This window comes from Photobacterium angustum (assembly GCF_002954615.1).
GTDB classification, from domain to species: domain Bacteria; phylum Pseudomonadota; class Gammaproteobacteria; order Enterobacterales; family Vibrionaceae; genus Photobacterium; species Photobacterium angustum_A.
The window spans coordinates 922745-980415 of record NZ_MSCJ01000003.1 but is presented as its reverse complement, the minus strand read 5'-3'; the positions used below and the strand labels follow the sequence as shown (position 1 = coordinate 980415).

At 38.2% G+C, this 57671-nt stretch carries 55 protein-coding genes (2 of these 55 running past the window's edge); 19 read left to right on the top strand and 36 right to left on the bottom strand.

Annotated features, from left to right (window positions below):
• On the top strand, positions 1 to 587 hold the 3' portion of the coding sequence (locus tag BTO08_RS19155) for a choloylglycine hydrolase family protein (RefSeq protein WP_431356678.1). 223 nt of this gene lie to the left of the window's left edge; the window shows 587 of its 810 coding nt (coding positions 224-810); the start codon falls outside the window, past its left edge; it ends in the stop codon at positions 585 to 587.
• A 65-nt stretch (positions 588 to 652) separates the two neighbouring features.
• Here BTO08_RS19155 and yciH read toward each other — a convergent pair whose 3' ends face one another.
• On the bottom strand, positions 653 to 976 hold the full coding sequence (gene yciH, locus BTO08_RS19150; RefSeq protein WP_105062182.1) for a stress response translation initiation inhibitor YciH: 324 nt from the start codon (positions 974 to 976) through the stop codon (positions 653 to 655).
• Between the two features lie 121 nt (positions 977 to 1097).
• Between yciH and BTO08_RS19145 the strand changes: the two genes are divergently transcribed.
• Complete coding sequence (locus BTO08_RS19145; RefSeq protein ID WP_105062181.1) at positions 1098 to 1724, top strand: HAD family hydrolase; 627 nt, start codon at positions 1098 to 1100, stop codon at positions 1722 to 1724.
• An 85-nt stretch (positions 1725 to 1809) separates the two neighbouring features.
• On the top strand, positions 1810 to 2322 hold the full coding sequence (locus BTO08_RS19140) for an ATP-dependent zinc protease family protein (protein ID WP_105062180.1): 513 nt from the start codon (positions 1810 to 1812) through the stop codon (positions 2320 to 2322).
• A gap of 68 nt (positions 2323 to 2390) precedes the next feature.
• Here the strand turns inward: BTO08_RS19140 and BTO08_RS19135 are convergent, their stop codons facing one another.
• Positions 2391 to 2750, bottom strand: coding sequence for a DUF3319 domain-containing protein (locus tag BTO08_RS19135; protein ID WP_105062179.1), 360 nt, complete (start codon positions 2748 to 2750; stop codon positions 2391 to 2393).
• A 213-nt stretch (positions 2751 to 2963) separates the two neighbouring features.
• Here BTO08_RS19135 and BTO08_RS19130 point away from each other — a divergent pair, with 213 nt between their 5' ends.
• Positions 2964 to 3932 (top strand): tyrosine-type recombinase/integrase, encoded by a 969-nt coding sequence (locus BTO08_RS19130; protein WP_105062178.1) that lies wholly within the window; start codon positions 2964 to 2966, stop codon positions 3930 to 3932.
• A gap of 86 nt (positions 3933 to 4018) precedes the next feature.
• Here the strand turns inward: BTO08_RS19130 and BTO08_RS19125 are convergent, their stop codons facing one another.
• From BTO08_RS19125 to BTO08_RS19115, 3 genes are all read right to left on the bottom strand, one after another.
• The gene (locus BTO08_RS19125) at positions 4019 to 5014 is read right to left on the bottom strand and encodes a D-alanine--D-alanine ligase (RefSeq protein WP_105062177.1); all 996 of its coding nucleotides are present in this window, start codon (positions 5012 to 5014) and stop codon (positions 4019 to 4021) included.
• Positions 5015 to 5321: 307 nt separating this feature from the next.
• Positions 5322 to 6227, bottom strand: a complete 906-nt coding sequence (locus tag BTO08_RS19120) for an SPOR domain-containing protein (protein ID WP_105062695.1) — start codon at positions 6225 to 6227, stop codon at positions 5322 to 5324.
• Positions 6228 to 6440: 213 nt separating this feature from the next.
• The gene (locus tag BTO08_RS19115; protein WP_242446305.1) at positions 6441 to 8600 is read right to left on the bottom strand and encodes a TonB-dependent siderophore receptor; all 2160 of its coding nucleotides are present in this window, start codon (positions 8598 to 8600) and stop codon (positions 6441 to 6443) included.
• A gap of 366 nt (positions 8601 to 8966) precedes the next feature.
• Between BTO08_RS19115 and BTO08_RS19110 the strand changes: the two genes are divergently transcribed.
• Positions 8967 to 9476, top strand: coding sequence for a hypothetical protein (locus tag BTO08_RS19110; RefSeq protein WP_105062175.1), 510 nt, complete (start codon positions 8967 to 8969; stop codon positions 9474 to 9476).
• Positions 9477 to 9532: 56 nt separating this feature from the next.
• On the opposite strand, the gene BTO08_RS19105 is transcribed toward BTO08_RS19110, so the two are convergent.
• Entirely contained in the window at positions 9533 to 11221 is a 1689-nt protein-coding gene (locus BTO08_RS19105) for a GGDEF domain-containing protein (RefSeq protein WP_105062174.1), read from the bottom strand.
• 303 nt (positions 11222 to 11524) lie between these two features.
• On the opposite strand from BTO08_RS19105, the gene BTO08_RS19100 reads away from it, so the two are divergent.
• On the top strand, positions 11525 to 14263 hold the full coding sequence (locus BTO08_RS19100) for a bifunctional acetate--CoA ligase family protein/GNAT family N-acetyltransferase (protein ID WP_105062173.1): 2739 nt from the start codon (positions 11525 to 11527) through the stop codon (positions 14261 to 14263).
• Positions 14264 to 14339: 76 nt separating this feature from the next.
• Here BTO08_RS19100 and BTO08_RS19095 read toward each other — a convergent pair whose 3' ends face one another.
• Entirely contained in the window at positions 14340 to 16289 is a 1950-nt protein-coding gene (locus BTO08_RS19095; RefSeq protein WP_105062172.1) for a CHASE3 domain-containing protein, read from the bottom strand.
• 273 nt (positions 16290 to 16562) lie between these two features.
• On the opposite strand from BTO08_RS19095, the gene BTO08_RS19090 reads away from it, so the two are divergent.
• The 5 genes from BTO08_RS19090 to BTO08_RS19070 all read left to right on the top strand — a co-directional run bounded on the left by BTO08_RS19090 (position 16563) and on the right by BTO08_RS19070 (position 23005).
• Positions 16563 to 17420 carry a DUF4344 domain-containing metallopeptidase gene (locus tag BTO08_RS19090; protein ID WP_105062171.1) on the top strand — a complete coding sequence of 286 codons (858 nt, stop codon included), beginning with the start codon at positions 16563 to 16565 and terminating at the stop codon, positions 17418 to 17420.
• Between the two features lie 181 nt (positions 17421 to 17601).
• The gene (locus BTO08_RS19085) at positions 17602 to 21342 is read left to right on the top strand and encodes a YdbH domain-containing protein (protein ID WP_105062170.1); all 3741 of its coding nucleotides are present in this window, start codon (positions 17602 to 17604) and stop codon (positions 21340 to 21342) included.
• Positions 21343 to 21359: 17 nt separating this feature from the next.
• The gene (locus BTO08_RS19080; protein WP_198038508.1) at positions 21360 to 21617 is read left to right on the top strand and encodes a YnbE family lipoprotein; all 258 of its coding nucleotides are present in this window, start codon (positions 21360 to 21362) and stop codon (positions 21615 to 21617) included.
• The gene (locus BTO08_RS19075) at positions 21598 to 21939 is read left to right on the top strand and encodes a YdbL family protein (RefSeq protein ID WP_105062169.1); all 342 of its coding nucleotides are present in this window, start codon (positions 21598 to 21600) and stop codon (positions 21937 to 21939) included. Before BTO08_RS19080 ends, BTO08_RS19075 begins: the two co-directional genes overlap by 20 nt.
• 115 nt (positions 21940 to 22054) lie before the next feature.
• Complete coding sequence (locus BTO08_RS19070) at positions 22055 to 23005, top strand: YeiH family protein (protein WP_105062168.1); 951 nt, start codon at positions 22055 to 22057, stop codon at positions 23003 to 23005.
• An 81-nt stretch (positions 23006 to 23086) separates the two neighbouring features.
• Here BTO08_RS19070 and BTO08_RS19065 read toward each other — a convergent pair whose 3' ends face one another.
• The 6 genes from BTO08_RS19065 to BTO08_RS19040 all read right to left on the bottom strand — a co-directional run bounded on the left by BTO08_RS19065 (position 23087) and on the right by BTO08_RS19040 (position 28545).
• On the bottom strand, positions 23087 to 23692 hold the full coding sequence (locus tag BTO08_RS19065; protein ID WP_105062167.1) for a sugar O-acetyltransferase: 606 nt from the start codon (positions 23690 to 23692) through the stop codon (positions 23087 to 23089).
• A gap of 159 nt (positions 23693 to 23851) precedes the next feature.
• Positions 23852 to 24694, bottom strand: coding sequence for a tetratricopeptide repeat protein (locus tag BTO08_RS19060; RefSeq protein WP_105062166.1), 843 nt, complete (start codon positions 24692 to 24694; stop codon positions 23852 to 23854).
• A 257-nt stretch (positions 24695 to 24951) separates the two neighbouring features.
• Complete coding sequence (locus BTO08_RS19055; RefSeq protein ID WP_105062165.1) at positions 24952 to 25182, bottom strand: hypothetical protein; 231 nt, start codon at positions 25180 to 25182, stop codon at positions 24952 to 24954.
• A 176-nt stretch (positions 25183 to 25358) separates the two neighbouring features.
• Complete coding sequence (locus tag BTO08_RS19050; protein WP_105062164.1) at positions 25359 to 26729, bottom strand: histidine-type phosphatase; 1371 nt, start codon at positions 26727 to 26729, stop codon at positions 25359 to 25361.
• A gap of 111 nt (positions 26730 to 26840) precedes the next feature.
• Positions 26841 to 28151, bottom strand: coding sequence for a Y-family DNA polymerase (locus BTO08_RS19045; RefSeq protein WP_105062163.1), 1311 nt, complete (start codon positions 28149 to 28151; stop codon positions 26841 to 26843).
• 13 nt (positions 28152 to 28164) lie between these two features.
• Positions 28165 to 28545 carry a LexA family protein gene (locus BTO08_RS19040; protein WP_105062162.1) on the bottom strand — a complete coding sequence of 127 codons (381 nt, stop codon included), beginning with the start codon at positions 28543 to 28545 and terminating at the stop codon, positions 28165 to 28167.
• Positions 28546 to 28847: 302 nt separating this feature from the next.
• On the opposite strand from BTO08_RS19040, the gene BTO08_RS19035 reads away from it, so the two are divergent.
• Positions 28848 to 29399: an SPOR domain-containing protein gene (locus BTO08_RS19035; RefSeq protein ID WP_105062161.1), complete on the top strand. Its 552-nt coding sequence runs from the start codon at positions 28848 to 28850 to the stop codon at positions 29397 to 29399.
• 122 nt (positions 29400 to 29521) lie between these two features.
• Here BTO08_RS19035 and BTO08_RS19030 read toward each other — a convergent pair whose 3' ends face one another.
• Positions 29522 to 30862 (bottom strand): DEAD/DEAH box helicase, encoded by a 1341-nt coding sequence (locus tag BTO08_RS19030; protein ID WP_105062160.1) that lies wholly within the window; start codon positions 30860 to 30862, stop codon positions 29522 to 29524.
• Positions 30863 to 31085: 223 nt separating this feature from the next.
• Here BTO08_RS19030 and BTO08_RS19025 point away from each other — a divergent pair, with 223 nt between their 5' ends.
• Positions 31086 to 31685: a DUF2238 domain-containing protein gene (locus tag BTO08_RS19025; RefSeq protein ID WP_105062159.1), complete on the top strand. Its 600-nt coding sequence runs from the start codon at positions 31086 to 31088 to the stop codon at positions 31683 to 31685.
• Between the two features lie 93 nt (positions 31686 to 31778).
• On the opposite strand, the gene galE is transcribed toward BTO08_RS19025, so the two are convergent.
• The gene (gene galE, locus BTO08_RS19020) at positions 31779 to 32798 is read right to left on the bottom strand and encodes a UDP-glucose 4-epimerase GalE (protein ID WP_105062158.1); all 1020 of its coding nucleotides are present in this window, start codon (positions 32796 to 32798) and stop codon (positions 31779 to 31781) included.
• Between the two features lie 271 nt (positions 32799 to 33069).
• Here galE and BTO08_RS19015 point away from each other — a divergent pair, with 271 nt between their 5' ends.
• From BTO08_RS19015 to BTO08_RS19000, 4 genes are all read left to right on the top strand, one after another.
• The gene (locus BTO08_RS19015; RefSeq protein WP_105062157.1) at positions 33070 to 33993 is read left to right on the top strand and encodes an alpha/beta fold hydrolase; all 924 of its coding nucleotides are present in this window, start codon (positions 33070 to 33072) and stop codon (positions 33991 to 33993) included.
• Between the two features lie 235 nt (positions 33994 to 34228).
• Positions 34229 to 35281, top strand: coding sequence for a GGDEF domain-containing protein (locus BTO08_RS19010; protein WP_105062156.1), 1053 nt, complete (start codon positions 34229 to 34231; stop codon positions 35279 to 35281).
• A 12-nt stretch (positions 35282 to 35293) separates the two neighbouring features.
• Entirely contained in the window at positions 35294 to 35809 is a 516-nt protein-coding gene (locus BTO08_RS19005) for an NUDIX hydrolase (RefSeq protein WP_105062155.1), read from the top strand.
• Positions 35810 to 35933: 124 nt separating this feature from the next.
• Complete coding sequence (locus BTO08_RS19000) at positions 35934 to 36488, top strand: manganese efflux pump MntP (protein ID WP_105062154.1); 555 nt, start codon at positions 35934 to 35936, stop codon at positions 36486 to 36488.
• Positions 36489 to 36668: 180 nt separating this feature from the next.
• Here the strand turns inward: BTO08_RS19000 and BTO08_RS18995 are convergent, their stop codons facing one another.
• From BTO08_RS18995 to BTO08_RS18930, 14 genes are all read right to left on the bottom strand, one after another.
• Entirely contained in the window at positions 36669 to 37583 is a 915-nt protein-coding gene (locus BTO08_RS18995; protein ID WP_105062153.1) for a metal ABC transporter solute-binding protein, Zn/Mn family, read from the bottom strand.
• 12 nt (positions 37584 to 37595) lie between these two features.
• Positions 37596 to 38471 carry a metal ABC transporter permease gene (locus BTO08_RS18990; RefSeq protein ID WP_045082039.1) on the bottom strand — a complete coding sequence of 292 codons (876 nt, stop codon included), beginning with the start codon at positions 38469 to 38471 and terminating at the stop codon, positions 37596 to 37598.
• Positions 38471 to 39229 carry a metal ABC transporter ATP-binding protein gene (locus BTO08_RS18985; protein WP_198038507.1) on the bottom strand — a complete coding sequence of 253 codons (759 nt, stop codon included), beginning with the start codon at positions 39227 to 39229 and terminating at the stop codon, positions 38471 to 38473. The genes BTO08_RS18990 and BTO08_RS18985 overlap by 1 nt, the downstream gene beginning before the upstream one ends.
• A complete protein-coding gene (locus tag BTO08_RS18980) occupies positions 39226 to 40134 on the bottom strand; it encodes a metal ABC transporter solute-binding protein, Zn/Mn family (protein WP_105062152.1) in 909 nt (302 codons plus the stop codon). Before BTO08_RS18980 ends, BTO08_RS18985 begins: the two co-directional genes overlap by 4 nt.
• Before the next feature lie 57 nt (positions 40135 to 40191).
• Positions 40192 to 40779: a DUF6162 family protein gene (locus BTO08_RS18975; protein WP_105062151.1), complete on the bottom strand. Its 588-nt coding sequence runs from the start codon at positions 40777 to 40779 to the stop codon at positions 40192 to 40194.
• Positions 40776 to 41099, bottom strand: a complete 324-nt coding sequence (locus tag BTO08_RS18970; RefSeq protein WP_105062692.1) for a hypothetical protein — start codon at positions 41097 to 41099, stop codon at positions 40776 to 40778. Before BTO08_RS18970 ends, BTO08_RS18975 begins: the two co-directional genes overlap by 4 nt.
• Before the next feature lie 84 nt (positions 41100 to 41183).
• The gene (locus BTO08_RS18965) at positions 41184 to 42014 is read right to left on the bottom strand and encodes a DUF4198 domain-containing protein (protein WP_105062150.1); all 831 of its coding nucleotides are present in this window, start codon (positions 42012 to 42014) and stop codon (positions 41184 to 41186) included.
• Between the two features lie 13 nt (positions 42015 to 42027).
• Entirely contained in the window at positions 42028 to 42552 is a 525-nt protein-coding gene (locus BTO08_RS18960; protein WP_005365370.1) for a DUF2271 domain-containing protein, read from the bottom strand.
• A gap of 17 nt (positions 42553 to 42569) precedes the next feature.
• Positions 42570 to 43199: a PepSY-associated TM helix domain-containing protein gene (locus tag BTO08_RS18955; protein ID WP_105062149.1), complete on the bottom strand. Its 630-nt coding sequence runs from the start codon at positions 43197 to 43199 to the stop codon at positions 42570 to 42572.
• A 275-nt stretch (positions 43200 to 43474) separates the two neighbouring features.
• Positions 43475 to 44041, bottom strand: a complete 567-nt coding sequence (locus BTO08_RS18950; protein WP_105062148.1) for an RNA polymerase sigma factor — start codon at positions 44039 to 44041, stop codon at positions 43475 to 43477.
• Positions 44042 to 44186: 145 nt separating this feature from the next.
• Positions 44187 to 45365, bottom strand: a complete 1179-nt coding sequence (locus BTO08_RS18945; RefSeq protein ID WP_105062147.1) for a DUF481 domain-containing protein — start codon at positions 45363 to 45365, stop codon at positions 44187 to 44189.
• A 325-nt stretch (positions 45366 to 45690) separates the two neighbouring features.
• The gene (locus BTO08_RS18940) at positions 45691 to 46482 is read right to left on the bottom strand and encodes a phytanoyl-CoA dioxygenase family protein (RefSeq protein ID WP_105062146.1); all 792 of its coding nucleotides are present in this window, start codon (positions 46480 to 46482) and stop codon (positions 45691 to 45693) included.
• A 220-nt stretch (positions 46483 to 46702) separates the two neighbouring features.
• A complete protein-coding gene (locus BTO08_RS18935) occupies positions 46703 to 47731 on the bottom strand; it encodes a methionine synthase (protein WP_105062145.1) in 1029 nt (342 codons plus the stop codon).
• A gap of 49 nt (positions 47732 to 47780) precedes the next feature.
• Complete coding sequence (locus BTO08_RS18930; RefSeq protein WP_105062144.1) at positions 47781 to 48761, bottom strand: DUF1852 domain-containing protein; 981 nt, start codon at positions 48759 to 48761, stop codon at positions 47781 to 47783.
• A gap of 248 nt (positions 48762 to 49009) precedes the next feature.
• On the opposite strand from BTO08_RS18930, the gene BTO08_RS18925 reads away from it, so the two are divergent.
• Positions 49010 to 49819: a sulfite exporter TauE/SafE family protein gene (locus BTO08_RS18925; RefSeq protein WP_105062143.1), complete on the top strand. Its 810-nt coding sequence runs from the start codon at positions 49010 to 49012 to the stop codon at positions 49817 to 49819.
• A gap of 104 nt (positions 49820 to 49923) precedes the next feature.
• Here BTO08_RS18925 and BTO08_RS18920 read toward each other — a convergent pair whose 3' ends face one another.
• From BTO08_RS18920 to BTO08_RS18890, 7 genes are all read right to left on the bottom strand, one after another.
• The gene (locus BTO08_RS18920; protein ID WP_105062691.1) at positions 49924 to 51108 is read right to left on the bottom strand and encodes a CDC27 family protein; all 1185 of its coding nucleotides are present in this window, start codon (positions 51106 to 51108) and stop codon (positions 49924 to 49926) included.
• Positions 51108 to 51764, bottom strand: coding sequence for an energy transducer TonB (locus BTO08_RS18915; protein ID WP_105062142.1), 657 nt, complete (start codon positions 51762 to 51764; stop codon positions 51108 to 51110). Before BTO08_RS18915 ends, BTO08_RS18920 begins: the two co-directional genes overlap by 1 nt.
• Positions 51764 to 52168, bottom strand: coding sequence for an ExbD/TolR family protein (locus tag BTO08_RS18910; RefSeq protein ID WP_005365390.1), 405 nt, complete (start codon positions 52166 to 52168; stop codon positions 51764 to 51766). The genes BTO08_RS18915 and BTO08_RS18910 overlap by 1 nt, the downstream gene beginning before the upstream one ends.
• The gene (locus tag BTO08_RS18905) at positions 52165 to 52698 is read right to left on the bottom strand and encodes a MotA/TolQ/ExbB proton channel family protein (protein ID WP_105062141.1); all 534 of its coding nucleotides are present in this window, start codon (positions 52696 to 52698) and stop codon (positions 52165 to 52167) included. The genes BTO08_RS18910 and BTO08_RS18905 overlap by 4 nt, the downstream gene beginning before the upstream one ends.
• Positions 52698 to 54065: a MotA/TolQ/ExbB proton channel family protein gene (locus BTO08_RS18900; protein ID WP_105062140.1), complete on the bottom strand. Its 1368-nt coding sequence runs from the start codon at positions 54063 to 54065 to the stop codon at positions 52698 to 52700. The genes BTO08_RS18905 and BTO08_RS18900 overlap by 1 nt, the downstream gene beginning before the upstream one ends.
• Positions 54065 to 54838 (bottom strand): DUF3450 domain-containing protein, encoded by a 774-nt coding sequence (locus BTO08_RS18895; RefSeq protein ID WP_105062690.1) that lies wholly within the window; start codon positions 54836 to 54838, stop codon positions 54065 to 54067. Before BTO08_RS18895 ends, BTO08_RS18900 begins: the two co-directional genes overlap by 1 nt.
• A gap of 154 nt (positions 54839 to 54992) precedes the next feature.
• A complete protein-coding gene (locus BTO08_RS18890) occupies positions 54993 to 57056 on the bottom strand; it encodes a TonB-dependent siderophore receptor (RefSeq protein ID WP_105062139.1) in 2064 nt (687 codons plus the stop codon).
• 394 nt (positions 57057 to 57450) lie between these two features.
• Here BTO08_RS18890 and BTO08_RS18885 point away from each other — a divergent pair, with 394 nt between their 5' ends.
• Positions 57451 to 57671: the 5' portion of a hypothetical protein gene (locus tag BTO08_RS18885; RefSeq protein ID WP_105062138.1), read on the top strand. The gene runs 211 nt beyond the window's last position; only the first 221 of its 432 coding nucleotides appear in the window; its start codon is at positions 57451 to 57453; its stop codon lies off the right edge, out of view.

Genomic DNA, 57671 nt, shown 5'->3' with positions numbered 1-57671 from the left:
ATGCGATTACTGATGCTAACGGACAGTCTGCGGTAATAGAATATTCTAAGTCTGGATTGAAAATTTTTGATAACAAACTAGGTGTTGTCACTAATCCGCCAGCATACGATTGGCATGAAACACATGTCCGAAACTTTATTGGACTATCACCTGAAAATACCAAACCGATTGATATTAATGGCGAAAAGCTATCTGCAATCAGTCAAGGTACCGGCATGGTTGGTCTTCCGGGTGATTACACCTCACCAAGCCGTTTCGTACGTGCGGTAACTTTTGTAAATTCATCAATACCATCAAAAAATGCTGATGAAGCGGTTTTCCGCGCTTTCCACCTTCTTAACGCATTTGATATTCCAAAAGGCTTAATTGTTGATACTGCCGATAACGGTAACTTTTACGATTACACAGTTTGGACATCTGTAGCTGATACAAAGAATAAAGACTACTACTTTAAAACATATCTGACACCTGAGCATATGAAGGTGAATATTGTTGATGCATTAAAAGGTCTTAAAGCACCTAAAGTGATAGATATGGAATTAACACACACTTACAAAGATCTAACCGGAAAATTTTCGCAGAATTAATAGATTGAAATCCGATTAGTGTCTAATAAAAGAGGCCAACCGATGGCCTCTTTCTAGATATTGAATTAACCACCGGCTAATTTTACTGTGTGACCTTTCTTCTCAAGATGCGTCTTTATAATATCGCGCTTATCACCTTGAATTTCGATATTGCCATCTTTAACAGAACCGCCACAGCCACAAACTTTCTTTAATTCAGCAGCAATCAGTTTTAATTGGGTATCTTCAACATCTAAGCCCGTTACAATAGAAACACCCTTGCCTTTACGACCTTTAGTTTCACGCTGAATACGGACAATACCATCACCTTTAGGGCGAACGGGTGCTGCTGCTTCTTCTTTAATTCGACCGGTTTCGGTTGAGAAAACTAAACGACTGTTATCATTCATTATGCAATTAGTCTCATTGTTTGCGTGGTTATTGTGAATAAGCTTTCAAGTTCTTACATGAACCTTGCTAATTCGCTTTCAGCTAATATTATCAAGAAAAGAACACTAAACGGAACAGCTTATGATTCGGAACGTTATATTTGATTTTGGTGCAGTGTTATTTCAGTGGAATCCGCAGAAAATAGTAGAAACTTTTACTCAATCTATAGATGAGCAAAATATCCTAATGGAACAAGTGCTCGCCCATCCTGATTGGTTAGCACTCGATCGTGGGACCATGCTATTAGCCGAGGAGATTCCTAAATTCGCAGCGCGGACGGGTATTTCATGCCAACGCATGGAAGATTTTATTAACCATATACAATTAAGTTTGGAAAAAATGCCTGAAACTGAGGCATTATTTTTTAGAATAATAGATAAAAACTACCCCACCTACTATCTAACTAATATGTGTAGTGCTTTTTTTGAAACCTTATACGAAAAGCATCATTTTATTTCATTTTTTGACGGCGGTGTTGTTTCAGGAAAAGAGCTAACTATGAAGCCAGAACCTGAAATCTTTGATCTTTTGTGCCAACGCTATCATCTTAATCCCCATGAATGTCTCTTTATTGATGATCATTATCCTAATATCGAAACAGCTAAATCACTCGGGTTTAATACGGTGCATTTTACACCAACGCAAGACTGTATAAGAGAAATAGAAGAAGTACTTGCAATGTTTAGCCCTAAAATCCAAGCTTTTTAATGAATTTTAACAATCACTTGAACCAATAAGGATGTATCCAGTCTATTATCAATAAATAGATATATTATTCGTTTCAGGAGTATGTGTGAAAAACATTCTTATATCTGCGGTGCTTTTGCTTGCCTCAGGAACAACTTTTGCAGCCCCACAATGTGATGGTAAGTCCATTGTTGGTCCCGTTGAAACTATCAAGGTAAACGATCTTGGTATTAATTATAAAGCCCGTATAGATACAGGTGCTAACACAACATCTATCAATGCTTACAATATCAAAATCGACGGAAAAACTGAGAACGATGACAGTAAGCAAGGTATGCATGATAATTTAGGACACAAGATTACTTTCACAACAGAGAATGAACTTGGTCAGGAAGTTACGCATACCGCTAAAATTATTAAAGTAAGTAAAATTCGTAATGCGCAAGGTGTCGAGCGTCGTTATGCCGTTGTGATGGATCTGATTTGGAACGGTCAGAGCAAAGCAATTCCTGTTAACTTACGTGATCGTAGTAAATTAGAATACAAACTCTTAATTGGACGTAACTGGCTTGAAGGTGATTACCTTGTTGATGTTACAAAAGAAGATGCGGACGATTAATTAATAAGCCGAAACAATTAAGACATAACGATTAAAACAAAGCCTGCTGAATTAGCAGGCTTTGTCGTTTATTGCGCGTTAGATTGTTTCTCAATGACTTTATCAAGGTATTGCTTAATGGATGTCGCATTACCCTTTAATAACTGCCCTCTTAAAAGCAAATACCATTCGTTAGGCTTACCAGTATCATTACGTATGATAAAACCACGATAGTTCTCAGATGAACCATTGGATACTGGTTTTGAAGATTGAGATGAGAACTTCTGAGGATGAATGAATGTACTCATGTCCAACCACCAATCAACACTTTTCTTTATTTCAGTCAGTGTACCGCTGATAGGGTTACCTTTAATTGCTGATTTCCATTCGTTGGTAACACCCGTTGTATTTTCAATAGTATATCCACGGTGAAAAATCCGTTTTTTCATACTGTTGATCCTTGTTTACTTTAAGTCCAACATCATGATAACAAGGTTACCATTTGTTAATAAATGCAGGCTAATTTAAGCATGATGTTTTATTAATGACTAGTATTTTAATGCTATTAAAGCGGGTTATGTTTAAAGTTTGCATACTTTGTTCAATATATAGTGTTATAATTTCTCTTAGATATAAAGTTATAGTGCATTAGGTATTAAGTTATGGCAAAAAAGATTCCAATTATTGACTGTGATGAAAAGCGTGCCAAAAGTATTACTCAATTCAAACAAGTGGCAGATAACATTGCTATTTGGCAATCACTTACCCATCATAGTTACGCTGAAAACACCTTGGTGGCGTTTAAAAATGATTGGAACCACTTTTTAATATTCTGTGAAAGGAATAAGGTATCAGCATTACCTGCAACAGCCGAAACGGTGCATCGCTTTATCGAAAAAATGGCAGAGTCACGTAAATTAGCCAGCCTAAAACGTTACATTGTCACTATAGGCCTAATTCACAAATGTCATGCCCTATCTAATCCATGTCAAAGCCAAGAAATCAAGCTCGCAATGCATAAGCAGCGATTAGACAAACATGATGATTACACCCATGCACAAGGCTTTAGAGATAATCATTTACAGGCACTACTTGATATCTTTGCTCTATCAATAAAACCCAAAGATGTCCGTGATATGGCCATTTGGGCTATTACCTTTGAGGCAATGTTAAAACGCTCAGAAGTTGCAGCACTCACAATAAATCACATTGAAATAGAAGATTCTGGCTTAATCAACATCACTGTGAATGATCGTATTATTGCCCTTAGTGATTTAGCCTCTAAAGCTGTTCAACGCTGGCTAACACTCGGCATGATTATGGACAGCTTTATATTTAGGCGTATTGATCGGCACAGTAATATTGGCGATAAGCCACTGGATCACTCATCAATTTACCGTGTGTTCCGTCGTGCAAGCCAAGAATTGGATTTACCTGCTGATGTCATTTTCTCAGGACAATCACCCCGTGTTGGTGCAAGCCAAGATTTAGCCGATTCAGGTCTATCTATTAGTCAAATTCAACATCAAGGACGTTGGCGAAGCCCAGCTATGCCCGCGCAATATATTGGACAGCGCGGTAAGCGTGATAATGAATTAAAGAAATTTGCGAAAAAGAATATAAATAAATAATCGTCCACCAGCAAAAAAGCCCGTAAACCACCTGCTCTAAAGCATATGGTCTACGAGCTTTTCGTATTCACAGTGAGGTGAATGCGTTACTCAACTGCGTTTTTAATCGCTTGTTCAATAAAATCAGCAAATTTATGACCGTGATGCTCTAGCATTTTCGGGAACATAGAAATTGGCGTCATACCTGGGAAAGTATTGATTTCGTTAAGTAGGATTTCGTTATCTTCACTTAGGAAAAAATCAATACGAGAAAGATCTTTCAGCTTCATTTGCACAAACGCTTTACGAGCGTAAGCGCGGATAGATTCAATTTGGTCTTCCGTTAAGTTCTCAGCTTCAACCATGGTGGTTGATACACTATCAGCGCTGTATTTTTCTTCGTAGCTGTAGAATTTATCAGTAGGACAAGATACTTCACCCGGCTTGGTGATCACTAGTTCGTCACCGTATTGGTAAGCAGCAATTTCAAGTTCTCGTGGACGAATCGCTTTTTCAATAAGCACTTGATCAGAGTAACCAAAAGCATTGTTAACAGCATCAGTTAGTTCTTGCTCTGTCGTTACACAGTAACAACCAACTGATGACCCCTGACAAGCTGCTTTAACAAAGACCTTGCCCCACTTTATAAATGCTTCAAGTGCTTCTTGATGCGCTTCTTGGCTATTTTCACTTAGGAAAACATAAGGTGTGTTAGGAATATTTAGCGCATCAAACCACAGTTTGGTTGTGATCTTATTAAAGCAATTTGTGCTTGCTTCTGCACCACAACCTAAGAAAGGTAGGCCTGCGATTGTCAGTAAAGATTGCAGGTCGCCCGTTTCACCTGGGAACCCATGAACACAAGGAATGACATAATCGATCACAACTTCTTGATCGCCAACAATCAATGTTTTATCTAAATTTAGCTCGCAAGAACGATTTTCAGCGTCTAACCAGCCGTCATTTTTAGTCATCTCTACACGAGTATATGTAACACCGTTGATCGTTTTTAGCTGCTCTTCAATAAAGTTTGCTGATACGAGAGAAACTTCATGCTCAGCGCTACCGCCACCGCATAATAATAAAACATGGATAGAGCTCATCATCATCCCTTGTAAACGCCGTTAGCTTTCGATGTAACTAACGTGAAATAATTAATAACTTTGATACAAATAGAACCAATGCAAAATCGTCAAAGTCTGTGTGAATAACATAGTAATCAAAAAAAACGATACTGTGCACCCTCTGCTATCGCGAATCGTGATTTATTTTAAATTTGGCTAGTTACTTGCTTAGTAAATCAACGCTTCTAACACCGTGCTTACATGTATCTGCTGAACGTTCGGCAATAAAAAAGTCATTTACCGTAATAAATGACTTTTAACCAATATAATCTGTTATATGAAATGCTTAACGAATACGTTGCAATGTTGGATATTGTGTTGCTTCAATATCTGCGAGATTACGAACAAATGCGCCAGATTGAACCACCTTTTGAGGCATAGCTGCCAGTGCTGCTTTTGCGGTTTCATAATCACTGTAATGGCCATATAGCAAGGTATAGACACTACTACCATTGATCATCTTATCATTTAGCCATGCAGGTTGATCTGCTGGTAACTGACTTAAATAAGGTTTGAACTCATTTGTTTCACGCATAGCTAAGAGTTGAATGCTGAATCCTTTAACTGCTGTGGTTTTCTCTCCTACTGCAGTTTCTTCTGTCGTCGTCTCTTTATCAACCGCGTTTTGTGTTTCATCAATAGGCTGCGTATTTGGCGTGGTTTCTGTCGCTTGTTCATTCACAGCTTCAGGCTGTGGCATACTTTCAACTGTCTTTTCTGCCGCTTGATCAGTTGTTGCTGCCGTCGCAACTGACGCTGTAGTTTCTGTTGCCGCCTCAACTACATTTTTGTCCTGAGTATTTTCAGCAACACGTTGTGGTGAGACTTGATGATCTTCACCCACGATATCTACCATATCATTAGGTGTTTGAACCTTAGCATTATCAGCTTGTGCTATATTTTGCTCAGGTTCTATCGCTGTTGTCTGTGTATTTGGGGTTTCAGTCACGGAAGGTTCAGCAGAAGGTGTCGTTTCTGTTGGTAGTTGTTTTTCACTAATGGCAACAGAGTCACTGGATAAATATAAAGGTTCAGACACAACACTTGGATCGACTTCCGCCACGGTATCGATAGGTTTTATTGTTTGTTCTGCATTAGATTGATTAATTGTTTCAATCGGGGCTTGAGTGTGCGGTGTCGACATACAGCCAGTAAGTGCAGCTAGCATACTGATAGTAAATATTTTTTTCATGATTGGATTCAGACCTAACGAAAGTGTAGCAACAACATTAATGATATTCTGCCGTGCCTTCATTCACCAATCAACAGTAACCTTATATTAATACACTCTTTATTAAGTAATTGTTTTAAAAGTCACGCTAAAAAGGAAAAAAAGAGCCCTGCATAATACAGGGCTAAATGTTACGGATAAAAAGAGTTAATAAGAATAAGTAAATTCGTTAGATTAAAATGTTGCATTGACGCCTAATGTGAACTCTCGGCCATCAGCTACAGTTGTACTTGTTTTACCACCACCACCAAAGTATTCGGTATCGAATAGGTTCTTAACATTTAAGCGCAATTCAACATCTGTTTCAGCAACACTCATGCCGTAAGAGACACCTGAGTCAAAACGAATATATCCATCTTTCGACACTGTGTTTTGGTTATCAGCAAAACGTTTACCTTCATAAACTGCACCAAGGTTTAATGCTAGTTGGTCATTAACTTCATAACGACTCCACACATTTGCAGACCACTCAGGCGTATCAGCAGGTCGTTTACCATTTAGGCTATCACCTGCAGGTCGTTCATATTTAGCATCTAAATACATCATAGAGCCGGTTAAGAACAGTTGGTCCGTAACTTGTCCTTGTGCTCCAAGTTCAAAACCACGGTGTTTTTGCTTGCCTGCTTGAGTTGTGATTTGATCAAAGTTAGGGTCATCAACGATTTCTTCCGTCACTTTAATATTTGAAACTTCAATATCAAAGATAGCACCTGTTAATAATAAGCTTTCATCAAACAATGCCCACTTTGCACCTAACTCATACTGCTCACCGTATTGCGGTTTTAAGTTAAGGCCGTCATTAACATCACTTTTGTTATTAACAGAGCCTTGTGGCATGAAACTTTTCGAATAATTCACATAGATACTGCTATCTATTGTAGGATTAAAGACTAGGCCAGCTTTAGGAGAAACAGCATAGCTGTTATTACCATAGCCTTCTTTATGCTGCTCGTCGTAACGAACACCTGCTAAGACTTTCCAGTAATCATTGATAGTCATTAAATCTTGTACATAAAAACCAAAGTGTTTGTATGAGCTATCACTTGTTGAACGTGTACTATTGTTATAGAAGTCTGGTTTTTCAACGACATCGCCAGGTTTTACTTCAATGAAGTTATTACCATTTGCGTCTTTGTACGTATAGCGTGTTTGTGAGTAATCATAATCAAGAATATTGGCACCTAAAAGTAACTGGTGTTCTAATCCAAAAGTCTCGATACGCCCCGTTAAGTCAACATAACCTGTTTGGAAATTCCAATCGTCATAGCGATCAAACGGTTTAATGAAATAACCATCTGCCATATCGTCATAGCAATTCTTTTTATTACATTGGTTTGGCTGTGAAGCTACATAGTTTCGATCATATTGCTGCTCGTTATAACCAAGTTTAACTTTCCAGTCAGTATTAATTTGGTATGTTAAATCAGCACCAATATTGGTCACTTCTTTATCTGTTTGCGCCCACGGCATATCCCAGATAGTTTCTCGACTACCGATAAGATTGCCTTCATCATCCAGACGTCCACCGTCAATACCTGATTTATCATTGGTTTTACTGTAAGCAAGTGACAATAATAGATCGTCCGTTACATCAAACTCTAAGTTCAAGTAACCAACACTTTTATCACCCTTATTGCGCTCACCATTCTGTTTGTATTTTCGCGCAGAAACACTATCTTGTTTTGAAAGTACAGTACGGTAACGAATCGTCTCAGCATCGTTTAAACTACCGCCTGCATCTAAGCTATAGCGAGTAGAACCATTACTATTAACATCAAAACCCACTTTAGCCATATTTTCATAGGTAGGTTTCTTAGTAACCATGTTAATCAAACCACCTGGACCTGATTGACCATAAAGCATACTTGATGGGCCTTTAAGCACCTCTACTTGCTCTAAAATCTCTGTAGGTTGCAGATAATATGAAAAATGTTGATGGCCATTTACAAGATAGCCAGAGCTTGAACTTAAATCGAAACCGCGAATTTTAAAATATTGAAACCCCCACTTTTGACCACCAGCAGTAACGCTCGAGTCATTTTCAAGAATGTCACCTAAATTATTCGCCAATTGTTCATCAGTAATAAAGCTTGGGATAACAGCAACTGACTGTGGTGTATCAATTAAATTGATATCACTTCGCATTGCACCAAATGCTTCATCAGCTTTGTAATGGTTAAACTGATTACCGAATACAACAACACGTTCAACGTCGTTATTTTCAGATAGATCATTTGATGGCTTATTTTCCTCTGCAATAGCCGGCATAGAAATTAGAGTACAAATAGCCAATGGAAGTGGCGACAACTTAAAAAGTGGTGATGGAATTTTCACAACAACCTCGAGTAATAAAACACGTCTAAAACTTATGGCTGCCAAATATAAATGTGATGAATTATCATTTTTATTTAATTTACACTGTTTACATTTCTTAACTTAAATATACAAAAAATGATAAATTAAAGCACAATTGTCACGTAACAATACCCATAAGATATACAAGGGTTACTATTTGCCAGAAAATGTCTGATATCTAAGGTTTCATCACTTTACAATTCATCGTCGATATTTTTAAGTGAATAGTGTTTTTTTAAAGTAGGTCAATGAAAAGCTATATTGACTAAATAGTTATTTAAGTCGGCATCTTCATTCAGTAAACTGATCCCATTATTTTGTATTGCGTTTTATTTTGGAGTAAATATGGCTGATCCCCATATTAAATGTGAACTTGATTTATTAGATAAGCTCACTGTTGTGCTTTATCGTTCTGCATTAACGATTGCCGCACTTATCATGGCTATTATTGGCTACGAAACGATACAGGCAACGCCATTCTTAATTATTGTTGCTTTATTAGCTTCAACAACCGTGCATATTTATGACAAACGCTTCCGCTGGTTAATTCAAGGGGCTGGCTTATTTGCTGCTATTTGGCTAATTGCTGGATTGTGGCAACCATTAGCATTAGGTGCTGCTTTATTTGTGTTTAGCGCACTTTCCGTCAAAGAATACTTTTGTTTTCAAATTAAAGCATTGCTACTTACCCCAATTGTATTAGCTGGCTTTTGGTTCTGTTTTATCTTTAATGTTCCCGCTGGCGTTATTGCGTGTGCAATGCTTGGTGCAATCTTGTTAGGCATTGCAGCGTTTAGTAAGTGGCGCATGCCATTACATTTCGATATTGGTGATAAAACCCGTTATCAAGTTTAAGCAATTACGCTTTATTGAGTATAAAAAAAGAGATCATAATGATCTCTTTTTTTATACTAGCACCTTGCTAATTTACGACTCTTTTTCTGCCTATACATATTCTTATCTGCAATCTCGAGTGCCAATTTAACACCTCCATCTAATATGCCAATGCCATATGAAAAACTCAAATACAACTTTTGAGATGAAAAATGCGCTTCAATACTATGACGTATTTTTTCCATTCTTTTATCTATAACATCAATATGTTGGCTATCAAAAAGCACAATGAACTCATCTCCACCAAAACGAATCATTATATCGCTCTCGCGTAGCATGGTTTTCATGGTATAAGCGAAATCACGTAGCACTTGATCACCTTTACTATGCCCATGGGAGTCATTAATTAATTTAAACCCATCAAGATCGATAAAAACTAATCGTTGATGATCTTTAACATAACTTGACTCTAGGTAGTGCTTTTGAAAGCAACCCGTCAAATTATCAATAGAGATTTTTCCGTTATCTTCATAGACACTACAAATAACAAAATCTTTACCAAAGTGAGTTAACTTTTGGCGGTAGGTATGAAAAGACTGGTTACCACTTTCTGTTTCTACCGTTTCATTCGATGTAATGAAACAACTATCACCATTAAGTAATTCTTGATCTAGCGCTAAACAAGTACGGTAATCAGGAAAGATTCGACACACTTCATCAACAGGTACGTTAACTAAATCCATATTGAGATAATCGATATGTTTTTGATTGTTATAAATCGTATTTCCCTGATGATCACGAATAATAACAAAGGCATCACAGGTACTAATCAATGATGACATCAGTAAAGAAGGTGCACTGTTACAGTTTTCTAGGATCTCTTTATAGTTCTCATTGATCCTGTGCTGCTCTGCATAAACATCAAAACTATTTGGGCTTACACCAATAATATTGTAGTGATCAATTTTCGTTAGATTTTCTATTGCTAATTTTACTTCGATTGGGCTTTTAGAACGATTAAGATCATAAATCGCCCGATCGAGCGCTAAACATAAAGACTGCTGCCCTTTTGCAATAACTGGCAAGGACTTTGTAGGTTGCAATTTATCTACATGTAACGGTTTTGAAAAATAGAAACCTTGATATTCCATCTCTCCAAACTGCTTAAGCAAATTCAATTGTTCAAAGGTTTCTATTCCCTCAACAATCACCCTTTTGCCTAGAACTTTAGCTATTTTTTCATAAGTTGTTCGAACTAATGAATAAGCAACATAGCTTTGATCTATATTCTCAATTAGTTTTCGGTCTAATTTAATGTAATCAACATCAAGATGGATAAACATCTCACTATTGATATACCCTTTACCATAATCATCCAGCGCAAAACTCACATCGACCGACTTTAACTCTGCAATAGCTGCTTGAATTTGACTAAAATCATGACTCCTATCATGACTAGTTAGCTCTAAGATGATATTTTTCTCAACGGCGAAAATTTCTTTACACTGCTTAATAAACTCATGGTTAATCAAACTGTTAATTGAAACATTAATCGCAATTCTTATCTTTGACGCACAATGATTAACTGCACGTTGCTCAAGCACCTGACGAATAACCATAAGATCAAAACTCACGGTATCTTCTACAGAGTCAATATAGTTTTGAATATTAATTGATTCTTCAGCCGCACATAGTAGCGCTTCATAAGATGAGACTTCACCGTTGATATATCTGGGCTGATAGTGAAATGAAAGGTTAGATAGCATTTTATTATTATTCTTTGTTACTTTATGAGACTGTAGAATAATTCAACAACTTAAAATACTCCAAAAGAAACTGTAACAAAATTTAAATAAAAACAATTAGATAGCTTATTAGCATAAATAATCACAAAATGAACGAATTGTATAACTTTCTGGTCATATATCGATATTCAATATTCTTCTTTTCTTTATTTTATTATTAATTTATTACGTTCAGATCACAGCTCTTTCGCTAGGTTTTCCATCTTATCTGATTCAGGTTTATTCTATAACTAGCTTACCTATTAACTTTAAAGGATATCGATCATGGATGGGATGAGACGCTTACTCAAACCAAAATCAATTACCGTTATTGGCGCATCAGATAATCCTTCGCGAGCCGGTAATGTGGTTATTCGTAATCTCTTATCCGATCAATTCCGTGGTCCTATCATGCCTGTTACGCCAAAATATGATGCGGTAGCAGGCATTCTTGCTTATCCTGATATTGCTAGCCTACCGCGTATCCCTGATTTAGCCATTGTTTGTACTCGGGCTGAGTTAAATATTGATATCGTTGAACAACTGGGTAAGAAAGGTGTTAAAGCTGCAATTATTCTTGCGGCAGGAATGAATAATCCACAGTTAAATCCATCCCCTTTTACGCCAAACCACAAGCCAAGCCTTGAAGATCAAATGTTGGCGAAAGCCAAAGAATATGGAATGCGATTAATCGGCCCTAATAGTATGGGATTGATTTTACCGTGGCTAAACTTGAACGCATCGTTTTCTCCCATTAGTGCTAATAAAGGTAATATTGCCTTCATCTCTCAATCGGCAGCTGTTTGTACCACTATTTTAGATTGGGCAAAAAATAAAAGTATTGGATTCTCTACCTTTTTGTCACTCGGTGATGCTTGCGATATTAACTTTGCCGAGTTATTAGATACCTTATGCCAAGATTCTAAAACAGAAGCGATTTTGCTTTACATTGATTCGGTAAAAGATGCACGGCGCTTTATGTCTGCCGCTAGGGCCGCAGCTCGTAACCGCCGAATACTGGTGTTAAAAAGTGGCCGAACACAAGCGGGTAGCTCTGCTGCACATATCCATACCGGTGGTGATATAGGCTTAGATGCGGTTTATGACGCTGCGATTAGGCGATCTGGTATGTTACGCGTAAACAATACTCATGAACTGTTTGCTGCGGTTGAAACACTTGCCCACTCTGTGCCCTTACGAGGTGAGCGCTTAGCGATTTTAACCAATGGCGGTGGGCCAGCCATTATGGCTGTTGATGCGCTTTCAGATCGCGGTGGTAAGCTAGCCCAGCTCAGCGCTGAAACCATTAATCGGCTTTCAGCTGTTTTACCTTCATGTTGGTCTCACTCTAACCCCATTGATATTATTGGTGATGCTGATATAACGCGGTACCAACAGACGGTTAAGATCTTATTAGACAGTGATGATTTTGATGCCTTATTGATCATGCACAGTCCATCTGCTATTGCGCCCGATACAGCAACTGCAGATGCACTCGTTGACACTCTCCACCAGCACCCTCGAACTAAACGTTTTAATATTTTGACTAATTGGGCGGGTGAAAATGAAGCTGCTACAGCACGAAGAACCTTTACAGAAGCGGGTTTTCCTGCCTATCGCACACCTGAAAGCGCAGTCTCTGCTTTCATGCATTTAGTCGAATACCGACGTAACCAAAAGCAACTTATGGAGACGCCAGCTTCAGTTGGCTACGACAATCATAATTCACATCAAGTCCATGAATTAGTGAATATGATGCTGACAAATAATATTCATCATTTGGAAACGCATGAAGCTCGCCCGATTTTAGAATGTTATGGCTTTAATACTCTACCAACATGGATTGCACTTGATGCTGTTGAGGCCGTTCATATTGCTGAGCAAATAGGCTATCCCGTCGCGGTTAAGTTACGTTCTCCAGATATACGACATAAATCAGAAATACATGGTGTTGTGCTTCATTTACGTACCGCAGCAGAAGTTGAAACCGCAGCGCAAGCTATCTTTGATAGGGCAGCTATGCTTTACCCCACTGCGCGTATTGATGGATTGTTAGTACAGCGTATGGCAGATCGTTCTGGCGCACAGGAGTTGCGGATCGATGTTCACAATGATCCGATCTTTGGCCCAGTGATCTTAATGGGAGAAGATAATGCACATTGGGATATCCACCGTGATGCTGCAGTAGGTATACCACCATTAAATATGGCGCTGGCTCGTTATATGGTGATCGATGCTCTAAAAACAGGAAAAATCAAACAGCGCAGTGCGTTAGAGAAAATAGATATACCTGCTTTATGTAATCTATTGGTTAAGATCTCGCAATTGATCATCGATTGCCCTGAGATCAAAGCTCTTAATATTCATCCATTATTAATCAGCGGTAGTGATCTCACTGTATTAGATGCTTCAATGGATATTCAATCTTTCAGTGGTGATAAACAAAAACGCCTTGCGATACGTCCTTACCCTAAAGAGTACGAAGAAAGTTGTGTGCTCAAAGATGGTCAAACCTTACTATTACGCCCTATTTTGCCGGAAGATGAACCGTTACATAAAACCTTTATGTCTAAGGTTTCGGTTGAAGATCTTTATAAGCGCTTTTTCTCTGATGTCGGCGAGCTAAACCATGAAGCACTCGCTAAGTTTACGCAAATAGACTACGACCGTGAGATGGCTTTTGTTGCAGTGGCCCAAAATGCCAATATCAACCCAGATACGAATGAGAAAGAAGATGTTGTTTTAGGTGTTGCTCGGGCATTATCCGACCCTAAAAATCATGATGCCGAGTTTGCGATTTTAGTACGCTCTGATATGAAAGGATTAGGACTTGGCAGTATCTTAATGGACAAGTTAGTGAGATACAGTAAGCAACGTGGATTGCAATATTTATCGGGAATGACGATGCCATCTAATCGTGGGATGATCCATCTTGCAGAGAAAGTCGGTTTTAGTATTGATGTACAACTAGAAGATGGCATTGTGGAAATGCTACTTCCACTTACAGATAAAAAAGATAGCTAATCTCCGAGGCAGCAATTCGATGGATTCATCAAATTGCTGCCTTTTTGATTTTATTACTTATACTAAAAATCTACCGTTAAACTTTAAATTGACGAATTATATAATGCATCTGAGATGATAAATCAGATAATTCTTGTGTTGATTTCACGGTTTCATTAACACTTTGAGCACTTTGCTGAGAAATCATATTCACCGTTTCCATGTTTCTATTTATTTCTTCAGTCGTTGTACTTTGCTCTTCTGAAGCATTAGCACTTTGTGTATTCATATCGTTGATCTTGGCAATAGATTCGCTGATCACCCCAAACGCATCTCGGGATTTCGTCGCATTCACAACACTTTCTTTCACAAAGTTATTACTCTTATCCATGCTGACAACTAGTTCGTTAGTGCCTAGCTGTACTTTTTCAATTAATACTTGGATTTCTGTGGTTGAATCTTGCGTGCGTTTTGCTAACTCTCTGACTTCATCAGCCACAACCGCAAAACCTCGCCCTTGATCGCCAGCTCGTGCCGCTTCAATTGCAGCATTTAAAGCCAGCAAATTCGTTTGATCTGCGATGCCGCGAATAACATCTAAAATTCCACCTATATTTTCAGTCTCTTGCACCAATTGATTTAACCGTACTGAGGTGAGGTTTATTTCTTCATCAAGTTGATGGATACCTTCTATTGTATCTTTAACAATGATAATCCCTGATTGCGCTTCCCTGTTTGCTTCATTAGCGAATTGAGCGGCTGAAAAGGCATTCTGTGCAACTTCTTGAACTGACATAGACATTTGATTCATCGCCACTGCCACTTCATCTGTCATATGTTGTTGTTCTTTCACACCTTGGCTTGATTGCGTCGTTATCGTGGTTAAATTATCTGATGCATTTCCAAGTTGATCACTCGCATTACTCATTTTTAAAATGATTTGTTTTAAACTATCTGCTGTTGTTTGTAATGCCGTGAGTAATACACCTACTTCATTATTACCATTTGGCTTGATTTGAATCGTTAAATTACCGTTAGCGAGCTCTTTTGCGGCAACAACCGCTCGTCCTATTGGTCCAGTGATGGTTTTCGAAATAATAATGCCAATAATCAAGGCAAGAATCGCTGTAATGATTCCCCCCCAAGTAATCACTTTGGTTGCTAAATCCGCAGCATTTTCTGCCGATATTTTACGTTGCTGCATTAAGTCTTTTTCAACTACGATGATATCATTTACTTTAGTACGCAGTTCGTCCATGTAGATCTTGCCTTGCTTCGTTGAAAGCTCTTGGTATAAATCTTCCATCACTTTGTAATCAAGCCCATTTTTTATCAGCTTAATTGCAACCTCAGCATAATTATTAATCCAAGCATTGACGTTTTTATCTTCAAACTTGTTGAATTTAAATATATTTTCTAACTCTTTCTTACCGATGTAATACGGCTCAAGGTAAGCTTCATCTTTATTAATGATATAACCACGTAATCCTGTTTCCATATTAATTAACGCTTGGAGTACATCAGTGCTTTTATAGCCAAACTTCCTATCTTTTACTTCAACTCGAATCTGATCCATAAGCTTCTTCCCCATTCCAGAAGCTAATAGTTCATCGATTTCAATGGCTGCATTTTCACCACTTTTAATATCTTTTCGAAGCTTAATGATCTTTTCTGCATACTTTTGCCAGTTCATCGCATCACTCTCGACTTTATCAAACCGTCGTTGTTGTGTTGGATTATCACTGGTCAATTGTTTAACAATATTAAGATCTTTTTTGAACCTATCTTTACCACTCACATAAGGTTCTAAATATTCAGTTTGTCCACCAATAGCAAAACCGCGCAGTCCTGTTTCCTGATCAATCATCGCACTAACAAGCCCATTCGCATGATCGATTACTTTATATGTGTGTTCTACTTTTTTGGATGTTTGCTCCATTGTATTAATTGCATTCCATACAATGGTAAATAAAACGCCAAGTAAAAAAATAACGAAGCCATTACTTATTAGTAGCTTATTTCTTATTGAAATATTGGAGATATTCATAATGTATTAGCCTTTTATTATTGAGTAATAACGGCAGATATGACGGCGATCACTTCAGTGAACCCAAAATGTCCATAGCTTATAGCCTTATATAGGATAAGCAATTAATTGCATTTAAATTTATAAACTACAGTAATTTGTTTTAAAACTGAGAATATCAAACGTATTGATAAAATTATCTTTAAAGCCGTAGCATATTTAGCTTACAAAAATGCCTTATACACTATAATTTTCACTTTAAAGACAGTTATCCGAATTATGTGAGGTGTTACTGTGTATAACTATCTAAGCACTGAGGGATATAAAACACGTCATTATTTATATTTACTCACCACTATCATGAGTTTTTTGTTTCTATCGCATTTTACTTACGCAGGAACGACCAAAAATATTGGTACCAACATTCCTGTCGACGACCATTACGGATTAGCGCTTGAACCTGCTCCAACTATCACTTATCGCTTTTTGCCACCAGCGGTTGGACAGCAACAGATTGAACAATTTATTGAACAATCTCCTGTACTCGAAACGATCAAACAACTTAGCCAACGTCGTTTTATTTTCTCACCCAGTTTACAGATTGTGTTCGGTTCGGAAGATGGTCCACTGTTTGATCCTGTGACAAATTCGATCCACATTCCTTATCAATTTGTCATTGAAGCACGTAAGCGTTTTAAAAATAAAGGGGGGATTAACAATCAACGAGAATTAAACCAAGCAACAGAAGATACATTATTACATACCCTACTACATGAAATTGGTCATGCTTATATTCTCGATAGAGCAATTCCTATTTTGGGCAAAGAAGAGGATTCCGTTGATAACTTTGCTACCATTCTATTACTTAACGATATCGCAAGAGGAGATGAAATAGCGATGAACTCCGCCGACTTATTTGCGTTAGAAGATCTGGATATCGACAGTTTTGATGATGCGGATTTTGTCAGCGAGCACAGTTTAGATTTGCAGCGTTACTATAATATTTTATGTTTAGTGTATGGCAGTAACCCTAGTCGTTATCAACGTATTTTTGATGAGTTACCCGTTTCTGAACGCCAACAGCAAAAAGAGCGTTGTCCTGAGTATTTTGCAGTCATTAATCAAGGCTGGTTGCATTATCTTGCCGAATAACGATGAGTAAGCTGATATGAAATGATATATTCATTGTCGATCTCTATTTAAAGCTATAAATAACCCAAATATGACAAAGCAAAAAACAATCACTTTACTATAGGGCTATAATCTTTAATATCAATAACATGATAACGGTTTTCATTGTGTTGTTACACTTTTACGGATGAGTTTGTATTCTATGTCGAATGACAGTCAAAAAGATAATAAAGCAGAAACAAACTCAGATGTAGCACAGAATGATCATACTAATGCGGTTTCGCGCCCTAAGCGATTCCGCCGCTTTCTATTTTGGACAATTTTACTTTTTACCACACTTCCGCCTGTCGTACTTTCTGTATGGCTGAACAGCAAAGGAATTCACCTCAACACCGTTTCAGGCTTGCACTTCAAACATGGGCTTTCCGCCAAGAAAATCGCTGTCAGTATTAATGATACTCAGCTGGAGTTTAATAATTTATCTCTTCAACGGCGTCGTGATAAAACCAGTGGAGATGTGTCATATCATATAGTGGCAACAAAAACGAAACTGATACTTCCTCCTGCGGCAAAATCAATGCTGAAAGAGAACAATGTACAACTTAACTACATTCACTTTTACGACGCAGATTTTAAATTTACTCATTTTAAGACACCTTTTCGTTTTTCTGCCCATGCGCGAAAAGTAACAGCATCTGCGCTGCACACTAACAGTGTAAGCGGGTGGCCTAATGCTATCCAGATACTAGAAGATGTTAACGTAAATTTTAATAGTGATCCTGATATTGCATTATCTGGCACAGTAAAGCACGGTGTGATAACCCTGTTTTTCCCTGACTATAACCCTTCTCCTCATTATCGTTTACCTTTTGACGATGGTGATTTTTCTATTGCTTGGAAGAAGGATTCAACCCCACTCAAAATTAATATCGGCTCTTTGGTTCCAGAGTGGGAAACCTTATATTCAATTTTAGAAAAGCAAATCATTACGAAAATGGCTTTCGCGATTGATTTCCATGACCCAATAGATTCAATGGTGTTAACCACTGATAAATTCCATATTGAAGAACCTAAATATTTACCTCAATTTGTTGAGCGCGCCGATATTAATAATAAGGGCTACCACTTAGGGCAAACCATTGCCAACTTAGCGCAATTACCGATGCACAAATTTAAAGTGAAATCTTTTACTTACGGTGATTTAATTTTAGATGCAAAGGTGGTGTTAGAAACACCACTCACAAATACAGATGGTAAGACGGAACAAAAAAAGCATAAAAAGAAAACAGCTAAAAAACTGGCGACTCAAAAACAAATTGATAGAAAAAAGGCAATAGATCAAGCTAAACAACAAGCAAAAGATCTCAACATCACAGAAGAAGCACGAACAAAAGCGAAATTTATTGTTCGTGGTAAAGCCCTTGCGCCTAACCCCTACGATCTCGATGTAACGGTTCGTCACTTAACTAAAATTGATGCATGGGTTAATACCCACCTAACACGCAGTGACGGTAACAACCTTTACTGTGAGTCTAAAATCCTCTTTAAACAGCCATTACCTACCTACTTCAATTGTAATGCTAACTTCAAAGACACCAAAGAATTTACAGATCGTCTCGGCTTAACTGAATTACCTAACGCAAAGATCAATGGTCCACTGCGTTTTTGGGCTAAACAAACATCAGCTCCTATTGATGCGCCTAAAAATAAAAGCATGCTGCTTAACAACAAACTTGCTACTGCTTATTATGATGTAGGATTTGAATTACCTGAATCTTTTGAGATCGCCTTAAACAAGTATGCTCTCCCTGCTGGCTTATTCAAAAAATTTAGTGGTGAACACGCAGATCAACGCAAAAACAAACAACTTGCTGATGTAAAAATGATCAGTGATGGCAAAATCGAATTCAATGTTAACTTCTATGACAAGTTGTTACGTGTCAATTTAAAAGATGACAGTAAGAAAATTAGTTTTGTTAATAAAAAAACGCAATCGGCTATTAATCTAAATTTTAAGGATCTCAGCTGTCTTTACCCTAATTTGCAATGTCATATTAATGCAGAGATTGAAGCTAAAGCCGATAAGATTTATCCCATGCCTAATAGTTTGATAAAAAACTTCAATTTTCGCACCAACATGGTTGCAACATGGGCTAACAACCTCTTAGTCGCCAAAATGGCGAAGAATAATATTTCAATGGATAATGTTGATGTTCAAAGTATTCCTGGCTTTCAAAAGAGTCAAAGTAAGAACGTTAACTTCCAATTAGATTCATTAGTCGGACTCTATACACAAAATAAACAAGGCACAGTTGGTACATTTACCATTTATCAACCTGCAGAAACAAAGGCATCACTGAATTCTGAATTTATAGTAAACCGCCAAGAAGAAGCATATTCAGGTAAAAAAAAGCATCAATCGTTAAGTCGTTATCGAGCAGATCTAGGGATCAAAGTTAATAATTTTTACCTTAGCCAAGATCTGAAATTAGACGATGACGCTTTATTAGAAGACGTGAAGCCTAACGCTGATAGTGCTAATAAAGAGCCGTCATCAAAAGTGTGTAACCCTGCTATAGTAAGCCTTTATACCCCACCGTATAAACGTACTCGCTCATACCGTGTTGAAACACTAATTAAAAATAACGTTTACTCAGTAACGGCTCTACCACAATCGAATGTTTGTAAGGGAATGTCACATTTCACTGCGCCATTACGTGACGGAATTGATAATCCAGACGCTTTTTTGACCAAGTCTGTCACCGATACATCAGGTAATATAAAGAACAATACAGATAGTGACGTCACGCTTAAACCACTGAACATTAGGTCTGATTACGGTATTGTTTTTAATGTTCAACGTAATCAATTAAAGCTGGGTAAAATTTATAGTGATGGCCATGTACAACTATTAGGTAATGAATTAACCCTCAACAACCAATTTAAAAACAGCAGAAAGGCTTTATTTGCAGATATTGATTTACACTCTAATTTTGACAGTGGTAATTCCCACATAAAGTTACAGCGTCACACATTTAACTTTACACCAGAGCAAGATCTAAAAAGCTATTACATTCCAGTATTGCCGATTGATTTAAATATTACCCATGGTCAATTAACCACAAGTGCCGATATTCATATAAATAAAGACGCACAAATTACAGGCTCTATTGGACTATCAAGCAAAGGCATTACTGGGGCGTATGAAGGTTATCGCTTCGGTAACGTTTATAGCAATGTACAATTAGAACTCATGGCTTCTAATTTGAAAACACAAGCACCGCTGGAAATCTCTGCCGATTATCTTGATGTGGGTATTCCGATGTCAAACCCTCGTTTTGTTGCTGATTTTGATACCGCAAAACATTATTACCATATTGCACACGGTTCAACTGAGATTTATGGCGGTAATGTCACCATTACACCACTTACTATAACTAGCCTTAGTAATATTAAAGAAGTGCCCTTAAAAGTAACGGGGATTGACTTAAAACGTGTCATGGCGATTGCGGATCAAGACAATATAGAGCTAACAGGAAAAGTAGATGGCGTTATTCCTATTGCGCTTGATAATGGCAGTATTGTAATACGTAACGCTTCGCTCGATACCCGTAAACCCGGCGGCGTACTACGCTACATTGAAGGCTCGAGCATTGATAAGAAAATTAAAGAGGCGGATGCGTCAAGTCCGCTCAATATTGCAAAGGTTTTAGAAAATTACCATTATAATAGTATTACTCTTGCCTTTGATTACGCTAAAAATGGTGATCTTTCATTAAAAACAAAAATAAAAGGTCAAAATCCAGACTTCCAGAACGGACGTAAAATCCACTTAAACGTTAATTTAAATGACAATATCCCTAAATTATTGCGCTCAAAAGATATGATTTATTCATCAAATTTAGTCGCTCAGATCAAACAACAACTTGGCATTCAAGAATAAGAAGACAAATACCACATATGACTATCTATAAAAAACATTGCCAAAATCACGATAATAAGAACCACTCTTATGGTCATTTTTCAGCAATAAAAGCCGCTTTTCTGCTATTAGGTCTTTCGAGTAGTATTGTAATCAGTGGCTGTACACCAAAGGTTGAGGTTGCACTTTCAGAAAAGCCGATCGTTATTAACCTTAACATCAATATAAAACATGAAATCAATGTGAAAGCCGATCGTGAAATTAATGAGTTATTCAATGACAAAGATATATTTTAAATTCGCTCTAAGTGTGCTGACTGGGCTAATGCTATTGTCGTCAGTAGCTCATGCATTAACGTTACAACAAGCTAAACAACAAGGACTGATTGGTGAGGCTAATAATGGGTATGTTGCAAGTGTACAACCTACGCCTTCCCCCTCTTTACGAGCGTTAATTGACTCAGTGAATAACAAACGTCAACAAGGCTACTTGCAAATCAGCAAAAAGAATAATCTATCATTAGATGAAGTGAGTAATATGGCACAAGAAAAAGCGGTTAAGAAAACCTTACCGGGGCAGTATTTTCAAACTAAAACGGGGGATTGGGTGAAAAAATAAACCCTTACTTATGTTAAGTTTTTCTTAACCCCACGCTCAGCCTATTTAAATCTTAACTGTTCAGTATTCAGCGTATAATTCCCTTAATTATAATTATATTTTTATCGCTATTACTATGCCCATCATTGATAACTTCAAACGTCTACGACCAATGGACGCGATTTTTATTTGTACTGCATTATTATGTTTACTACCTATTATCAGTTCGCCAATCGCTTTAATCCTTGGTTTTCTACTTGCCAGTTTTGGTTTAGTCCCTTCACAATTTAATATTGCCGCCCTAACAAAAAAACTTTTATCTTATTCCATTATAGGCTTGGGCTTTGGTATTCATTTAAATGAAGCAATCGAAGCCAGTAAAGCTGGATTAGGTTTAATCATTTGTTCTATTTTCTTTACGCTTATTCTAGGTTGGATTGCTACTCACTTTTTATCACTAGATAAGAAAACCGGTCATTTGATTGCCTCTGGTACTGCAATTTGTGGTGGCAGCGCTATTGCGGCTGTTTCTCCTGCTATTAATGCAAAAGATGAGCAAACATCACTTGCCTTAGCAACGGTATTTGTCTTAAACGCTGTCGCACTATTTGTATTTCCTGCTATTGGTCATTTACTGGATATGAGCCAACACGCTTTCGGGACATGGGCTGCGATTGCCATTCACGATACCTCATCTGTTGTCGGTGCTGCTGGTTCTTATGGTGATGAAGCGTTAAAAACAGCAACAACGTTAAAGTTAGCGCGAGCATTATGGATCATCCCCGTCGCTTTTATCAGTGCTTTAATTTTTAAAGGGAACAGCAAGAAAATCGCGGTACCTTACTTTATCGTTTTATATTGTGTTGCTATCTTAATTGCGCACTTTTTACCGCAGTTTCAATCTGTTTACGATATGATTTTTGTAGCTTCTAAGCGTTTGCTGGTGGTGTGTTTATTCTTAATCGGCTCTGGGATCACTGTTAATAAGCTAAGAAATGCGGGTCCTAAACCGATGTTATTAGGTGTACTACTCTGGCTTGCTATTGGTATATCCTCATTAATCTATATTGAAATGTTTATCCCTTAATTTTTCGCTATTGTCTAAACAAAGAGCCAGACTATATGTCTGGCTCTTTGTTTTTATACGCTGGTTGGCAGCCCTTGAGTATTACATTTCCATAATTGGACGCCACATTTCTTCAAGCTCTTGCTCTGATGGCATTTTACCGTGCTCTATTTTTTTGATTACCCTGCATGGATTACCTGCCGCAACACAGTCGGCAGGAATATCTTTCGTTACAATACTTCCCGCTCCAATAACACTTCGATCACCAATCGTGACACCGTCTAATATTATGGCTCCCGCTCCTATCCATACACTATCGCCAATAGTAATAGGGTTAGCGACAGCAATAGGTAAGACTCTTTCAGCAATATCTAATGGATGACCAGCAGTACTAATAACCACATTTGGTCCAATTTGAACGAACTCTCCAAGCATCACTGGAGCAATATCTAAAATTTTAACGCCTGCATTAAGAAAACCACCACGTTTGAAATGTATATTCTTCCCCATATCACAATAAAATGGCGGAAGAATAGTAACGCCATTTACCGAGCCCAATAGCTCAGACAGAATACGATGATATTTTTCTTCTTCTGATGGTCGAGCATGGTTAAAGTCATACAGTTTTTCTTTAACACTTTGCTGAAATTGGACAAGTTCTGGGTTAATGGGTAAATGTACGGAGAAATCTGATAGTTTGCTGCTCATCCTTGCCTCTAATACCAATATACATTTCAATATAGGAAATAAAGTATCTGATAGCGCAGAGATTTTATATAACAAGAAACACGGATAAATAAAAAAGCGGCAATCATTTTGCCGCTTCGTGATAGAGATCTTAATTAAAAAGAGTGAATATAACTTTGTTTATTCAGGTGAATGTAATAACAAGTCAAAACGGCTGTTACCATGAAGAATATCGAGATCAGGCTCATCCGCAATTAAATCACGAATAGATGGGCTGGCAATAATCGCACGCTCTAGATCTTCAATCGCTTGTTCTTCAATCCCTAATCGAGAATATGCACAAGCACGCTGATAAAGTGCAGGACCATTGGTGTCATCGACCTCCAACACTCGATTACATAAACTCAGTGCCCAATGGTATTCCTTAATTTCCATTGCCGCATCTGCTTTATAGGTTAACGCTTCAAGATCACCGGGACGAATAAGTAAAATTTCGTCATACACGCCAATACGCTGTTCTGGGGTTTGAGAACTTTGAGCACGTAACCAAAGGTTATGAATTTCGTTAATTTTTTCAATTTCTTTATTATTTTCACTAATGATGCGTGTTTTACGTTTTAAATCACGCTCAAGCGCTAAAAACTTCTTTTCATATTCTTGAGCTATTTTCTCTAATCGTTTATCTGCCATTTCAGTAGTATTACTTTTAAACTCACGAAGTGACTGCCAGCCAACAAAAGCAATAAGAGATGCGACACCAGCGATAATGTAGAAAAAATAAGTGACGGTCACATTCGCATAATTTAATGATTTATCAGCAACCGTTAATTCACGGTCGGTTATTTCTATTACCATTCGGCGTTCAAGATCTTGTTGTGATTCTCTTAAACTTTTCAATTCATCAAGAATGTAACGTTCCATGAACGGTTTTTCTAACATGTCCGTTTCTGAATATTTTTTTTCACTTGCCTGTACGGAAAAACAGAGAAGTAGAGAAGCTAATAGCCCTATAAGCAAGCGCATAAGTATTCCTTTAACATAGGTAAACAATACAACTTCTGAAACCATAGCAAATGGAGGGACTAAATAGCAAAAAGAGAGGATAAATTGCTGAAAAATGGATATATAAGCAGGTTAATAGAAATATATCGAATAATTAATCATCACTTTCTAGTTTTGTAATGATTGAAATAAGACCATTTACTCTTTTAAAATGTCTAGCCCCCTATTAAAAAACTAAATAGAGGTTATCAATAAATTAACATTACGCACTCACAGTATTATGGTTCGATTTTAACCCTATCGGATCTAGATACAGTTTGAATTGCGTGATGTTTACTCTCATCAACTTTAAGCCATACCACTGTAATAAGAATAACAAAGGCGATTAAATCGCAAATTGCACTGATTAATCCTGATGTCATTAGCGAAGCAACTATTAGCCCAATCGCAATCAATGCGGCTGTAATTCTTAGCTTTTTATCATTATTTTTATCTAACCATTTTTTCATACTTCACTCCTATCTGCTGATTAATAGTAATAGAGTGATGAAGGTTGAAAAATATCGATTGAGTATTTGATAGAGTAAAATAGTCTATCAAATACTCGTTATTAAATGTGAGTATTAAAAAGCGAACATACTATTTGGATCTTACGATACAGATAGACTATCAACTCGGTTAGCGATTATTGCTTATAGCAACGCTTTAATTCACTAAAGCGATAGAAATAGCTCCCAGCCTCAATAGGGTGACATGATGATTTAAAGCCAATTTCTTTTTCGTTATAAAGCATTTTCACAAGCAAATCATCAGCTTCACCACGATACACATCCCACTGAATATTACTGCTATAAGGTGCTACCCATTTACCGTGCCAATCATTGTTGTCGTAACTAAAGGTCGTTTGAGGATCAACACCCTCTTCACTACCTTTCAATTGCATATTGGCAGCAAAAGGCATAATAGTTTCAGCATGGGCAAAACGTACTTTTAGTGCCGCCTGCTCATTACCTTGTTTAATTTTTTCGATTTCATTGAAAAAGTCATCAACCAATACCGATGCCATCTTGTAAGTAATATCAGTACTGTTAAAGCTTGGGCCTTTTTCATAAAAATCTTCACCATCTAATACATAGCTTAACCATTGAGTTTCTTCTGGAGTAAAGAATTGCTCAAAGTGCCAAGGTTCTTCACCTGCTTCTTGTGCCATACCTGATGCAATTAAGTAGAGGTTAAACAAATGTATTACTGCATCGACTTCATTTTCTGCCAATAACTCATCAGGCTCTTCTGTTGAATAAAACTTCAGTTCACCATTTACTAATTGTTGTACAAACTCAGGACTATAGATACTTTCTAATACTTCTTGTGCTACTTGATGAGATTTCTCGCTATCGAATAAACGATCAATAGCCGCTCTTAATGCAGCGTCGTGATCAACATAGTCATTGTATTCTTTGTTTTCTTTATGGAAATACAACTGCGCTTTGTTAACTTTTGGTTCTAACAGTAAATCGGCGAGATCTTGGTTATTTTCTGTAAAACCTTCAGTAAAAGCATTGGCACTTGCCAGTGCGCGATCTTTACCTGAATATTCCACCACAATATGACGTTGATTTTCTATTGCTTGATCAACCAAAGAATGATTGCGCTGTGCTGCACGCTTACCAATCGCCAACAATTCATCATGACCTAAACCGGATAAATTACCGTAACCTAACGCTTCGTTAGCTGCAGTCATACGTTCGATTTCAGCACCTAGCTTTTCACCTAATGGAGTAAGCGCACCTTGCTTTTGTGCCTCACGCCAAACTTGCATTGAAATATCGTCATATTTAAAACTGGAAAGTGCACGGGAGCCATGACGAGAGACCAACTCAGAATAAACTAACTCATAACCTTGCGGTGCTTGTTGGTAACTACTGAGTTTCTGCTGTGGCGCATAAGTTGTTTTTGTACCAAATTGATACTCAGTAACGGGATCGGGTTTATCATCTGAATGACAAGCTGTGATCCCGATAACGCCCAGAGCACAACACAAAGCAAGATAACGCATATAAAACCTTAATGTTCGTGTAAAAACTCGAGATTAAGCGAGTTATGTGACAACTTATCTTTATTTAGGTCAGGCTTTTGTCAACTTAAAACTATTCGCCGCGACAGAGGTTTAACATTTCGCAATCGGTAATTCATCAAGTCGTGTAGTCCAACGGTTAGAACGATGTGCTTGCTTCATATGCCAGTTAGAGGTGGCGATAACAGATGCGGGTTTAATTCCATTCTTAAACTTCGCATTCATCATATCTGTGATTGCCATTAACTCTCGACGTTTAGATTCATCATAAGCACTGGTATCAAACATATCTAATTGAAAACTATTATTTTCAGCTGGCGTCAGTTCATCTAATATCACACCAACTTTTTGATACTCATAGCCTTCTTTATAGAGCTGTTTAAGCTGCTGTAATGCTGATTCAATAAACTTATAGTTATCTTGGCTTGGACACATAAGTGCTACTGCACTACTACGGTTTCGCTGTGGTAATTGCTTATAGCTATTAGTACGTAAGAACACACCAACAATATTGGCTTGGCTTCCTTGTTTTCGCAGTTTTTCTCCCGCTCGTTGGCAATGAAAAGCCAAAGCAGATTTTAACTCTTCAAACTCGGTAATGCCTTGTCCAAAACTTCGACTCGATAAAATTTGTTTTCGGGTTTCATCAATATCCCCAGGCGCAATACACGCAACGCCTTGCAATTCCATTATTGTTCGTGCAAGAACGACATTCCATACTCGACGCATTTCTGGTGCACTCTTTTGGGATAGTTGTAATGCATTATCAATACCTAATGTACGTAACTTCGTTGCCGTTTTTGCCCCTATTCCCCAAATATTTTGAATATCTGTACGAGCTAATAACCATTCCCTTTTATAATCACTGTCGATTTGAATGACACCATTTACCTGTCGCTCATACACCTTAGCTGCATGATTGGCTAATTTTGCCAAGGTTGGTGTAGCACCAATCCCTACGCGAACAGGCAATCCAATATTTTTATAAATAGTGTCTTTAATTTCGCGACCATAATCTTGCAATTGTTCTAACTTAAAACCATCTAAACGAACAAAGGCTTCATCTATTGAATATTGTTCAACACACGGAGAAAATTTAGAGAGTTCTTCAATAAAGCGACGACTCATATCGGCATATAAGTTGTAATTTGAACTACGTACCTGAACACCTTTCATACGAGCTTCTCGTTCAACTTTAAACCATGGCGCACCACGTTGAATGCCGAGTGCTTTTGCTTGATCAGAAAGAGCAACACAACAACCATCATTATTAGAAAGTACAACTAAGGGCTTATTCACTAAGCTTGGATCAAACAACTGTTCACAAGAACAATAGAAACTCTTAGCGTCCACTAATGCCCACACTTGTGCGTGTTTACCTGTAATAACTTCAGACATTGTCATTTCAAATACAGCATTAAAGTAAATTGTGAATGTTACGGGTCACGACACCAAAAATTTCAGCATCTTGAGGTAGAGGAAATGATTTCATGGCTGAATTTTCTGCTTTTAACCACCAAGCATCATTTATACGAACTAAACGTTTACAGGTAAACTCATCATATATACGTGCAATAACAATTCGCCCAGGAATCACTGTTTCAGCTCGATCAACCACCAGCAAATCACCATCAAAAATTCCAGCACCAATCATAGACTCACCAGATGCCCGTAAAAAGAAAGTAGCATTCGGGTGACGAATCAAATACTCATCAAGATCTAAACTCTCTTGATGCCCATCAGCAGGAGATGGAAAACCACACGCCACTGATTCAATAAAATACGGATATGCTGTCATTAAACAGGCCAAAAAATAACTGTACATTTATACAGTTTAATACGAATAATACTATAAGGTCACTTTTTTATTGCTTTTCTCTCACTGCAAAAATCTATTGTTAATGAAACATATTAAAAACTAATAAATCAGTATTTTAATCGAATGAAAAATCATCAAACAGCGTTTTTTATACTATTTTAATGCGGAGAATATGCTTTTATTAGATACAATGAATAAACAAAATTTGATACTGAATATTGAAACCTACTCCTAGGCTTTCCTCGATATAGTATCTACTCTCAAAGATTATGGAGACACGTATGACGTTGCTGACTCGTAAGGCAGTTACTCTTTTAGGCCTATTAGCTCTATCTGGTTGTGCATCTTCTGATAGCCCATGCGATTCAGGTTACCTTATGCCATCAAAAATTGATGGTGCTAATTTTCAGTGTGAAAAGCCAGCTGATACTGTCGTTCCTGAAACAACAGTTACGCCACCGCCAGTGATTGATAGCGATTATATCGACAACAATAATGCGCATCTTGAAGATGAAACATCAATGACTAATGACCAAGCATTTGGTGATATTTCCCCTTCTCGTTACACAGTACAAATATTAGCACTAAGTGAAGAGCGCAATTTACGTGGTTACCTACAACCAATTACAGGTAATGAGCCTATCTGGGTTAACTGGAAACGTGTAGATGGTCGTAACTGGTATGCTGTCATTTATGGTAACTTTGCAACTAAAGATGAAGCTCGCCAAGCTATACAAACTCTACCTGCATCTGTTCAAGCACAAGGACCATTTCCATTAAGCTTTGCTACGGTTAAAGCTGACAAAGAAGGTCAGGTATACCAACTTCGTTAATCAACCTTTGATTACGCAATAAAAAACCAGCCTTAGTGCTGGTTTTTTATCGTCTATCTTTTTTAACAGACAAAAAAACCAGAGTCATACTCTGGCTTTTTTGCAGTGATTAAATAGAGAGCTTATTCGCCATCTTTACTCACGTCTGTATTGCGCTTTTTCTTCGGCATAAATACGTCATTACCCACCGCTTGGTTTTCGTAAAAACGTTTATCCACTTTCTTCTTAGCACGAGGAGCTTGCTGCTTCTGAGCAACCACTTTATCGCCTGTTGGTTTCTTCTTAATAAACTTCTTCTTAGGCGCAGGTTTCAACCCTTTAAACTTACCTTCTAACCCTTCGATAGTAGTAAATTCAATCTTCTGTTTTAAGAATGCTTCAACGTTTTTAAAGCTCTTCCAGTCTTTAGGGCCGACTAGTGATACAGCATCACCTTTGTTACCCGCACGACCAGTACGACCTACACGGTGTACATATTCTTCCGCATGTTTAGGCATATCGAAGTTAATAACCAGTGATACGTTATCAATATCTAAACCACGAGAAGCAATATCCGTTGTAACAAGGATCTTATGACATGTGCGCTCAAATTGGCTCATGATGCTATTACGTTGGTTCTGGTTTAAGCTGCCACTTAATGCAACGGCTTTTAGCTTGCGCTCGTTTAGTTCAGCGGTTAAACGATCAGTATCAGCACGGGTTGCAGTAAAGATGATAACTTGTTTGTAATCTTGGGTTTCTAAGATTTTATCCAGTAACGCTTGTTTATGATCTAAATGGTCACAAAGAATAAAACGTTGAGTAATATCTTTATGCTCTTCCGCTGAGTGACCAATCGAAATACGCTTAGGGTTATCAAGCATTTCGGATGCAATTTCAACTACATCTGAATGGTCTAGCGTTGCAGAGAACATTAACGTTTGACGACGACGGTGATTAGCCGCTTCGTTAATACGACGAAGTTGTGCTTCAAAACCTAAATCAAGCATACGGTCTGCTTCATCAAGGATTAGCATTTCTAAACCGTCAAGGTGCGTACTACGGTGCTCTAGGTGATCAGCTAAACGACCCGGTGTTGCGACAACAAACATAGGGTCATTACGAAGTGCTTTAACTTGATCATTAAAGTTTTCACCACCAACAATCAAGGTGCCGTCATAAGGTGTACCTGCATTTAACGTGCGTAATTGAGCAAAAACTTGTTTAGCCAATTCACGCGTTGGTGTCAGGATCAGTACTCGAGGATCACGACGTGTAAATGGCTTACTACGATACATACGCTGCATTGCAGGAAGCAAAAACGCCAATGTTTTACCGGAACCCGTTTTCGATGAGGCTAAGATATCTTTGCCTGCGATAGCAACAGGAATTGCTGTTTGCTGAATTTCGGTTGCTCGATCAAACGCCAAGTGATTGATTTTTTTCAGTAGGCGTGGGTCTAATCCAAGATCTTTAAAATGCAAAATGACGCTCCGGTAAAAACAACTCTTTGGATAGAGTTTACAGTTAACTATGATGAATATCACAATAACGTGAAAAACATTAGCCGTGGATTATAACACAAGTTCTGATTAAGAAAGCATATTTACCTTTTTCATTTTCTCATAAAGCGGTAGATAAAAGCGAATTGGAAAGAAATGAGCATTTAGTCTAATCTAGCGAAGATTTATTCAATAAGGATGTATGATGTCAGAAAATAAATTCCCATTATGGTTAGCCGTTTCCTATACCCTCTTTTTCATCATTTTAGGAATTAACCCTGTTTTTAGAGAAGTATGGATAGCAGAAGCCATTCCGCTGATCATTATTTTTGGATTACTCATTTTCACTTTCCCTTACTATCGTTTTAGTAACCTTGCTTACGCTTTAATGGCTGTATGGTTAGTACTACACAATATCGGCGCTCACTATACCTTTGCGAATGTCCCATTTGATTGGTTCAACGATTTAATTGGTTCCCAACGTAATAACTTTGATCGCCTTGCCCACTTTTCGATTGGCTTTTATGCTTTCCCTATTGCTGAATATTTAGTGAGAAAAGACCATTGTAAGCCGCTTATTGCCGGTTTATTTGGTTTATTTGCTGTCATGGCGGTAGCTGCTGGCTATGAGATCATTGAATGGTGGTATGCTGCAAGTGCTGGTGGTGAAAGAGGGATTGAGTTCTTAGGCTCTCAAGGAGATATTTGGGACGCTCAGAAAGATATGTTAGCTGACACCTTAGGTGCCTTGTTCAGTTTAATCTTATTCTTTATTTTCAAAACCTATAAGCAAACCGAAGATTAAAATATCTGCGGTTAAATGCTCATATCCAAAAGGCGCTCACTTCAGTATAAAGTGAGCGCCTTTTGATTATTTGTAATTCACTCTTAACGCTAATTATTCCGCGTCTGGATAACCATTTGGGTTAGTCGACTGCCAGCGCCAAGTATCTTGCGTCATATCATCTAAGGTTAATTTCGCTTCCCAATGCAACTCTGCTTTTGCTTTTGCAGGATCTGCCCAGCATTCAGCAATATCACCTGGACGACGCGGTGCAATGCGGTACGCTACTTCAACACCTGATGCTTTTGAGAATGCATCAACCATTTGCAGTACGCTGTTACCATTACCTGTCCCTAGGTTATAGATATGTAACCCAGCTTCAGAGCCTTTATGGTTCAGTGCTGCTAAATGACCATCGGCAAGATCAACAACGTGAATATAATCTCGAACGCCAGTTCCATCAATAGTTGGGTAATCATTACCAAACACAGATAGGAATTCACGGCGACCAACTGCAACTTGAGAAATAAATGGCATCAAGTTATTCGGAATACCTTGTGGATCTTCACCCATGGAACCTGATTTGTGCGAACCAACAGGATTAAAATAACGCAATAACGTAATACTCATTTCTGGATGAGCGTGTTGAATATCGGCTAAACATTCTTCAACCATTAGCTTACTACGACCATAAGGGTTGGTCGCACTGGTTGGAAAGTCTTCTGTAATTGGTACAGAAGCAGGATCGCCATAAACCGTTGCTGATGAACTGAAGATTAATGCATTAACACCAGCCGCACGCATCGCTTCAACAAGCACTAATGTACCGTGTACATTATTATCATAGTATTCAAGAGGCTTTTCTACTGACTCACCCACAGCTTTTAAACCCGCAAAGTGAATAACGGCATCAATTTCATTTTCAGCGAAAACACTATCTAAAAAAGCACGATCGCGAATATCACCGTGATAAAAAGCAGGTTTAATGCCTGTTAGGTTTTCAATGCGACCTAAGACTGTTTCTTTACTGTTATACAAATTATCGACAATAATCGGTGTCATACCAGCTTCAATCATTTGTACACAAGTATGGCTGCCGATATAGCCCATGCCACCAGTAACTAAAACACGCATAGTGTCTCCTAATCCTTAAAATAGAGGCTATCGCATTAATACAAAGGAATATTAAGCCGTTATATTAAATGGATAATCAATCAGTTGACGATGATTATCGTGATTCATCGCCATAGTTTCAAGTCAGTTCTTCTTAATATTACCATCGAACGCATTTAATCGTTATTATCTATGTTTACAATTACAAACAATAACTTCGCTTTTAATGACTTGCCCCCTCATTATAAAACACTGTATTATTATTCGGTGCTTTTTTAACTATCGAGTCACTATGAAACGTTTATTACCTATAACTATGATGGTATGCAGCTTGCTTCCTCTTCTCAATGGCTGTGAAGTGGTTCAATGGAAAACCGAACATGATCAAACCGTGCTGCATGATGATGGTTTTACTAAACATTCCCTTGCATTAAAAGAAGGCGGAACGCTGACTTACTGGGAAGGTGGACAAGGTGAACCTTTATTATTATTACACGGTTTTGGCGGTACAGCAGCGGCAACATGGAAAGCTGAAATGCTTGAATTAAGCAAACATTACCATGTTATCGCGCCTGATTTACTGTGGTTTGGTGAATCACAAAGTAAAGCAGAAGCACGTTTAGCGACTCAAACCCAAGCAATATGGCAACTTGTTGATCACTTAAAACTACAAAAAATCAATGTTGCTGGTATCTCATACGGTGGTTTTGTTACTTACGATATGATGACGACACCAGAGCGGATTAATAAAGCCATTATCATTGCTAGTCCAGGCCCGCTTTTTAGCGACAACGATTTAGCTGATTTGGTTAAACGTGCCAATGTGAATACACCAGAAGCGTTATTTGTGCCAAGCGACTCTAACGGTATTCGCCGTTTATACGACAATGTTTTCGTGAAGAAAAAGCCAATGCCGGATTTTGTTGCAGAGCAAATCTATCAAGGTTATTTTTCACAATGGAAGCCAGAACGCACAAGTTTGATCCAGACGCTACCATTAGATCGTGATCGTATTCAGCAATTCGATCCTACTCATTTGCCGAAACTCATGCTCATTTGGGGTGAAAAAGATAAGATATTTCCATTATCTAATGGCATCAAACTCAGCAAATATACTCAAGCACCCATCGTGGTTATCCCAAATACCGCACATGGTGTGACTAATGAGCAACCAGAACTCACCACAGAACTGATTAGTAACTTTTTACAACAATAATCAGTAAGTAGTCATAAATAAGAGGGAGGAAACATTCTTCCCTCGATATCACTGGATAGTAACGTTACTAACAAGTTAGACAAAATACATCCTTGTTATCCATCCTTATTGGTTATTGATAAAACTCGTTACATTAATTTTCAAAAAAAATTAGACATCGAGTGAAACACTGCTATTCTCGCTCAGTGCACAACATGCTGTATTCTTTAATTCTGTGCGAAGGCGTTTCCGACTTATGACGACATTAATCAAAAGCAATCAGCTTCATCCCACCAATTTTGCTTATATCGAACTTAGCGAAAAAACACTTAAAAAGCAGCTCGCATTACTTTTCCCCTTTTCTGGCGCTATTTGTGCTGTCATTGCATTTACTTATTTCGTTTCTGATGCTGAGTTTTATTTCACACTTGTCGGTCTCGTTGGCATGTTCCTTTGTTATAGCCTTGCTATCCTTAATCGCTCTATTTTTTCAGCTAAAACCTTATTCTGGATATTCCTGATTGCGACAACTTTAGTCTGTACTAGTGGGTTTTATTTTGAAGGCGCACGCCACATCAGTAACACAATTGGATTAACCATCCCTCTGTTGTGTTTTTTCGCTTTAAGAATCAAAACAGCAGCATGGTATAGCACTCTATTTGGTTTTATCTATATCGTTCTAAGTATTTCTGAAATTGCCAATAAGCACCTACAAATATCATCTGCATTACAAAACATCAGTGCTTATTCAATTATTTTTGTGATGGCATTTTTGCTTTCTCGCCATCGCTATGATGCCATTATGCAAGTTAAACGTACCACAACGCATGACTACTTAACTGGACTTCTAAGTCGTGAAGGCTTCATCCCTCTCTATCTTAATGAGTCATCTCGTTGCAAACGCTATCGTCGTGATATATCGATGCTACTGATTGATATCGATAACCTTCGCGAAATTAACGACCGATACGGACTCGATGTGGGTGATAAAGCAATTATGATGCTGGCAAAATGTATGAAAGAGACCTGCGATGCCGATGTTCAAATTGCACGCTTAAGTTGCCAAGAATTTTGTATTCTTATACCTAATGCAGATCTCCAAAAAGCGGAATTTATAGCCATTGCATTACGTAATGAAGTCGCTAAATGGACTTTGGAGCTAGAATCTGGTCATAAAATAAATATGACGATCAGTGTCGGTATAACCACCGTTGAATATCAAGATTTTAGATACGACTACATTAAAGCTGAGAGTGCATTGATGCGCGCGAAACGTTGGGGATATAATCAAATAGCAACCAATGAATAAAGGTGCTAAAGCATGTCTTCAAAAATACTTTGCCAATGGAAATGTTTTTCAGTTGAAGAACAAGAGCACGTACTGCCGAATAATAAACAAGTAACATTTACTTCAATTAAACATCCAGGGGCTGTGGTCATTATTCCTATTAATAACCAAGGGCATCTTGTTTTAGTGAACCAATATCGTCCTGCAATTAAACAATGGATTTTAGAATTTCCAGCCGGAACAATAGAGCCAAATGAAGATATTTTTCTTTGTGCGAAAAGAGAGCTCGCTGAAGAAACCAATTTAAAAGCAGAAAGCTGGCAGTCATTAGGCGAATTACTACCAGTACCTAGCTTTTGCGATGAGATCCAACACCTTTTCATTGCAACGGATCTTGCCCCAACAATTGGCCAGCTTGATGATGATGAGATTATCGAAGTTGTTACCCTTTCGGTAACTGAACTCGAGCATAAAATTGTAAAAAATGAAGTTAAAGATAACAAAACTCTGTCTGCATTTCTTAAAGCACGTTTAGCTGGACTCCTATAAATTTTTGCGCTGGAAGAATATTTCAGCGTACAAAAAACCATATCTGGAAAATAACTACCCATACATACTGATCGTAGTTCTCACAGTAAAAGATTATAAAGAATACTTTATGGAATGATAGTTGATGTCTATCCTACTCGCATTATTATTTACCCTATCCTCTAACCTCGATAATTTTGTTATGGGTTTAACATACGGAGTTAAAAGTGTAGATATTCCTCTTTCATCGAATATCATCATTTCATTTATTACCACCTTCATTACCTACTTATCCATGCTGTTTGGTCAACTGATCACTCACCTTGTTCCTCACAAATTCTCGAATGAATTAGGTTCAATCATTTTTATTCTAATGGGGGCTTGGTTTATTGGTTCAGATTTAGTTAAAAAACAACAGATAGCACAGGAGAAACCCCGTGACCTAAGCATCAAAGGCGCGGTTATATTAGGCTTTGTACTTTCAATTAATAATATTGGAGTGGGTATTCTTGGTAGTATTACTCACCTAAGTATCATGTTGGTTGTAACATTAACCTTTATTACTGGTGTTGGACTAACCTATGCCGGTAATAATTTAGGCAATTACGTGATTGGTAAAGTAATTGGTAAATATAACAACATCATTTCTGGCGCATTACTCATTGGGTTAGGTGTACTGTCTTTGATTTTCACATTCTAGCCAATGAAAAAAGCCCAGCACTAAGCTGGGCAAAGCAGTGCTACTTAAACTCTCGTATAAAACAGAATAAATAAGTAGCTACTACGTCATAAGCAGTGGACGCTTAGACTATTTAAGTATTGCAATTAATCGCTACACTTTATTTACAAATAAATGAATACACAGCAAAAATATCCTAGTTTAAAGTTTTACTTCCCAGCGTTTTAATGGCTGTTTGGTATCAATACCACCACGTCCCCAACGATCAAGGCTATCAATCACAATAACTTTAGTATCGGCAGAAACGAATGGTTTCATATTTTGACTTAACGTCTTAGTTGTCAGAATAGTTAATGAAGGATCTTCTTTTAACAATCGGCTTAATTGCGCTTTATCGGCATCTGTCCATTCCAATTCAGGCTTCGTCATACGCTCAACAACAAATAGCTGATTACCTGATGCAAAATCTTCTAGCTCTGCAGAAAGTAATACAACAGCATTAACATCCGCTTGTATAAGAGTGTCTTGTTGACGATTAATCAGCTTACGAACATCTATCATTAAAGCTTGTTGATTCTTTTCAATTTGCAGGGCTTTTTCAGGCCATAAACGCTGGAGATCATCGCTTACAATTGCTGCCATGCGCGTTAAGTTGGTCGGATTTAACCATGCATATAACGACGTATTACCATCGGATAAACGTAGTGCAGCTACACCTTGTGCGCGTGGCGAAATTGCTTGAGATGCGTCAATTTCAACAATGTTTATATTGCCCTCACGAGCATGAACAAAGAGCGGATCATTCGGCCAAATTGCTCCTAACGTAATCGCTGCTTTTGCTGTTTTACTAGCATTTGAAGCAACATCAGCCCCTTTGGTTGAAAACCAGTTAGGTAAACGCGTTACACCGTAGCGTTTAGGAGGCAAATACTCTGTCGTGATCCCTGTCTCTTTGGTCAACTCTGTCGCTAACATATAAGTCACAGGCGTTGCTGTTAAAATATCTTTGGCGTAAGCAACACTTGTTGGCATTAAAACGGCAGCACTTAAACAGGCACCGAAAAAAACAGTTTGCGTTTTGCGCATGGAGGTAGAAAATTTATTCAACAAAAACATGTGGTTTCCTGATTAACTTTTACGAATAATGCGGTACATCGTTGCTGACATGAAAAAGATAGCAGAAACAATAATAATCGCAGCGCCTGATGGGACTGGAAGTTTTAATTCCATCGGCAATACCGTACCAATAACACAACTTATTGTGGCTAGTAGAGCCGACAATAAAACAAAACTGCCCATATTCTTGGTTAATAACCGCGCCGTTGCGCCAGGGATCAATAGCAACGCACCAACCAACACTGCCCCAACAATTTTCACAGATGCTATAGTGACCAGCGTTATCATCATCACAAATAGGTAATCGTAAAAATTGGTTTTGTAGCCACGAACTCGGGCAATATCAGGACTAATACAGGTTAATAAAATCCGATTAAACGTCGGTATTAAGAGCAATACAATTAAGGCACAACTGATCGCAAGAACAATCAAATCTTGATCTGTTACCGTTAGGATTGAACCAAACAAGACGTTTTCTAACATGTGAATATTGATCTTACGTGCTACATACATCAACAATGCAGCACCAACCGCTAATGCTAACGCGAGGAAAACACCGACTAATGTGTCGTAAGGAACATTAGTTCGATTTCGCACGAAATGCAGCAATAAAGCAAAAATCATGCAGAAGCTAAATAAACCAATGAATGGATTTTCTGGTGGCTCGCCTAACAATACACCTAAGGCAATACCCGTTAGAGCGGCGTGGCCGACTGCTTCAGAAAAGAAAGCTAAACGTTTAGCAATCACTAAAGTACCTAAGCCACCTAAAAGAGGCCCAAGCAACAGTGCCGCTACGATTGCATTAACCATAAAGGCATAAGAGAAACTGTCACTTAACCAACCAGCATCAACACCGAGTTGTGCCCAATGTCTTAATAGTTCCATTACGCCACCTCTGATTGATTAGACGCAGAGACTGCTGGCTGAGAATAATGATTAAACAAACGTTCAATCTTCTCTGGTACCAATACTTGACTATAATCACCGCTATCAACTAACACGCGATTGACCACATGAACTTGCGCTTCTAAACGTCGAACCGCTGTCACATCATGATGAACCGCTAATACAGTTTTACCTTGGTTAACAAATTCATGGATAAGCGATTCTAAATAACGCACCCCCTGCTCATCCATACCCGTCGTTGGTTCATCAAGTACCAGTAAATCAGGATTATCTAATAGTGCTTGAGCAAACAATACACGCTGCTGTTCACCGCCAGATAATTGCCCCATACGGCGATCTGCACGGTTCGCCATACCGACACGATCAAGTTGTGTTAATGCGATTTGTTTATCTTTCTGACGTTGACGCCAAAACAAAGGTGAACGAGTTTGATTTAATAAAATAAAATCCATCACTGTTAACGGTAAACTTTGTTCGAACATTGCTTTTTGTGGCACATAACCAATCGTACCGGCTTTTCCGTTATTAACTGATTCATCCCATAAAATATCAATTTGCCCACGAAACGGCGTTAAGCCTAAAATAGAACGTAGCAGTGATGTTTTACCGCCACCATTAGGTCCCATGACCACATGGCATTGTCCACCGTTAAATTGATGAGTGATTTCAGATAAAATCTGATTAGGACCGTATTGAAGGTTAACGTTAGTTAACTGAATGCTAGGACCGATGATCATGCTTGATCCTTATTTGCAGCAAACTTTATTGCTTCAACTAATGTCGCAAGGTTTTCTTTCATCTCAAGTTTAACTTTCTTACCGTCATACTCTCCATGTGTCATGTGAGAAAAACGGTATAACTGAACACCTGTTGCTTTTTCAATGGTATCGACATAACGATTAGGCATGTTCAATTCATAAAACAAAACGTCAATGCCTGATTGTTTAATTTTCTCAATTGTTTCTTGTAGTTGGCTTGCACTTGGTTCTACACCATGAGCAGGTTCAATCACCGCAGCAACATCAACACCAAACTCTTGTAATAAGTAGCCATACGCATTGTGCGTAGTCGCAACTTTCATTCCCGCTGTATCTAAATCCCCCAGCGTAAGCATTGCATCACGCTTCATTAAACGAAATTGTTTGGCATAATCGCGGGCATTTTTTCGATATTCAGCGGCATTGTCAGGATCAATTTTCGCCAACTCATTAGCAATGGTATAAACCTTCTGAATCGTGGTAGATAATCCAACAAACGTATGAGGATTCACAGCGCCATTACCAACCGACTGCCCCATAGCAGGCAACAGTGGCACATCATTATTAGCTTCAATTACAATCAAATCATCACGATCTGCTGCTTGGATAACTTTCAACGCAAAATCATCGTGACCGATACCATTAACCACAATGATATCCATCTCTTTTAGACGTTTAAGATCATTAGGTTGAGGTAAATAATTATGGGGATTAAAACCTGCATCAACCAATGGCAAAATTTCTGCTTTATCACCAACAACCGCTTTTACATAACTGTAATAAGGCTGCAAAGTAATACCAATGGTCTTTTTATCAGCAGCAAAGCTATTCATACTCACAAGCAATGCTATAGCAGTAAGGCTAGATTTAATTAATTTATTCATTGTTATCTAAATCTCGGTACAGTAAAGATTAACGGCAATAAAACCAAAGCGCCGTTATTAGTGATTATGTGATTCGTTATTATTAGGAGAATCGTTAAACACAATTTGTGTCCAACCATTATCGATTAAATGTTTTCCATCAAAATCGCGTAATGCATTGGCATCAAGTAAGCTCACATTATCGTCCATCGCGAGCCAAATATCGGGAGACGCTGAATGACTATTAAGCACTACCGACATCGAACCTTTATCATCTGCTCTCACACCTTGATAGACAGCATCAGTGATCAATGCCCACTGATGACGACCTTTTCGTTCCCAGCTTTTATCTGTCACAAAAGGAGCAATCCAAAACTCTTGAAGCTCAGATATTTGTGGCCATTGACCAACAGCAGCACCTAACTGGCTATCTTGATATAAGTTACGGATTTCTTCATGAGCAAGCCGTAATTCCGCAATCATAGCGATCTCTTCAGCGGCTAAATCAGTAATTGAAACTTGATGCGAAAGCAGTGCCGATTTTGGTTGCTTAGTTTGGTGATAAGGAAGTAAAACAAAAGACACCAACAAGATTAATCCAATACATAAGGCGACCCACTTACCTTCTCGATCTCCATTATCAGAGCGAACAGTTTGACGGATCATTTTTCTTTTATCTCAACAACATCGACTTCAACAGGATTCTCATGTCCAGCATCAAAAACCAAATAAAAGTCAGTATCAGGCTTGGTGAACTCAGCGATCGAGCGTTTATCTGTCATGCCTTTCGCGATTAAGTTATCGTCGTAATCAAACATATCAACGTTGTATTCCACCGCGGTACTGCCATCACTATAACCAGCTTCACACAACACTTTATCGGCTTCAAACCAACAACTCATTAGCGGAAAATGAGCAAGTGCTGGCGTTGAAAAAGTCCCTAAACAAAGTAAAGATGCCGCAATAATGGATGATTTAATTGTCATAAAAACCTCAAACAAGCCCAAAGACAGGCTTAAAGAATGCATAGATCAAGGCGTGATGAAGTCACGCCTTAACCAGAAGTAGTATTACTGAAGTAAGGTTTCAAAAGTTAAGTGAACATTGACGTTTGCACGGTCGTACATAGGATCGTTTTCAACCATACCTTTATAATTCGACTTCATTAGGTAACGCCCCGCCACTTCTGGAGTGAAGGTGATCTTGCCGTCTTTATCACTTACCACATCAATTTGTTCTTGGTGATTACGGTACAGTGTTCCTTCACGTGTAATGTCCGCCGTTACTCCTGCTTGCGGCTTACCATTAAAGAAAAATTGGAAGGTTACTGGCTCGCCTTCAACAATGTCAGACGGGTGTGTAACAGGTACCATTTCAAGATATTTATCTGTCAGTTCCATCGCTTTTGTTGATGGTTTCCCAACAGTCACATAACTTTCTGCACGGGTATAACTCACCTGAGTGACAACGTCACGTGATTTTTCAGGCAGTATTGTCATACGATCAGCTTTATTCGCTTCCATACGTTTTTCAGTATCACGACGTCCAGCTTTGTAGAAAGTGTAATATCTAGGTGTCTGATTAATTTGTACTTTATGAGTACCTTCTTCTTCAAAGAAGAAATCAAAAATCGCACGACGTTTACCACGAATGGTGAAATTAGGGTAAGCAATACTACCATCAGGCATAACAACTTGTGTGGTTTCAATGCTTGCTGGCTTATCAAAAACAAATGTTCCGTGTGACGCTGTCACATCAAATGACAGCCAATCCCCACCCTCTTTGGAAACAGTGAAATGTGAAGGTAATACCCAACGAGGGTGTGCTTGAGCGACAGATGCCACACCTAAACCCGCTGTCACTAGGCATGCTAAAGATAGTGCTTTTAATTTATTATTCATGATGACAATTCACTTAGAGTTTGTAGTTAATCTTGATAGTGCCAGTTTCTTGTGTTGGTGCTAAAACATGGCTAACAGCACTTTCACCTAGCGTTAATTTCTGGCGTAAATAGTTACGTCCGCCATGTTCACGTACCACTTCAACGTAAAAGGTATAATCCCCTTGCTCTACACGGTTGCCTTTATCATCTAAGCCATCCCATGAAAAACGGTATTCACCCACGGGACGTGTGGCAGATGTAACAGCATCAACAAGTTCTCGGTCATAACGACCCACTTTGCGCCACCAGCTACGTAAATCTTTCAGCCATTCGTCTTTACCGACCCAAAGTTGCATCGTCCTTACGGGTTTACGTTCACTGTTTTCAATCCATACCGCGACATAAGGACGGGCGTACATCGAGGTTTCAATTTTAGGTAAACTTAGTTCAACATCTAACTGAGCGGTTTCTGGCAAAGGTGCCGCCCATGCCGTTGATAAAGGTGCCAGCAGTAACGTTGCCAGTACGGTCTTTTTTAATTTATTTTTAATGGTCATCGTTAACCTGCTAAATATTAAGGAACAAATACAATGTAGATAATGGCCGTAACAACTGAGCCGAAACTCATCCACTTCATTGATGTATTAAGTGTTTTCTTTTTCGGTAGTAGCAAACACACACCCGTTAACACAAAACAGATCATCAAAGCCGCAGTAATATCAATAAACCACTTCCAAACCTCGCCACTATTACGACCTTTATGAAGATCGTTAAGTAGCGCAATAACACCATAATTGGTGATTTCGATATTCGCTTGTGCGGTTGTCATATCAATAAAGACCACAGCGTTATAACCAGGGCCTTTGTAATCTAATGAGATCTCGCCTTCGACTAATTCGTCACCCTCTAGATCGGTAAAGATCTCGATACCAGAAGCCGTACCACGCACATCGGTATGTTTAGAGAGATAGCTGATCAAAGCCAATTTGTTAGGTACAAACGGACCTTGTTCAGACGAAAGCAATGAAGTAGGTATGGTGATTTTTTGCTCTGTCACACTGGGTGTATCAGATACAAACAACTCAGGGCGGTTTAAAGTAATGCCAGTAATGGCAAAAAATAAAACAATCAATAACAACGCCATTGAAATGTAAATATGAAGACGACGTGCCCACAATTGGACATTTTTTTGCTTTAACACCATAGTCAAAAAAACTAGCTACCTACTTAGAATGGCAGTAATTTAATTGATAATCGTTCTTATTGGCATTCAATTTACATTGTTTACGTTAGTAAATAGAGATGATTATAAAGGGAGTAATAAAACGCCAACCAAAAGACATAACCACTTGAATAAAAACAAAAAAGCCAATCAAACAAACGTTCAACTGGCTTTTACTACAAAGTCTTTACAGTTTACAAACTCAACATCTTAATGCTGCTGAATCCATCAGGCGTTTTTATAAAACTAAATAGATCTTATTCTGGCATTTTTTTTCTAAACAGAATTTCATGAAGCAACTTTAGCGCACGATATAAACGCATTTTACACGCACTAATTGTGATGCATAAAATATCACTAATTTCTAATAATGTTAGATCTTGATAAAATCGTAAATCAATAATTTCTTGTTCACTGTAAGATAATTCATCGAGTAATATATCCATATCAATTTTATCATCTATATTGACTTGATTATAACTACTCACAGGCTCAATATTATTTATAGAAATATTTTTTTTATTATATTTCATATTTTTGGCTAAGTATGAATAAGAAACATTATCTGCAATTTTATAAATCCATGTCCTAAAGACGCCTTGATGACAGTATTTTGGTAGTGCTTGATAAATCCTTAATAAAACATCCTGAACAACATCATCGATACTGCCATTATCATTTATTCTATATCTACATCTTGAATATAAAGAGGACCAATAAGGTTTCATTAACAATGAAAATACTTCATTCCTTTTTAATCTATTATTTTGAAAAACATAGAGCAAATCACTTTCATTTAACAAACCATTATTTAATATATTCATTATCATATCCGTATAGTAATTTTATATTATTTCAATGACAAAAAAATCATGTTAATCGCAATACATATTTACTATATGCAAAAAAAAACACAGACTTGTCTTATAAAAAAGAAAGTCTGTGCTTTAGCGTTTAGAAATTAATTTATTACTTCAGACGGTACGTTAAGCCAAAGTGGAACGTTGTATCGATATCATCATTTCGATTAGTGTTACTTGTTCCATCATAGTCAATATTATCTTCAGTTTTAGACAAGCCGCCAGTAACGGATAAGCTAATAGAATTAGACACATAGTAACGGAATGTTGAACGTAAACTATTGGTCATCAAATCTTCAGATTTATCGCTTGCAGCATAAGTGAGTAACCATGCGTTTTCCCAATCAATATTGTCACGCAGCTCATAAGTTAAAGACATAGTATTGCTTGCGTTAAAGCCATTATCACCATCATCAAGAATTGCGGTTAAAATCGCTTCATTCGAAAATTGGGTTTGGTTATTGATTGGGTAATGGTATTCCGCCCCAACTTCAAGCGCTGGTTTGCTATCTGAACCATCATAGTTAGTCAGTACCGCACCAACACCCGCTCTGACTAGCCAGCCGTATTTACGAGTTGAAATTCGTTCATTGATCAGTACATCGTAAGATTTAATTGCACCTCGCGCGCTGAGTTGATCGCCTAATGCTTTACCAATATCTTCTACCCAATATTCTGCATAATCTGCAGAGCCATAACGACTGCGATAAGCTGGCTCTTTTGCAATGACTTGGGCAACATTTTGATAAGTTTCTCGGCTAATATTGCCTCTTAATAACCCCCGCTCTTGAAGTGATTGAACCACACGGATCGCTTTTGCCATTGGGGTTGCATTTACCACTCGCCCATAACCTAAACCAACCGTTAGCTTGGTAAAGGGATCTTCCATATCAGTCTGCGCGCCGACTTCTGCTTTACCATACCAAAAGAAATCATTTACCTTAGGGCTAAAGTACATATCATTGGTTAACGAGGCTAAAGCTTGGTAATTTTCTTTACGTTCATCATTCTTATTCGGACCTTGACTTATGTTTGTATCACCGACAAAGTCAATTCGCGTATTTCGATCTGCCGATGAAAATACACGATCATAATTTGCACTTACAACAGCGTTATAACTGGCTTGGTCTTGATTACCATCTCGTAAATCAAATTGCGCATCTAAATATGCATCCTCATACGCTGATGTCGCTTCATCATAATCAAACATGCTAATTTGTTCAGCAAAAGTGACTGAAGATAACAGCATACCAACCGCAGCAGACACCGCAGTGATTGTTGATTTCATTATACTACTCCTTTAATTGTTGCTTTGTTTTTATTTATATTCAGTCCATGGCAATGCCCGGCTGTATTTACACAAACTCAGCAACAACTAAAAAAGTCACAACAAAATTTAGTACTTTTTTATTTTCTCAAATATAAGAAATTCTTGTTAGGATAAATAAGATAAATTAACTTTAATCATGAGAGTAATTTATAGCATTAAAGATTAGTCAAAAATGATAATTATTAGCTATACGGCTAGAATTATTACTATGGATAATAGAAATTTATTAGGCTTAATATAAAGTTAATGTTGAACTCCCTTTCAAACATCACTTTTTATATTTTTATGAAGCACACGCCATTGATTTAAGATGTAGAGTATTGATAAACAATCGTGGATCGGCAATATTTTTCAGTATGATTTGAGTCGGTAGGCAATCATCATCAACGTAATCAACATAATCAGATGCCGAATCAAAAATTAAAATATCCAATGCTAAGCGATCTAATCCGTATAAACCACGATGTATCATATCTGCTGAAAATACCAATAAATCACCTGCAGATAATGCAATCTTCTTCCCACCAGAAAGGCTATCATGGCTGACTTTACCATTCACTTCTTGGCGAACATTGTATTCTTCTTCATTATCCCATCTCTTGTGAGTGCCAGGTATTATTTCCATACCGGGTTCATCAAATAAAGGGACACGAAGATGCAACACTTGCGTTTCTAATATGACTTTCATTTGGTCTTCAATATCATAATCGTATTGACAATCTCGGTGCCAAAAGTCTTTTTGTTGCGGGTTCACCGGATTAAAGAACAGTTGAGTATTCATGAAAGCAGGATTTTTAGGTATTACGGCATCAACCACATCCATGATCTTTTTTGAACTAATGAAATCAAAAAGTTCCGTTCTCTCAGCGATAGATAAATACTGGCTTCCAGTAATCAAAGATGAGTTAAATGCTTCTTCTTGATAGAATTTTTTGTTATCAGCTTTCCATAATTCATGAAAAGTTAAAACGACTTTTCTAAGTGAAGCTATCTGATCTTCACTGAAATAATTGCGAATAACAAAGTAACCTAATTCTTCGTATTGCTGAGTTAATTGTTGGCTATTGACTACCACTAACGACCTTCACATTCTCTATACCGTTGACTGATTACGGTATTCTTTGGCGAATAATGCCAGACGATAATAGATATAAGCAAGTAGGTCAGAGTATTCTAAACGCGTGTTATTTATTTAAAGAATTTAGAGCGACTAAAAGAGAGGTAATTTGAATATGTAAATGCACTATATCACTCTAACAATAAAGTACATTTACACACGGTGACACACAAAGCTTCTAAGCTGAAAGCTCTTTTCGAATGATTTCAGCCCCTGCATTTAAGGCTTCAAGTTTACCTTGTGCGATATGCTGCGCTAACGGTGCCATACCGCAATTGGTGCATGGGTAAAGTTTATCAGCATCAACAAATTTAAGTGCTTTACGCAATGTATCCGCGACTTCTTCAGCAGTTTCAATTTTGTCACTCGCAACATCAATCGCCCCCACCATCACTTTTTTCCCACGAATAAGCTCTAGCAGATCCATCGGTACATGAGAGTTGTGGCATTCTAACGAGATAATATCGATATTAGATTGCTGCAGCTTAGGAAACGCCTCTTCGTATTGACGCCACTCTGAACCGAGTGTTTTCTTCCAATCAGTATTAGCTTGAATACCATAGCCATAACAAATGTGAACAGCGGTTTCACATTTCAGTCCCTCAATGGCTCTTTCTAAACAGGCAATTCCCCATTCATTAACCTCATCAAAGAACACATTAAATGCAGGCTCATCAAATTGGATAATATCAACACCTGCCGCTTCTAATTCTTTAGCTTCTTGATTAAGGATTTTAGCAAATTCCCATGCCAGTTTTTCACGACTTTTGTAGTGCGCATCATAAAGGGTATCAACCATAGTCATAGGGCCTGGAAGTGCCCATTTGATCGGTTGTTTAGTTTGTTGACGCAGGTATTTAGCATCTTCAACAAACACAGATTTTTGACGTGAAACAGGGCCGACAACCGTTGGCACACTGGCATCATAACGGTCTCGGATTTTAACCGTTTTACGGGTTTCAAAGTCAACGCCGTTGAGGTGCTCTATAAAGGTAGTCACGAAATGTTGGCGTGTTTGCTCGCCATCACTGACAATATCAATTCCTGCTTGTTGTTGATTTTTTAGTGACAAGCAGAGCGCCTCTTGTTTGCCAGAGATTAACTCATCCCCTTCTAATTTCCAAGGTGACCAGAGTTTTTCAGGCTCAGCAAGCCAATCTGGTTTAGGTAAGCTTCCTGCTGTTGAAGTCGGTAATAATGTTTTCATGATAGTTAACGTCCTATGTTGTGGTAAATGATGAAAGCAATGATTAAAGTTAGCTATTCACGAAATTTGATGACCATTGTTCAAGCACGGCTTGATAAGGTTTGATGAAGTGCTGCTCGGCAAATTTGCCTTGCTCACCGGCTAGTCGGCTCCGCTCTTCTCTGTCATAGACGATTTTAGTCAATGAGTGATCAGGGCACTTCAAGTTAGGTTTATACGACTTCCCAGCTACCGCATTAGCATTATAAATTTCAGGGCGATAGATTTTTTGAAATGTTTCCATGGTGCTGATAGTGCTTATCAACTCTAGGTTGGTGTAATCATTTAATAAGTCACCAAAGAAGAAGAAAGCCAACGGCGCAACGCTGTTTGCAGGCATGAAGTAACGTACCTGTAAGCCCATTTTTTTGAAATATTGCTCAGTTAATGACGACTCATTAGGTGTATATTCCACACCAAGTACTGGGTGCTGGTTTTCAGTTCGGAAATAGGTTTTGTTATCAGATACAGATAAACAAATGACCGGTGACTTTTTAAAGTTGTCTTTATAAACATCAGAATTAACAAAGCTTTGGAAGATTTTCCCATGCAATTCGCCGAAATTATCTGGAATACTGAACTGAGACTTACCTTTATTATGGTTTTGTAGTAGTACGCTAAAGTCATAATCACGTACATAAGAAGAAAAGTTATTACCGACAATCCCTTCAATACGCTGATTGGTTTGATTATCTATAATGTGGGTCTTTAATACTTCAATCGATGGGAATGATTGACCATTGCCTTCAATATCAATATCAACCGACACAATTTCCAGCTCAATAGAATAACGATCACCTTCGGGGTTATCCCAATTCGCTAAAGCATTAAAGCTATTATCGATCATCTTTAACGCATTGCGTAAGTTCTGTTGACGACTTTCCCCTCTCGCTAAATTAGCGAAATTGGTAGTAATACGCGTATTGCTAGCGGGATGATAATTTTCATCAAGGCCAGTCTTATTTATTGTAAATGTAAAATCGTTATTCATGGCGACCGATATCCTATTAGCTGAAATAAATGATGACGTTCGTAGAAGCTGTCGAGTTGTCTGTATTTATTTATACGTAGAGTATTCGATCAATAAAAGCGTATTTCTTTCACTATCAACATGAAAAAAATTCAAGTGGTTACGTTTGAGTTGTTACAAATTTGTAAGTTATAGTTCTCGTCACATAGAAAGGATATCTATTTTTATTCAATGCGTTAACCGCTAACCACATATAAGAAGACAAAGAGATGAATGAATTATTGTTAATAATATACTGCGCTTTACTCGGCAGTGGTGTTGGTTTTTTGGCAGGATTATTAGGTATAGGAGGAGGACTTGTTATAGTACCAATTCTGAGTATTATCTTGCTTCATTTCGCCATTTTACCACCTGAACAAGTGGTTATCGTCGCTATTGCTACATCCCTAGCATCCATATTATTCACTTCAACATCTTCTGCCATCGCTCACCACAAAAATGGCAATGTACCTTGGAACCTAGCACCATGGATAATGACAGGTGTTGCCTTAGGTGCACTCATCAGTGGATTTTTAGCTGCCCTATTACCGGGTAATATTGTTCGTATTATATTTGCGGTAAGTGTTGCACTCATTGCATTTAAGATGTTTTATAGCAGTACAAAAAAAGAAACGACAACAACACGTAACATGCCAAACAATTTTGTTCTTACCTTTTTAACAACAATTACTGGCGGATTGTCAGCCATGATTGGTATTGGCGGCGGCGCACTGTTGGTGCCTTTGTTAACCTTCTTCTCTCTCGATATGAAGAAAGCTATCGGTTGTGCTTCTGCTTGTGGCATTGTTATCGCACTCTTTGGCTCTATCGGTTATGTCAGCTCAGGCATTAGCTATCTTTCTATTACTGATGGCTTTGCAGGTTTTGTTTATCTACCCGCATTATTCGGTATTGTTTGTACTTCTTGGTTTACCGCTCCGCTAGGTGCTAAGGCAACAAACTATTTACCTGTACCAATCATTAAAAAAATCTTCTCAGCATTATTATTAGCAATGGCGACAAATATGGTGCTTAGCTAAACCAAGCTCGTTAACTAGAATCAAAAATGAGTGGTTAACTTATGATTAGTAAGTTAACGCACTCATTTTTTTGATTAGCTCAGGATTAAATACAAATAAAGTATTTAGCTAGCTTGTTCCATTTCACGCATTTGTGATAAATATTTTATCCAGCTCGATGCTGCCGATGAAGGCTTAATATTATTTGCCTGTTTGGCATGAATAATCGCTTTATCGAAGTTATTTAGCTTGTAATACGCACGGACTTTCGCCAACTCAACATCAGACTGTTTATCTTTACGCTTAACCTTATTAAGCTCAGTTAACGCTTTTTGATATTGCCCTTCCTGCAACAACAATTGTGCAAGTTGCCAACGATAACGATTATTACGCTGTGCAGCTTTCTCCCAAATATTGATAGCACTTTGCCACTCTCTTGCCATCTGCCAGTAATTTGCTTGCTCAACAAGCAATCTTGTACTGGTTGTTGCACCGTCCAGTTCAGCTATTTGTTTGGCAGCACGTTCAGGAATACCACGCTGAGCATACAGTTGCGCTAGGCGGTGTAAATCCTGCTGCGTTAACTTAACACCTTGATATTTTGCTAATTTTAATGTACTCAATGCATCTGCAGGTTTCCCTGCTCGCAATTGTATATTGGCTAATTGCTGCCACCAATTGAGCTTAGTTGGCTCTATCGCAATTAAACGATTTAATGTCGATGTTGCACCATTCCAATGCTTTAATTGTAACTGAGCACCCAGCTTAATCGACAACGGAGACATTTCATCTTTGCGTTTATAGCCATCGTAGCGTTTCATTGCAGAGAGGACTTTTGACCACTGGCTCAATTGATAATGTGATTGAGCTATTCGCAACCATAGTTCATAGCCCTTTTGTGATTTTGGTATACGCTTTGTAAGCTGATAGTAATGCGGCAATGCTTGGCTGTATTTTTGCTCAGAAAGTAAAATATCAGCCAGCATACGCTGAGTAACCCACGCTTGATCATCTTGCAATAAGCCACTTTTAACCGCTTTAGATAAATTGCTTATCGCTTTTGATGGGTTACCCTGCTGCCAATAAAACACGCCCAACATACGCTGAACGAATGCTTTGTCATAAGGCTCTATCGGCTTTAAAGAGACAAGTAAATCAATCGCCTGATTAACCTTATCATCAAGCTGTAAGTTATTCGCTTTTTGAACCTTAACGGCAATCGACTGCGACAATTTACCTCCCGCGTAAGCGGATGATAAAGGCAAACTCGCTGCGGCGGTTAAAGCGATAATAAATGCTAATCTTTTCATCATTTATTCAACTTAAATTCTAAACGTACCGTCTGACCTGGCTGCGATACAGCACTGCCATTTTGTACTTGTGGTTGGTACTTCCATTTACGCAATGCACGTATCGCTTCTTTATTAAATAAACGATTAGGTTTTGCTTCAAGCACTGCAATATCGATTGGTCGGCCTTGAGGATCAATCGTGAATTTCAGTATTACGTAACCTTCTTTACCTTGTTTTAGCGCGCGGGGCGGATACCTTGGCTCAACACGATACAATGGCATAGCTTGCTGACTCTGACCGATAGTCGGCTCACCTACCGCATTTGATGCACTGCTGAAATCACTAAATTTCGGCATATTGATCGATAAGCCTGTAACAGCTGTATCCAATCCTAAGCTTGTCGTAGACGCAACTGGTTGAACACTTGCTGTTGCAGTTCTTGATGATACCGGCTTTGCTTCTGGTGGTGGCTCTGGTGTTTCAGGTGGTGGTGGTACCGCACGCTGTCGCCGTTGAGGCGCTTGCTCTTGCTCCATCATTACCATGTTGAACGCTAGCACTTCTTTATCATCTGGCTTTTGGTAATTCCCGTTATCTACCATCCATGCCATAAAAGTAAAAAGTCCTAACGCTACAACAATAGCTAATGGAAAAGCCATTAAAAGACGGATCATTAATTTTTCTCCGCCGCCAATGCGATATTTTTGATCCCTGCTCCTTTTGCTGCATCCATCACTTTAACCACAGTACCGTTATAGGCATGTTCATCCGCTTGGATCACTAAAGAAGCATCAGGTTGCTCTGTAAGCATATGTTCTAATGTTGCTTGAACACGTTCTACATCAACAACACGTTTATCTATATAAACATCATTTGCTGAGGTAATTGCAACAAAGATCCCAGCATCTTTTTGGCTTACCACGTGGCTTGCTTGAGGTCGGTTAACTTCTACGCCTGATTCACGTACAAACGAACTCGTTACAATAAAGAAAATCAGCATAATAAATACGATATCGAGCATTGATGTTAAATCAATTTGTGCATCTTCTCGATTTGAAGAACGGCGGCTGAGTCTCATTGCTGACTCCTTAATAATTTTTCTAATTTAAACTCACGCATCTGACAAGCTTTAGATAAACGTGCGTGAACAAACATACCCGCTAAGGCCGCAACCATCCCTGCCATTGTTGGCAATGTAGCTAAAGAAATGCCGGATGCCATTAAACGAGGTTGACTACTACCTTGCGTCGCCATTACATCAAAGACAGAAATCATCCCCGTCACTGTACCAAGTAAACCTAGCATAGGGCAGATTGCGACTAATACTTTGATAAAATTTAAATTCTGATTAAGGGCAATTTTCGCTTCATTAAGCCAGCCATCACGAATTGCACATGCATGCCAAGAGGAATGATCTTTACGAGCCATCCAGCTAGTTAACCACTGCTCTTTTTGCTTTGGAAAATAGAAGAATAAATAAATCACTCGTTCAATAACCAAAAGCCAACATAGCGCAACAACCGCAGCAAGCCACCATAATATGGCGCCACCTTGCGCCATAAAATGAGAAAGCGAAAACCACCAGCCATGTAATAAGCTGAAGTCCATTATGCTGCCTGTTCTGCTAATACGTTACGGTTAGATGCCTGAGAAGATTCGTTTTTTTCAGCTTGCTGAGCAACTAAGCTGATACCTTGTTTTTCAAGGATCAATCGAATATTTTCAGCTTGTGTACTTAATACATTATGAGCCAGTAATAAAGGCATCGCGGCTATCAAACCTAGAACGGTCGTTACCAATGCCATTGAAATACCACCCGCCATCACTTTAGGATCACCATTACCAAACTGCGTGATAACTTGGAAGGTTTCAATCATACCAGTCACCGTACCCAGTAAGCCTAACATTGGCGCTAAAGCCGCAAACAGTTTTAGCATCGATAAGCCTTTTTCTAGTCCTTGTTGCTCATCAACAATCGCTTCAAGTAAACGTAATTCTAACGCTTCTACGCTACGATTTTGCTCTTTGTTATACACAGCAAGAATACGACCCAGTGGGTTATTTCCTGCTTGAGTTGGATTTTTTAATTGTTGCTTAATTTGACGGTTAATAATCGCTAATTTAACACCACGGAAAATGGCAATACCCGCACCAATAGCTAGTAGAAGTAGAATAATTTTACCGACCACACCACCTGCTGTTAGACGATCTTCCAGCGTAGGTGCATTAGCTAATTGCTCTAACATCACACCACGAGAAGGATCAAGAGTAATACTTTCACTACCTGCAGCCGCTATTGCAGCTAAATCTGAAAGTTGTGGGCCATTTTCAGGTTGTTGTTGATAAGCCGTTGCAAGATGGCGAGGGCCATCCCACTTTAAATACCCCTGATCAGCTACTAGGCCTAATGCGCCTAAACGCAATGCTTTTTCTGTGGTTTGCTCACCATCACCATTAATAAATGGTACGTTCACTTTTGCCAACTCACCGCTTGCAACGATTTGTGATTCCATTGCTTGCCACAAGCCTTTTAATTGCGGCATTGACGGCAGTGCTTTCGCGTCAACGATTTGGTCAACTACCGGGATATATTTCGTCACATCAACCCCAGTGACAGCGTAACTTTGTTCAGCTTTTAATTCTTTTGCTGTTTGGCGAACTACACCAAATAGCTCACCAAGACTGCCAGAATCTAATTGAAGTTGCTGTTCTAATTTCGCGAGTTCTGCTTCATTGGTACTAAAGCTTTGGCTCAGTAATTCTGTTTGTTGTTTTAAGGTATTACGCTGCGCTAATAACGCATCACGTTGTTGACGAATTTTCTGTGCTTCTTGACTAAATCCAGCTTCACGTTGCACGTTATGTTGCTGCTGAGCGACATTTTCTTGTTTCGCTTGCTGTACAACCGATTCTGCAGATGCTGTGAACGGAACCGATGCCATACATAGTGCAATAGCTAACGCTTTTAATTTCATTATTTGCTCTCCACGTTAGCAAGGGTTGCTGAAATAGGTAAACGTAATAGGCTTGGTGCAATTTGCTTATTTGCCATTGCAAACGCTTTATCAATATTTGCAGCTTCACTCGTATCAAGCGCCAGCCACTGCTGTTTATTGCTGTTCCAACTCCAGTAATGACTACCGTTTAAGCTGCGAGCAACAAATGCAAGACGACCGAGATACAGTAAATCAGCCTCGATTGTTTTACCGTCTTCTAACGTGATTTTATCTTGGTACGTACCCAATTTCGTGCCGTAATCCATTTCAATCTGGTAGGCTTCTAAAATACGACGGAATTTTTCTGCATCGCTAATATCAGCTTGCGACATCATCGTTTGCAACTTTTCAATACGCGCTAAACGCTGTTCATATTTGATAGGCTTATCTTGCTCAACAACAGTCGATAAACCATCAATCATTTGGTACATCAAAGGTACAACACCTTGGCGCGTCTCTTTAATGTTCTCTATTTGTTCATGAATAGAGGCCATTTCTTGGGTTTGATTATCAACCATACGCGCAAGGTGATCGTGATATACCGTCAGGTTTTTAAGCTCTTCTTGTAATTGCTCGATTTGTGCTTTCATCGCGATAGCCGAATCAGCGTTACGATCAATCTTATCTTGGCTTAATGCTGAAGCCGTATTGGTTTTGTTTTCAATAGAACGTGCGGTATCAAGGCTCGATGCCTGTACCCCAGTTGTGATGCTTAAAATCACAACCGCTAAACTGGTTTTAATAAAATTCATAATCAAACTTAATAATGAGTAATCTTTAATCGCAAAAAATAAAAAGTGAAGTAATAATAAAAAGTTAAATCGTACAACGACCAAAAATAGTGAAATAGCATTTAATCGCAACAAGGGGAAGCAACGGCTCCCCCTTAGTTACAATTTTTACAAATTAGTATTTAAACTCAAGCGTTGCCATAAAGTTACGACCTTCACCAACAACAACACCTTTATTACTACCACCAGCTAAGTAATCAGTATCAAGTAGGTTTTCAACATTAATACGGCCAATGACATCTAGTTTTTCATCATACTTGTATGTATGTGCCACACCAACATCAACACGTGTATATGCATCTTTCTTAAACGTATTTGCTGAATCACCGTAACGAGAACCTACATGGAAAACACCCAAGTTCACATCAGTGCCATTTTCAAATGCATAATTGGTCCAAACACTTGCCGTAAACTCCGGAACATCAACAGGCTGTTTACCTTCACGACTTGGATCATTTTTGTATTTAGCATCAAGAATTGTTGTAGACGCATTTACAGATAAAGCAGAAGTCACTTGCCCCGATGCTGATAACTCAATACCTTTATGTACTTGCTTTCCAACTTGTGTTGTTTCAGTTGCACCACCATCTAAATCTTCAGTGATCTGCATGTTTTCTTGTTCAATTTGGAACAATGCGCCTGAAAGCATTAAGTTATTATCAAACAACTCAATTTTTGAACCTAACTCGTATAGTTTGCCTTGCTTAGGTTTCTGAGATTTACCGTAATTGATATCATCTTTATCTGAAACATCACCTATCGGTTCAAAGCTTTCAGAATACACACCATAAATAGAACTATTTACTGTTGGGTGATATGTTATTCCAAATTTTGGCAAAACATTGTGATAAGTTTTCTCTACACCTTTACTTGAGATATCTTTATCGTATGCAAAGCGAACGCCTGCCAACGCTTGCCATTGATCATTAAACGTCACTAAGTCTTGTAGATATAATCCGTACTGTTTTTTCTTTGAATGATCTACTTTATCATCATTACGATAATCTAAATCAGCAGGCTTATTAAACCCATTTTGACCATCTGCACTTTCAAATGTATGACTAACATATTCTCGCTTGTAATCATAATGAACACCATTCATACCGGCTAACAACTTATGATTCATACCTAAAACATCAATATCACCAGTGAAATCCACAAATGCTGTATCAAAAGTCCACTCATCATGACGATCTGAAGACTTAAATTTATTTTCACCATCAGCAATAATATCTGATTCAGTTCGCTGACGCTCATAGAACTGACGGTTAATACCTGTATTCAATGCCCATGAATCGTTCAAATTTGCTTTCAGGTTTAAACCGTAATTTGTGACTTTATTATCTGTTTTCGCCCAGTTCTGATCTTTTACAATATCGGGATCAATAACATTACCGTTTTCATCAACGCGTGAACCATTATCCAAATCACCTGTTTCATCTGTATGGTCAACATGTGCAGATAACATAACGCTATCATTGATATCGTAATCAATAAATAAACCACCAACAACACGATCAGTATCTACTGATGTACCATCAAAACGGGTTCGCCATGACTCTTTATTCTCTTTGGCAATAATTGCACGAGCACGTAAAGTTTGATCAACATTTAATGAACCACTGACATCTGCAACAGTACGAGTATGATTATTAGAGCCAATATCTTGACTCACATTAACTTGAGTTTCATACGTGGGCTTTTTAGACACCATATTGATCAGACCACCTGGTGCTGATTGACCATATAGTAAACCAGAAGGTCCTTTTAATACTTCAACACGCTCTAACAACTCAATAGGTTGACGATAGTGAGACCAATGCTGAACACCGTCACGTAAGAAACCACTGCTACTTCCTAGTTCAAAACCACGTAAGTAAAAACGTTCACGGTTAGTTGATTTGGAGCCTTCTGAAATTGATGAGTCATTCTTTAACACCTCACCTAGCGTACTCGCACGCTGTTCATCGATAAGTTGTTCATCAATTACTGCAACTTGTCCTGGAGTTTCTAGCTGAGTCATCTCCATACGCATCGCTGTTGAATTAGTATCGGCTTTATAACCGTAATCACGCCCTGTTACTACCATGTGCTCATCAACTTCTGTTGATTCTGCATAAGCAACAGGTGCAGAAAGTACCGCACCAATTAACAGCGTCAGCTGGCTTTTAGAAAACATATTCCTTTAACTCCAAAATAAAGATATAACCTGAAAGTGAAGCCAAATCAGAGTTGCTCTCAGCACCTATCACTGCTGAATAGGTATTGTTTGTAATAATATAAAGAGCAAATCATGGCTACTACGTGGTAAGTAATAAAGTGCCTACCAAACGACGAAAAGGAATATAAGTGATAACCATTACCATTTGCATTAAATTTACATTCTTTGCATTCGTAAAGATTTCATGAAGAATTATTAGGGCTAAAAGCAGCATTTTGTTCGCTTTGCCATCGTCTCTTTTTCTGTTGCCTTGATTAATCAGTACCCAATACTGTTTTTAACGAAGACATTTATCATTAACAGTCGTATAATCTGCACGTTTTTATTCATTATTCATTTCGCGGTATTTAATGTGACTCAACTAAGTCTTGAAGCTATTCACCAACAACTCAATGAACGCAATTTTATTGCTGAAAAAGTCCGTCTTGTGACAGTAGAAGCAATGGATCCAGAAATGCTGGCAACCTGCACAGCAACTGAAAATGAAACCTTCTACAACAGCTATATGAATGTGATTTATTGCAAAGGTGAGCGTTACGTACTTGGCTATCGTTGTAATGAAGACACCATCGT

Bases quoted from the DNA above. Each gene is read 5' to 3' on its own strand.
- yciH (WP_105062182.1), bottom strand. From the start codon at position 976: ATGAATGATAACAGTCGTTTAGTTTTCTCAACCGAAACCGGTCGAATT.
- BTO08_RS19145 (WP_105062181.1), top strand. From the start codon at position 1,098: ATGATTCGGAACGTTATATTTGATTTTGGTGCAGTGTTATTTCAGTGG.
- BTO08_RS19135 (WP_105062179.1), bottom strand. From the start codon at position 2,750: ATGAAAAAACGGATTTTTCACCGTGGATATACTATTGAAAATACAACG.
- BTO08_RS19130 (WP_105062178.1), top strand. From the start codon at position 2,964: ATGGCAAAAAAGATTCCAATTATTGACTGTGATGAAAAGCGTGCCAAA.
- BTO08_RS19125 (WP_105062177.1), bottom strand. From the start codon at position 5,014: ATGAGCTCTATCCATGTTTTATTATTATGCGGTGGCGGTAGCGCTGAG.
- BTO08_RS19120 (WP_105062695.1), bottom strand. From the start codon at position 6,227: ATGAAAAAAATATTTACTATCAGTATGCTAGCTGCACTTACTGGCTGT.
- BTO08_RS19110 (WP_105062175.1), top strand. From the start codon at position 8,967: ATGGCTGATCCCCATATTAAATGTGAACTTGATTTATTAGATAAGCTC.
- BTO08_RS19105 (WP_105062174.1), bottom strand. From the start codon at position 11,221: ATGCTATCTAACCTTTCATTTCACTATCAGCCCAGATATATCAACGGT.
- BTO08_RS19100 (WP_105062173.1), top strand. From the start codon at position 11,525: ATGGATGGGATGAGACGCTTACTCAAACCAAAATCAATTACCGTTATT.
- BTO08_RS19095 (WP_105062172.1), bottom strand. From the start codon at position 16,289: ATGAATATCTCCAATATTTCAATAAGAAATAAGCTACTAATAAGTAAT.
- BTO08_RS19085 (WP_105062170.1), top strand. From the start codon at position 17,602: ATGTCGAATGACAGTCAAAAAGATAATAAAGCAGAAACAAACTCAGAT.
- BTO08_RS19080 (WP_198038508.1), top strand. From the start codon at position 21,360: ATGACTATCTATAAAAAACATTGCCAAAATCACGATAATAAGAACCAC.
- BTO08_RS19075 (WP_105062169.1), top strand. From the start codon at position 21,598: ATGACAAAGATATATTTTAAATTCGCTCTAAGTGTGCTGACTGGGCTA.
- BTO08_RS19070 (WP_105062168.1), top strand. From the start codon at position 22,055: ATGCCCATCATTGATAACTTCAAACGTCTACGACCAATGGACGCGATT.
- BTO08_RS19065 (WP_105062167.1), bottom strand. From the start codon at position 23,692: ATGAGCAGCAAACTATCAGATTTCTCCGTACATTTACCCATTAACCCA.
- BTO08_RS19060 (WP_105062166.1), bottom strand. From the start codon at position 24,694: ATGCGCTTGCTTATAGGGCTATTAGCTTCTCTACTTCTCTGTTTTTCC.
- BTO08_RS19055 (WP_105062165.1), bottom strand. From the start codon at position 25,182: ATGAAAAAATGGTTAGATAAAAATAATGATAAAAAGCTAAGAATTACA.
- BTO08_RS19050 (WP_105062164.1), bottom strand. From the start codon at position 26,729: ATGCGTTATCTTGCTTTGTGTTGTGCTCTGGGCGTTATCGGGATCACA.
- BTO08_RS19045 (WP_105062163.1), bottom strand. From the start codon at position 28,151: ATGACAATGTCTGAAGTTATTACAGGTAAACACGCACAAGTGTGGGCA.
- BTO08_RS19040 (WP_105062162.1), bottom strand. From the start codon at position 28,545: ATGACAGCATATCCGTATTTTATTGAATCAGTGGCGTGTGGTTTTCCA.
- BTO08_RS19035 (WP_105062161.1), top strand. From the start codon at position 28,848: ATGACGTTGCTGACTCGTAAGGCAGTTACTCTTTTAGGCCTATTAGCT.
- BTO08_RS19025 (WP_105062159.1), top strand. From the start codon at position 31,086: ATGTCAGAAAATAAATTCCCATTATGGTTAGCCGTTTCCTATACCCTC.
- galE (WP_105062158.1), bottom strand. From the start codon at position 32,798: ATGCGTGTTTTAGTTACTGGTGGCATGGGCTATATCGGCAGCCATACT.
- BTO08_RS19015 (WP_105062157.1), top strand. From the start codon at position 33,070: ATGAAACGTTTATTACCTATAACTATGATGGTATGCAGCTTGCTTCCT.
- BTO08_RS19010 (WP_105062156.1), top strand. From the start codon at position 34,229: ATGACGACATTAATCAAAAGCAATCAGCTTCATCCCACCAATTTTGCT.
- BTO08_RS19005 (WP_105062155.1), top strand. From the start codon at position 35,294: ATGTCTTCAAAAATACTTTGCCAATGGAAATGTTTTTCAGTTGAAGAA.
- BTO08_RS19000 (WP_105062154.1), top strand. From the start codon at position 35,934: ATGTCTATCCTACTCGCATTATTATTTACCCTATCCTCTAACCTCGAT.
- BTO08_RS18995 (WP_105062153.1), bottom strand. From the start codon at position 37,583: ATGTTTTTGTTGAATAAATTTTCTACCTCCATGCGCAAAACGCAAACT.
- BTO08_RS18990 (WP_045082039.1), bottom strand. From the start codon at position 38,471: ATGGAACTATTAAGACATTGGGCACAACTCGGTGTTGATGCTGGTTGG.
- BTO08_RS18985 (WP_198038507.1), bottom strand. From the start codon at position 39,229: ATGATCATCGGTCCTAGCATTCAGTTAACTAACGTTAACCTTCAATAC.
- BTO08_RS18980 (WP_105062152.1), bottom strand. From the start codon at position 40,134: ATGAATAAATTAATTAAATCTAGCCTTACTGCTATAGCATTGCTTGTG.
- BTO08_RS18975 (WP_105062151.1), bottom strand. From the start codon at position 40,779: ATGATCCGTCAAACTGTTCGCTCTGATAATGGAGATCGAGAAGGTAAG.
- BTO08_RS18970 (WP_105062692.1), bottom strand. From the start codon at position 41,099: ATGACAATTAAATCATCCATTATTGCGGCATCTTTACTTTGTTTAGGG.
- BTO08_RS18965 (WP_105062150.1), bottom strand. From the start codon at position 42,014: ATGAATAATAAATTAAAAGCACTATCTTTAGCATGCCTAGTGACAGCG.
- BTO08_RS18960 (WP_005365370.1), bottom strand. From the start codon at position 42,552: ATGACCATTAAAAATAAATTAAAAAAGACCGTACTGGCAACGTTACTG.
- BTO08_RS18955 (WP_105062149.1), bottom strand. From the start codon at position 43,199: ATGGTGTTAAAGCAAAAAAATGTCCAATTGTGGGCACGTCGTCTTCAT.
- BTO08_RS18950 (WP_105062148.1), bottom strand. From the start codon at position 44,041: ATGAATATATTAAATAATGGTTTGTTAAATGAAAGTGATTTGCTCTAT.
- BTO08_RS18945 (WP_105062147.1), bottom strand. From the start codon at position 45,365: ATGAAATCAACAATCACTGCGGTGTCTGCTGCGGTTGGTATGCTGTTA.
- BTO08_RS18935 (WP_105062145.1), bottom strand. From the start codon at position 47,731: ATGAAAACATTATTACCGACTTCAACAGCAGGAAGCTTACCTAAACCA.
- BTO08_RS18930 (WP_105062144.1), bottom strand. From the start codon at position 48,761: ATGAATAACGATTTTACATTTACAATAAATAAGACTGGCCTTGATGAA.
- BTO08_RS18925 (WP_105062143.1), top strand. From the start codon at position 49,010: ATGAATGAATTATTGTTAATAATATACTGCGCTTTACTCGGCAGTGGT.
- BTO08_RS18920 (WP_105062691.1), bottom strand. From the start codon at position 51,108: ATGAAAAGATTAGCATTTATTATCGCTTTAACCGCCGCAGCGAGTTTG.
- BTO08_RS18915 (WP_105062142.1), bottom strand. From the start codon at position 51,764: ATGATCCGTCTTTTAATGGCTTTTCCATTAGCTATTGTTGTAGCGTTA.
- BTO08_RS18910 (WP_005365390.1), bottom strand. From the start codon at position 52,168: ATGAGACTCAGCCGCCGTTCTTCAAATCGAGAAGATGCACAAATTGAT.
- BTO08_RS18905 (WP_105062141.1), bottom strand. From the start codon at position 52,698: ATGGACTTCAGCTTATTACATGGCTGGTGGTTTTCGCTTTCTCATTTT.
- BTO08_RS18900 (WP_105062140.1), bottom strand. From the start codon at position 54,065: ATGAAATTAAAAGCGTTAGCTATTGCACTATGTATGGCATCGGTTCCG.
- BTO08_RS18895 (WP_105062690.1), bottom strand. From the start codon at position 54,838: ATGAATTTTATTAAAACCAGTTTAGCGGTTGTGATTTTAAGCATCACA.
- BTO08_RS18890 (WP_105062139.1), bottom strand. From the start codon at position 57,056: ATGTTTTCTAAAAGCCAGCTGACGCTGTTAATTGGTGCGGTACTTTCT.